This is a genomic window from Raoultella sp., assembly GCF_039594335.1.
GTDB lineage: Bacteria > Pseudomonadota > Gammaproteobacteria > Enterobacterales > Enterobacteriaceae > Klebsiella.
This window is the reverse complement of record NZ_JBCNNS010000001.1, coordinates 1-54154: the sequence shown is the minus strand read 5'-3', so window position 1 is coordinate 54154 and position 54154 is coordinate 1. Positions and strand designations below refer to the sequence as shown.

Genomic DNA, 54154 nt, shown 5'->3' with positions numbered 1-54154 from the left:
GATGGAAAGATTCTGAGGGGAAAATTTATGAATGGGATTCACAGCATGGCACAGTCGAGGTGTATGATCGTTCTGGTCGCAATCACTTAGGCGAGTTCAATCATATTACTGGAGAGCAAACAAAACCTGCTAATCCAACCAGAAAGGTGGAGAAATAATGATAGTTTACACAATTGATGCTTACAGCAAGGTAGATGAAAATTTACTTTTTGAAATCAATATACCAGAAAAAAATGCCAATACATTAGCCGAAATTATGGGATTAAACGCTGAGGATAAAGCTGATTTCATGCATGGTATTGGTGTTTACAATATCAACAAAGAACAAGCCATTCTTTTGGAGGTATTGCTAGGTAGGACATTTTACTCCAGTGATCTTACCCTGCAACTTTCGGCTGGAGAAATTTGACACTTGGCTCAAAAAGCAAACCAGTCTAGCTGACCCAACCAGAAATGTAGAAAAGTGATGATAATCAATTCTGTGGAAGTACCGCTTCATGTTCAATGAATACACTGACCTGAAAAGTGCTCTTGGACTTTCCAGCCGTTCAATCACTCATCGGTGGAATGAAACAGGCGTTAGCGATATCGAAGGTTACGCGACACACATCGAGAAGCTGGCGAAATACGTCAAATGGATGGAAACAGCCGGGAAGATCGGCATTGGCCTTTCAGCATTGGATACCGCAGCGAAGATCACGGAAGCCTGCACTGTGGGGCGAGATTGTGCGAAAACGTCATTTACCTCCATTGGTGAGTTTTCCGGTAGCCTAATCGGTGGTGCGATAGCTGGAAAAATTGCGGGTACAGCCGCAGCAAATACCGTCTGTGCGATAGTGCTTGGCGCTGCAACCATAGAAGCCGCAGGTGCCGGAGCATTACTTTGTACGCTCGGCGTAAATGGCGCTATTGCATATGGGAGCGATAAAGCCACATCAGCGTTCGGTGGCTTCGTTGGTGAATCGCTATATGAGGTTACAAGCAATGACCATTAATGTTCTATTTAGCGCCAAGACAACAGTAATTATTGGAGCACTTGCTTTCGGCTTCGGTATAGCCAGTATCATAGCCTCAATTCTGAACAGGGATAGATTTAAAGAGATCTGCATCCTGTATAAAGAAAAATACGGTAGTTTGCCCGATGCTGTATTGCTGTTCGAGAACGTCAACACGCTTTATGTCAAAGTGGCATACAGCACAAAAGTGAGTTTTATATACGTGCCGCTGTTGTGGAATAAAAGCTCAATCCTGACCAAAAACGATGACAAGGACTTTATTCGTGGCCTACCAAAACGGCTTATTGGCCCGTTCTACGTGGAGATATACCTGGCGGTTGTCAGTCTGCTGTTTTTTATCATTGGTGTGTTACAAATGTTAGCAATTAGGCATGGCTGGGTGTGAAAGGAGCTTCACTCGGTGGCTTTGCTCTGAGACACAAAGTGAGATACAGTCTGCGACACAAGACAACCCCTGCGCCGTAGATACCTGACGTATGGTTGAACGGAGCCGGCTTATCAGTCAGCTTCAACTCATTCAAAAACGCCCTGCGCAGGATAAGCTAAGCAGGGCGTTTTGCTATTTCTGAAGGTGACCGTTCAGGCGGCGTTTTCTTCATCCTGAATCCGCATCTCGGCTTCTGAAACAATGGCTTCCAGTTCGCTGAGCATCTCTTCATAGCCAAAACTCATGGTCTGCGTTGGCTCCGTTAACAGCGGCTCGGGCGACGATACGGCTTTCTTTGCTTTCTTCTTATGCTTGCTCACTGACAGACTCCATGACTCCCGTTATTACACCGGTAAATCTATCAGTAAAGCGCGCAGCGGCGTGTCAGCAACGAGGGTAATGTTAGCTTCGTCACGAATAAACGCTCCGTCACCGCAGGTCAGGGCCTGTTTTTCTTCTTCATCGGCGACCGCATGCACCGTTCCATGGATCGATTGCAGGTAGGCGCGCGGCCCGTGGAGCCGGACATCAACCTGTTCGCCTTTGGCGAGATCGAGGTGGTGGATCCACACCTGCTGACGCAGCTGTAAACTGTTTTGCGCGCCGTCAGGCGACGCGAGCAGCTGTTGCCCGCTACCGGCGATAGCCATTTTCTGCACCAGCGGATTTTCTCGCTGCGAGCAGGCATCCAGCCACAGCTGCATCCGCGTCAGCGAACCGTCTTTACTCAGATTGTGCTCGCTGTAACTCACCCCTGGCTGAGTGGATATCAGCAGCGCTTCACCGGCCTTTGCCTGCACATGGTTGCCGTCACTGTCACGATATTCCGCTTCCCCTTCCAGAATCAGGTTCAGGATATCGACTTTCGGATAGGTACGCGGTTGAAACGACGCGCCGGGTGCCAGAACTTCCTGGTTGAGGACGCGCAAAGACGCGTAGCCTAACAGTTTAGGGTCAAAGTAGTGTCCAAAGGAAAAGGTGTAGCGGGCCTGCAGCCAGCCGAAATCTGCTTGTCCGCATTGTTTGGCTGTTCGGGTAGTAATCATTTTCTTGACCTCTCTTTACACTAAATCAATGGTAAAGGTATGGACGCTGTATTGTTAGCCAGATATTCTGCCCGGTATATTCAAATTTCCTGAATGAGAGTGCTATGGCCAGAGAGAGAGCATTAACGCTGGAAGCGTTACGCGTAATGGACGCTATCGACAGGCGCGGGAGCTTTGCTGCTGCGGCTGATGAACTCGGACGAGTGCCCTCAGCCCTCAGCTACACCATGCAAAAGCTGGAAGAGGAGCTGGATGTGGTGCTGTTTGACCGCTCAGGACACCGGACAAAATTCACCAACGTTGGGCGGATGTTACTAGAACGCGGGCGCGTGTTGCTGGAAGCGGCCGATAAACTCACCACCGATGCCGAAGCGCTTTCGCGCGGCTGGGAAACGCATTTGACCATCGTGACGGAAGCCCTGGTACCGACCCGGGGCTTCTTTCCGCTGATTGAGAAGCTGGCGACCAAATCGAATACCCAACTGTCGGTGCTTACCGAAGTGCTGGCTGGCGCGTGGGAGCGGTTGGAACAGGGGCGTGCGGATATTGTGGTCGCCCCGGACATGCATTTTCGTTCCTCATCGGAGATTAACTCCCGCAAACTCTATTCGGTACTGAGCGTCTATGTCGCTGCACCGGATCACCCCATTCACCAGGAGCCAGAGCCGCTTTCCGAGGTGACGCGGGTAAAATATCGTGGGGTGGCGGTGGCTGATACCGCCCGCGAGCGTCCGGTTCTGACGGTGCAATTGCTCGACAAACAGCCGCGCTTGACGGTCAGTACCATTGAAGATAAACGTCAGGCTCTGCTGGCGGGATTGGGGGTGGCGACGATGCCCTATCCGCTGGTCGAGAAAGACATCGCCGAAGGGCGCTTACGGGTTGTCAGCCCGGAATATACCAATGAAATCGACATCATTATGGCGTGGCGCCGCGACAGCATGGGCGAAGCGAAGTCATGGTGTCTGCGGGAGATCCCTAAGCTGTTTGCCGGGAAATAAATCCGCTATGCGCTCCTTCCGCGGGAGGAGCGCATCTTTCACGATGACAGGGGTTTGGGATCCGGCCCGAAACGGTTGTTGCCGGGCGTACCGTTCTGGCAATTGAAGAGCAGAATGATCAGCCAGCCAATAACCGGAATCAGCATCAGCAACAGCCACCACGCCGAGCGATCCGTATCGTGTAAACGGCGAAACTGCACCGCCCACCACGGTAAAAAGACCAACACGCCATAAATCGTCGTCAGGATGCCTTCACCTCCTGCGCGCTGCCATCCCAGCATTTTATCGATGATGCTTAGTACGCCGGTCAGGATGATGTTGACCAGAATAAACATCCAGTACTCTTTGCGGCGTGCGCGGCCGCCAAATCCAATATAGTTTCTCAGTACTTTTAAATACCAGTCCATTTTTACGCCTCGATTAACGGTCAATCACTTGTTTTTAAAGCGATCGCAATAAGAATAGACGTGAATAGCAGGCGGGTAAATATTCAGGATTTGAAAATATCGGGCGCCGGGAATGGCGCCCGTCAGGTTAGCGGAACAGAAGGTCCCGGCCGTGCGGCTCGCTGAGATCCTGATGAGGTCCGACGGAGATAATCCCGGTTGGGTTTATCATTTTATGGCTGCGATAGTAGTGGTTGCGGATGTGGGGAAAACTCACCGTCTCTGCAATGCCTGGTATCTGGTAAATATCGCGCAGGAAACCATACAGATTGGGGTAATCGCTGATCCGGTGTTTGTCGCACTTAAAGTGGGTCACGTAGACCGGGTCGAAACGCACGAGGGTAGTCCACAGACGAATATCGGCTTCGGTCAACTGGCTGCCTGTCAGATAGCGATGCTGGCCCAGAATCTGCTCCAGGCGCTCCAGCGAGGTAAACACGGCATCGACCGCTTCATCATAGGCCTGCTGGCTGGTGGCGAATCCGGCTTTATAGACGCCGTTATTGACGTTGTCGTAGATCCAACCGTTAAGTGCATCGATATCTTCGCGCAGCGCAGGCGGGTAGTAATCGCCGGCGGTGGCGCCCAGATCGTCAAAGGCAGTATTAAACATACGGATGATTTCAGCCGACTCATTACTGACAATCGTATGCTGCTTTTTATCCCACAGCACCGGCACCGTGACGCGTCCGGTATAGTGCGGATCGGCGTGCAGGTAGAGCTGATAGAGGAATTCATGTTGATACAGCGTATCGCCGGTCGCTTCGGGAAAATCGTCGGCGAAAGTCCAGCCGTTTTCCAGCATCAGGGGATGCACCACCGAGACGGAAATAAAAGGATCCAGGCCTTTGAGCTTGCGCAGAATTAAGGTGCGGTGCGCCCACGGACAGGCAAGGGAAACGTACAGGTGATAGCGATCTTTTTCTGCGGCAAAGCCGCCGTCGCCGGAAGGGCCCGGCGCGCCATCGGCGGTCAGCCAGTTGCGGAAGGCTGAAACGGAACGCTTGAAACGCCCTCCGGTGGCTTTGGTGTCGTACCAGGTATCGTGCCAGACGCCGTCGATTAATTGTCCCATTTTTTCCTCCTTCAGACTTCAGATAGCAAAAGCGAGGAGATGTCTCCTCGCTTTGTTCTTCACTCAGTATAGTGTGCTTACCACTTTTTATTCAGCACGCGGTCGATGCTGAATGCGCCCGGACCGGTGATGGCCAGCAGCAGGAAACCGCCTGAGATGGTCAGGTTTTTCATGAACATCAGCGAGTTCACGCCTTCAGCAAAGTTGCTGTGGAACAGGAACGCGGTCAGCAGGGTGAAGCCTGCGGTGAACAGCGCGGTGGTACGCGTCAGGAAACCGAACAGAATCGCCAGACCGCCGCCGAACTCCAGCAGAATGGTTAACGGCAGTAATGCACCCGGTACGCCCATGGCTTCCATATATTGTTGAGTACCCGCATAACCGGTGATTTTTCCCCAACCTGCAGTGATAAACAGGATTGGCATCAGAATGCGTGCGACCAGTACACCAACATCTTCTAATTTTTTCATTTCTTACTCCAGAAAACCCAAAGGGCGGCGATTTTGTTTTTTGATGCAATCCTGCGTAGTTACGCGGGGTCGCTGTCGATGGAGTGAATATTAACGAGGCTCGAAAGGAATTGTTAGCAAGGAAAACTGTAGATCTTCATCAAAGATTCTGAGTGATGACGAACAGCAGACAGGACGTGACCTGGGCAATGAGCAGGGATGAATGTCGCCGCCACTGGCTGGAGTGGCGTCGGAACAGCAGCACCAGCCACAAAGCGTTTACGCTGCGAAAAAAGGAAAACAGAAATTTGCGGACTGGTGGCGAGAAGGGCGTTTAGAGGGACGATGTCTGGCGCAGCAGGCTTTTTGCCATGCGCCAGGTACTCCAGAGACCGAAGCCGCGTTTAGTCCAGCGCAGTAAAAAGCGCGGATGGCGAACGGACCAGACGGCCATGATACCGCTGCCGACCACCGCCCAGGAGCGAAGGTGCTGGAAGGTCTGCCAGCCGCGGTCGAACGGGGCGGTCGCGTCGAGCCAGTCGCGGCGGCTGGCGATTAAATCCAGCCGCTGCTGTTGGATCTGGCGCAGCAGCAGCGCTTTCCGCTGCTCGCGTTCCTGTTTGCTGCTCATCGGTGTTCGTCCTCCAGCAGAGTGCGGTCTTCAGCCAGCTCTTTGCGCGTCAAGCGCAGGAAAGTCGAACGGCGGGCTTTACGCAGCGTCCAGATGCCACCGATTAACGAGCTGAGAAGCAACACGGCGGTGGTCGCAATCATCACGTACAGCCGATACTGGGGATCGATGGCCCAGATGATCAGAACCAGCAAGCTCATCAGGCCAAAGGCGGCAAACAGCAGCGTCAGCCCCAGCATCAAAAACAGCTGGAAGAGGTTCGCCTTCTCTTCCTCCAGCTCCACGACCACCAGGCGCAGGCGCGTTTCCACCATTTCAACCAACAGCGTAATGATCCGCTGGCCAATACCGAAAACGCGCTTGCCAGGCCCCTGCGTGTGTTGAGAATCCGCCATAATTAACGACGCGTCAGCAGGACACCCAGCACCAGCCCGACGGCTGCGCCAATCCCTACACCGGTCCACGGATTTTCGCGGACGTACTCGTCGGCGCGAGCGGCAGTTTCACGCGTTTGTCTGACGATGGCATCGCTGGTTTCACCCAACCGGACGCGGCTTTCCTTCAGTGCACTTTCTGCCTTGCTACGCAGTTTGCCAATCTCTTCTTTTGACTTATCCGCGGAGGAGTTCAGCACTTCTTCCAGGGTATCAGCCAGAGTCTTCAGTTCTGCACGCAGATCGTCTGCAACGTTGTCTTTAGGCATCTTTCTCTCCTGTAGAGTGGGTCCATAACGTAAAAAGTAACTCACTAGTAATCACGCGACTCAAGCGTTTTCAGCTCTTGCTGCGCTTCATCAAGTTTATGCTGGCGCTTGCTGATTTTATCCGCATCACCTTTTTGCCGGGCTTCCTTCAGGTCGCGCTGACGTTCAGCAATCTCTTCACGCTGTCTGGCGATTTTTTGCTGATGAGCGGCTCTGAGCTGGCTGTCGCTGCAGTTTGCTCTGACCTGGCTGAGTGCTTTATTCAGGCCATCGATACGGCTCTGATTGTGGTGTTTCTCAGCGTAGCTAATCTCACGCTTGATATCCTGCTCTTTTTCCTGACAAAGAGTGTTAGCAAAGGCGCTGGCGCTAAGCGATCCCATGACCATGAGCAGAACGAGGCGGTATTTCATGAATGCTACCTTCCATTGTGTGAGGGCATATCTGGGAGATGTGCCCGATCCAGTCGATAAACGTCAGCCCGGCGGCTCCCGTAGTCTTAAGCATAGTAAGTAAAACGAGAAACCACCAAACTGCGTGAAAATATTCAGAATTTTGGCCGGTTACCCAAACCTGTGTGGCGCATCGCGCAGACGGGAGAGCCATGCTGTCGGCGTATTCTCTTCCTCCAGCAAAGCAATAATATAACCATGTGGCAGGGCGCGGCCCAGCACTTCTTTTGCGGCGATGCCCTGGGCGCTGGAATCAAATTTGATCAGCAGACCGTCTTCTTGTGGGGTGATACTTTTAAAACGAATACCGTTGGCGTCGAGATGATGCCAGACGGAAAAACCATCAGGCATGCCAACGCCCTGAGAGACAGGGTGGATAGTCAGGGTTGATTCCTGTTGCTGCACCGCCAGCCATAGCCACAACAGCGCGCACAAAAAAACAGAACCGCCCAGCAGCCAGCTCATCCGGCGTAGGGAGAGGCTTTTTATGGCCATTATCAGCTCCGGCTTCTGTATTTTTTCTTCCACAGGACAACTAACGAGCCGATTAAGCCAAACACCAGCAGCACAACCGGCAGTAGCATCAGGCAGGACATCAGCTGATCCTCATATTTAAGGAATACCGGGGTTTTGCCCAGCAGGTAACCCAGGGTGGTCAGAATCAGAACCCACAACAGGCCGCTCATCCAGTTAAAGAACTGGAAGCGGGCATTGTTCAGACCCGAAAGTCCGGCAATGGTCGGCAGCAGTGTACGAACGAAGGCAATAAAGCGGCCCATTAACAGGGCGGAGAGTCCGTGTTTATGAAACAGGTGATGTGCGCGCTGGTGGTAGTGGGAGGGCAAATGTGAAAGCCAGTTTTGCACAATCCGCGTATTGCCGAGCCAGCGGCCCTGAATGTAGCTGAGCCAACACCCCAGGCTGGCTGCCGTCGTCAGCAGAAGCAGGGTTTCCGGAAAACCCATCGCCCCCTTGGCTATCAGAACGCCGACCAGGACCAGCAGGCTGTCGCCGGGTAAAAAGGCGGCGGGAAGCAGGCCGTTTTCAAGGAACAAAATCATAAATAAGACAAAATAAAGCATACCGATCATGGAGGGATTCGCGAGGGTCTCGTAATCCTGGCTCCATAAAGCATTCAACAATTGGGTTAATAGTTCCATTCACGATTCCTGGTACATCGGTTAACGGTATGTCTGAACGCAGTGTGTATCGCGACATAGATTCTTATTCGATTATGGTCGCTGTTGGTGCGTTCTGAACGGTTCCCTGTTAAAAGTGAAATCAGCGCAAGCCCACTTCAGAACGTCAAAATGCATCTAATTGTAACAAAAACACTGAGTTTACGTCAGAAAAATTGCAGTCAGATGTCCGTTGATTTTGCTGATTGCGGCGGCGGGTGGCGAGTGTCTTTACACAGGCTGACACTATATATGTTTGCTTACCCTGGCGGGTTTACGGGCAGGCACTGACCGCCTGCCAGAAATGAAGATAACCGCTTATTTTGCGCCGTTGGCTGCGGTATCGAGGTGAACGACCGGATTTTCTGCAAACAGATAGCGGTCGGCATTGAATTCAAAATCGTCGCTGGTCTCGTTGAACAACATCAGCTTAGTGTTCTCCAGATGCTGCCACATGGCCAGTTTCGCCGCGTGTGGATCTTTGCGGATCAGCGCCTTCAGAATTTGGTCATGATCGTCACACCAGTGATCCATTGTGCGCAGGTCGATATGGTCATGGAGCTTTTTCCAGTACGGGTTATGCACACGCTGGGTCCACATTTTTTCAATGATAGCGGCTAATGCCGTATTTTGCGTCGCCAGGGCAACCTGGACATGAAACTGGAGATCCCATTCCGAATCGCGGAAGCATTTCTCTTTACGCGCCTTCTCCTGGATCTCCATCAGCTTCATGATGTCCTGCTTGGTCACCTGGGTGGCGGCGAATTCGGCAATATTGCTTTCAATCAGCTGACGCGCCTGTAGCAGCTCAAAGGGACCGTAGCTGGCAAACTCCACGGTTTCATCAACCACCTGTTGATGCTTCGGATGGTTGGAGATAACGTGGATACCAGAGCCCTTGCGCACCTCCACATAGCCTTCCACTTCCAGCATGATAATGGCTTCGCGAACTACGGTGCGGCTGACGCTCTTTTCATCGGCGATAAAACGCTCTGCAGGCAGCTTATCGCCCACAAGGTAGACACCTTGTTCAATACGCGCCTTCAGCTCGGCAGCCAGCTGCTGATACAAACGACGCGGTTCTGTGATTTCCATATTCGCTCCCGGAAGATGGCGACAGTATTAAATTTGTTATACCACTTTTCTGCACATTTCACCACAGTAAGGCATGAAAAAGCCGCCTTCGAAGAGGCGGCCTGGTAAGCTGTTCTCACCGTATCATGACTAGCTTTGCGTCGCCGGCTTCGTCGTTTTGAGCGGCGGGGCGTCGTCATCGGCTGACTTGTTCTTCAGTACGGTCCAGATGACAAGGGCGCCCAGCAGATCGAAGACCGCCAGTACGGCGAACAGCGGGCTGAAACCGATGGTATCTGCCAGAGCGCCGACCACCAGGGCGAACATGGTACTTGCCATCCAGGCCGCCATACCGGTCAGGCCGTTTGCCGTAGCCACTTCATTACGGCCAAATACGTCAGAAGAGAGCGTAATCAGCGCACCAGACAGCGCCTGGTGAGCAAAGCCGCCGACGCACAGCAGGGCGATAGCCACGAACGGACTGGTAAACAGGCCGATCATCCCCGGGCCAATCATCAGCAGTGCGCCCATGGTCACGACCATTTTACGCGACACAATCAGGTTAACCCCGAACCAGCGCTGGAACAGCGGCGGCAGATAGCCACCAACAATACAGCCCAGGTCGGCAAACAGCATTGGCATCCACGCGAACATGGCGATCTCTTTCAGGTTAAAGCCATAGACTTTAAACATGAACAGCGGGATCCAGGCATTGAAGGTCCCCCATGCTGGTTCTGCAAGGAAGCGCGGCAGCGCAATGCCCCAGAACTGGCGGTTGTGTAAGATCTGCCACGGAGACATTTTCTTGCTGTTGTCGGTCTGGTGTTGCGATTCCTGACCGCCAATGATGTAGTCGCGTTCTTCGGCGGTTAATTTTTTCTGGTCGCGGGGGTGTTTATAGAAGACCAGCCACGACATTGCCCAGATAAAGCTTAAGACACTGGAGATGATGAACGCCATCTGCCAGCTGTGCATCACAATCGCCCAGACCACCAGCGGCGGGGCGATCATTGCACCGATTGAAGAGCCCACGTTGAAGTAACCCACGGCAATCGAACGTTCTTTTGCCGGGAACCATTCGGAGCTGGCCTTCAGACCTGCCGGGATCATCGCCGCTTCCGCCGCGCCGACCGCGCCACGAGCCAGCGCTAATCCGCCCCAACTGCCCGCCAGAGCCGTTGAACCGCAGAAAACAGCCCAGGCGATAGCGAAGAAGGCATAACCGATCTTCGTCCCCAGCACGTCAAGGACGTAGCCGGCCACCGGCTGCATGACGGTATAAGCAGCTGAATAGGCTGCGATGATATAGGAGTACTGTTGGGTGGAGATGTGTAACTCTTGCATCAGAGTTGGCGCAGCCGCAGCCACAGTGTTACGCGTCAGGTAACCCAGCACGGTGCCTACTGTCACCAGCGCGATCATGTACCATCGTAACCCTTTAATTTTACGCATGTAAAACCTCATCGTTTGTTATATCTCCGCAGCGAGTGCGGCCATCTTCAAACCCTGTAACAGGGAGTGAGAAGGAGAAACGGAGGGCTCAGAAGGGAAAACCCATATGGCCCGAACCTTGCCTTCAATTGTTTTGCTAAATTCGGCGTCCATACCGGTCAATGCGATGTAATGAATCATCGCTAATGCATTCCAATGGTTTATATGTTGCGACGGCAGAAAGATAACTTGTCATACATCTTTAAAGGTTGAGTACCGTCACAAAAGCAGGAAAGTTCATGGGGGTATTATTTCTTGCACGCAAAGCCAGTTATGGTGCGGCCTGCGTGAGGGTTTACTGCCGGAAAGGGGCTTTTTTTGTCAGCGTTTATTGATCTGACTCACGAAAAAGATTTCGGCGTGTAGAAATTGGTGTGATAACTTTGTCAGCATGATAGTCAATCATCTGAAGGGCTCCTCAATGGAGCGAAGAGGAAATGAAAATGACACCGTTTATGACCGAAGATTTTCTGCTTGATACCGAGTTTTCCCGCCGTTTGTACCACGGCTACGCCAAAGACCAGCCGATTTTCGACTATCACTGCCACCTTCCGCCGCAGCAGATTGCCGAAAATTATCGCTTTAAAAACCTGTATGACATCTGGCTGAAAGGTGATCACTACAAATGGCGTGCGATGCGCACCAATGGCGTGCCCGAGCGTTTGTGTACCGGCGATGCTTCGGACCGTGAGAAGTTTGACGCATGGGCGGCAACTGTACCGCATACGATCGGCAATCCGCTTTATCACTGGACGCATCTGGAACTGCGCCGCCCGTTTGGCATTACAGGTAAGCTGCTGTCTCCGTCCACCGCTGATGAAATCTGGAATCAGTGTAACGATCTGCTGGCCCAGGAGCGCTTCTCCGCCCGCGGCATCATGACGCAAATGAACGTAAAAATGGTCGGTACCACCGACGATCCGATCGATTCGCTGGAACATCATGCGGCGGTGGCGAAAGACGCGACCTTCACGACCAAAGTGCTGCCAAGCTGGCGTCCGGATAAAGCGTTCAACATTGAGCAGGTGACGTTTAACGACTACATGGCGAAGCTGGGTGAAGTCTCGGATACCGACATCCATCGCTTTGCCGATCTGCAGGCTGCGCTGGTCAAGCGTCTGGATCACTTCGCCGCGCACGGATGTAAAGTCTCCGATCATGCGCTGGATGTCGTGCTGTTTGCCGAAGCCAGCGAAGCTGAACTCGATAGCATCCTTGCCCGTCGTCTGGCAGGTTCCATCCTGTGCGAGCAGGAAGTCGCGCAGTTTAAAACGGCTGTGCTGGTTTTCCTGGGGGCAGAATATGCCCGTCGTGGCTGGGTGCAGCAGTACCACATTGGTGCGCTGCGTAACAATAATCAGCGTCAGTTCAAGCTGTTAGGGCCAGATGTTGGCTTTGACTCCATCAACGATCGCCCGATAGCGGAAGAGTTGTCCCGTCTGCTGAGTAAGCAGAATGAAGAAAACCTGCTGCCGAAAACCGTTCTTTACTGCCTCAACCCGCGCGATAACGAAGTGCTGGGTACGATGATCGGTAACTTCCAGGGGGAAGGGATGCCGGGCAAGATGCAGTTTGGTTCCGGCTGGTGGTTCAACGATCAGAAAGACGGCATGGAACGACAGATGACCCAGCTGGCTCAGCTTGGGCTGCTCAGCCGTTTTATTGGCATGTTGACTGACAGCCGCAGCTTCTTGTCCTACACCCGCCACGAGTATTTCCGCCGCATTCTGTGCCAGATGATCGGCCGCTGGGTTGCCGCGGGTGAAGCGCCGGCAGATATTCAACTGCTGGGCGAGATGGTGAAAAATATCTGCTTTAACAATGCGCGTGATTACTTTGCGATTGAACTGAATTAAGACCAGAGGTCGGTTGTTATGCAATACATTAAAATCCATTCGCAGGATAACGTTGCTGTCGCGTTAGCCGATATGGCGGCGGGTACCCAGGTCACGATTGATGATGATGCGGTCACCTTAAGCCAGGATGTGGTCCGTGGTCATAAGTTCGCGCTACGCGCGATTGCGAAGGGAGAAAACGTCATCAAGTATGGTCTGCCCATCGGTCATGCGCTGGTGGATATTGCGCCAGGCGAGCATATTCATGCCCATAATACACGTACCAACCTGAGCGACCTTGATGAGTATCGCTATCAACCGGATCTTGCCGAGCCGTCGGCGCAGCCGGCCGACCGCGACGTGCAACTCTATCGTCGTGCTAACGGGGAGGTCGGGGTGCGCAATGAGCTGTGGATCCTGCCGACCGTCGGCTGTGTCAACGGTATCGCCCGTCAGATTCAGAACCGGTTCCTGAAAGAGACCCACGAAGCGGAAGGCACCGACGGTGTCTTCCTCTTCAGTCACACTTACGGCTGCTCGCAGCTGGGTGATGATCACCTCAATACCCGCACCATGTTGCAAAATATGGTGCGTCACCCGAACGCCGGGGCAGTGCTGGTGATTGGCCTGGGCTGTGAGAATAACCAGGTCGATGCGTTCCGTGAAACCCTCGGCGAGTTCGATCCTCAGCGCGTTCACTTTATGATCTGCCAGAAGCAGGACGATGAAGTGGAAGCGGGAGTTGAGCATCTGCATCAGCTTTATGCGGTGATGCGCCACGACAAACGTGAGCCAGGCAAACTGAGCGAGCTGAAGTTTGGCCTTGAGTGCGGTGGATCGGACGGCCTTTCGGGGATTACCGCGAACCCGATGCTGGGGCGTTTCTCGGATTACCTGATCGCCAACGGTGGCACCACCGTGCTGACGGAAGTCCCAGAAATGTTCGGCGCGGAGAAGCTGTTGATGAGCCACTGCCGCGATGAACAGACCTTTGACAAGCTGGTAACGATGGTGAATGACTTTAAACAGTACTTCATTGCACATAACCAGCCCATTTACGAGAACCCGTCGCCGGGTAACAAAGCGGGCGGGATCACAACGCTGGAGGATAAATCGCTGGGCTGCACGCAGAAAGCGGGCTCCAGTGAGGTGGTGGACGTCCTGCGCTACGGCGAGCGTTTAAAAGTGCATGGTCTTAATCTGCTGAGCGCACCGGGTAACGATGCGGTGGCAACCAGTGCGCTGGCCGCCGCGGGCTGCCATATGGTGCTGTTCAGCACCGGTCGCGGCACGCCGTACGGCGGTTTTGTGCCGACGGTCAAAATCGCCACCAACAGTGAGCTGGCGACGAAAAAGAAACACTGGATCGACTTCGACGCTGGCCAGCTGATTCACGGTAAAGCGATGCCTCAACTGTTGGAAGAGTTTGTGGATACCATCGTGGATATCGTCAATGGTAAACTGACCTGTAATGAGCGCAATGATTTCCGTGAACTGGCTATCTTCAAAAGCGGTGTCACGTTGTAATGATCCTCATCCTGTTTGATCATCACGCCGGATGGACAGAACACCTGGTCGGCTTACAAGACTGATGGGGCTTTTGTAGTGAGAATAAAAAACGGCGCACTCTGCGAGAGGGCGCCGTTTGTTTTTATCTGTTTTGACAAGGATCTTGCATGACAGCGTATTGGCTTGCCCAGGGCGTAGGTGTCCTCGCCTTTCTGATCGGAATTACCACCTTTATCAATCGCGATGAGCGGCGCTTTAAACAGCAACTGGCGCTGTATAGCGGCATTATTGGCCTGCATTTTATTCTGATGGGCGCGCTGCCTGCGGGCATGAGCGCCGGGCTGAACGCTGTGCGCACGCTTATTTCACTGCGCACCCGCAGTATGTGGGTGATGGCGACGTTTATTACCCTGACGCTGGTACTGGGGGCTGGAAAACTGCAGCATGCGATGGAACTGCTGCCGATTATCGGTACCGTCGCCAGCACCTGGGCCCTGTTTCGCTGTCGAGGACTCACCACCCGCTGTGTGATGTGGTGTTCTACCGCTTGCTGGGTCACGCATAATTTTTGGCTGGGTTCGATTGGCGGAACGTTGATTGAAGCCAGTTTCTTAATTATCAACGGTCTGAACATTATTCGTTTCTGGCGCATGCAAAAACGCGGGATAGATCCGTTTAAAAGGGAAACGCTGGAGAGGGAAGAAAGCGCCTCCACGCATTAAGCGAAGGGAAGATCGGGATTAATCGCGCGGCGCGTTTTTCGCCATACAGGCGGTAGCGCTGGATGTCCCGGCAGTTACAGACGGATCCTGGTTTATTGTCCCTGCCGGCGGTTAGCGATCGTGGCTAGCATCATCACCGGCGCGACGGCTTGCAGCGTGCCGATAAACGGCTGACCGGGTGAAAATGGCTTCCACCCGGTCATTTCAGGCTTAGTGCGGTAATTTCTGCTTGTCGTGTTGCCTATTGACCCAGGCATTAATCAGCAGCGTCAGCACCAGAATTCCGCCAACGACGCCGAGCGAGACGCCAATCGGGATATGGTAGAAGTCGACGATCAGCATCTTGATACCGATAAAGACCAGAATGATCGACAGACCATATTTCAGCATGGAGAAGCGCTCTGCGACACCGGCCAACAGGAAGTACATGGCGCGCAGGCCGAGGATCGCGAACAGGTTCGACGTCAGCACGATAAACGGATCGGTGGTCACGGCAAAGATTGCCGGGATACTATCGACTGCAAAAATCACGTCGCTCAGTTCGACCAGAATCAGCACCAACAGCAGCGGCGTGGCGAACAGGACGCCGTTTTGCCGGGTAAAGAAGCGCTCGCCTTCAATCTTATCGGTCATCCTCAGGTGGCTGCGGATCCAGCGTACCAGCGGTTTGTCGCCGATGCCGGAATTATCCTCTTTCGCCAGCGCCATCTTCACGCCGGTAAACAGCAGGAAAGCGCCGAAGATATAGAGTAGCCACTCGAACTGGGAAATCAGCCAGCTTCCGGCAAAGATCATCACCGTACGCAGCACGATCGCTCCCAGCACGCCGTAAACCAGTACCCGGCGCTGCAGCGCAGGCGGGACGGAGAAGTAGCTGAACAGCATCAGCCAGACAAAGACATTGTCCACGGCCAGCGCTTTTTCAATCAGATAGCCGGTAAGGAAAGCCAGTGCCTGAGGATCGGCAACGGCACGGCCTTCTGTTTGTACCAGATACCACCAGAAAACGGCGTTAAAGAGAAGAGAGAGCGTTACCCAGAGAATTGACCAACCCGCGGCCTGTTTCATGGTCATGCCATGCGCACCACGCCGTCCCTGAAGAAGCAGATCGATGGCTAGCATGATCACCACGACCACGGCGAATCCGCCCCATAACAACGGTGTGCCGACAGTATTCATTACTTAATTCCTTACATAAAAACAAAACGGCTGACGTCGGAAGACGGCAGCCGTTGCGTGTTTATGCATAGACCTCGCCTTCCGGCAAGGTCTCACTTACAACAATAAAAGAACCGCACGATGACGGCAGGACCTTTTATTATTGCCCGGCGACCGGATGCGGTTTAGCACGCATCGTAATGACGATCCACCGGCAAGGAAGTTACTCCCCTTTGCACGTAACAAAATATGACAAGTTATAAAGGGCGTCAATGGCTGCTGACGTCCTCTTTACACTCTTTTACGCCCCCTGCGGACCATCGGCCGGGAAGACGACGCCGGTCTGGCGGCGTATTTCGCTCAGCAGTCTGGCCGTAATACGGCTGACTTCCAGCCCCGGATGAACAACCTGGTTGTTCTCCACCAGATGTGCAAACGCCTCCGCCTCGTACAGCATAGTATTGATATGCTGTGGCTGCGTCAGATCCTGAGCCTTCCCACCGCGTGGGATGAAAGAGAGCTTCTGGCACTCGGAGATTTTTTCGATCACCAGCGCGCCGGCTTCACCCTGAATTTCGCTTGGTAGCGTGGAGTCGCTCACTTTAGAGTGGTGCAGGGTGACGTCAAAACCGGCGTAGTTGAGGATCACGGTACCCTGGGCATCAACGCCGCTGTCCAGCAGGCTGGCGCTGGCGTGAACCGCGTGCGGTTCGCCCCACAGCGCCACCGCCGAGGCCAGACAATAGAAGCCGATATCCATAATCGAGCCGTTGGAGAAGGCCGGGTTGAAGGTGTTAGGGTTCTCACCGTCGAGATAGCGCTGATAGCGCGAGGAGTACTGGCAGTAGTTGATAAACGCTTTATGCAGTTTGCCTACCTTGCCGAGCGACTGTTGCAGTAGCAGAAAATTCGGCAGGCTGGCGGTTTTGAAGGCTTCGAACAGCACCACCTGGTTTTCGCGAGCGCAACGGATAGCGTCTTCGACTTCCCGCAGGTTTGAGGCCAGCGGTTTTTCACAAATCACGTGCTTTTTATAGCTCAGGAACAGCCTGGTTTGCGGAAAGTGCAGGGAGTTCGGGCTGGCAATGTACACCGCGTCGACGGCATCGCTTTGCGCCAGATCGTCCAGCGACGTAAACAACTGGTCGACGGGATAATCACTCGCAAAGGCCTGCGCTTGTTCAAGGCTGCGAGAGTAAATTGCGGTGAGTTTATACTTGCCCGTTTCATGGGCGGCATCGACAAACTGTTTTGTTATCCAGTTTGTGCCAACAACAGCGAAACGTATCATAAACGTTGACGAACTCCGTTAAAAGGAACCTTTGGTCACTCTAACATGGCATCATGACAAAACCAGTGCGCAACTACGCAGAACGATTTAACGAAAGATGTGTTAGCCACAGACGGGTATCGAACTCCAGCTGGTGGTACTGCGGCTCCATATAGCAACAGAGTTGATAGAAGGCTTTGTTGTGTTCCTTCTCTTTAAGGTGCGCCAGCTCATGCACCACGATCATGCGTAAAAACGCCTCCGGCGCATCGCGGAACACCGTGGCCACCCGGATTTCGGCTTTCGCTTTCAGCTTACCGCCCTGAACCCGCGAAATCGCGGTATGCAGGCCGAGCGCGTTATTCAGGACGTGGATCTTACTGTCGTACATCACCTTATTGATCGGTGCTGCGCCGCGCAAATAGCGGGTTTTCAGATCCTGAGTGTATTGATACAGCGCCTTATCGTTATTGACGTCATGGCCTTCCGGGTAGCGTTTCTGCAGGACCGCTCCCAAACGCTGTTCGCCAATCAAAGTGCGGACCTGAGAAAGTAAATTCTCCGGATAGCCCTGCAGGTAAGTGAGTTGACTCATTACGGCTCCAGATAAAAGATCTTCACATCCTCCTTCAGGCTGCATCGGCGCATCTTGAATGATTTTGTGTATAAAAAGGGTATACTCACGCACCCTTTCAGGGATAACACCGAAATTTTACCACTCAGGAGGGCCGATGAGCCACTTAGACAACGGTTTCCGTTCACTGACACTAAAACGTTTTCCGGAAACGGATGACGTTAACCCGCTACTGGCGTGGGAAGCGGCGGATGAATATCTGCTGCAGCAGTTGGATGACACGGAGATTCACGGCCCGGTCCTGATTTTCAACGATACCTTTGGCGCACTGAGCTGCGCGCTGGCGGAGCATACGCCGTTTAGTATTGGGGACTCTTACCTCACCGAGCTCGCCACGCGTGAGAATTTGCGCCATAACGATATTGCGGAATCCAGCGTCAAGTTTCTCGACAGCACCGCGGAGTATCCGTCGGCGCCAGGCGTTGTCCTGATGAAAGTGCCGAAAACGCTGGCATTACTCGAGCAGCAGCTACGCGCGTTGCGACAGGTTGTGACGCCGCAAACCCGCATCATCGCCGGTGCAAAGGCGCGTGATATCCATACTTCCACGCTGGATCTGTTTGAGAAAGTGCTGGGACCGACCACCACCACCCTGGCCTGGAAAAAAGCCCGCCTGATCAACTGTACGTTCAACGAACCGGCGCTTGCCGATGCGCCGCAGACGCTGAGCTGGAAGCTGGAAGGGACCGACTGGACCATTCACAACCACGCGAATGTGTTCTCCCGCACCGGGCTGGATATCGGCGCGCGTTTCTTTATCGAACACCTGCCGTCGGATCTTGAAGGCGAGATTGTCGATCTGGGTTGTGGCAACGGGGTGATTGGCCTGACACTGCTGGAGAAGAACCCGCAGGCTAACGTGGTGTTCGTCGATGAGTCGCCGATGGCCGTCGCCTCCAGTCGCCTGAACGTGGAAACCAACATGCCCGAGGCGCTGGATCGCTGCGAGTTTATGATTAACAACGCGCTGTCCGGCGTTGAACCTTTCCGCTTCAACGCCGTGCTGTGCAACCCGCCGTTCCACCAGAAACACGCGTTAACGGATAATATCGCCTGGGAGATGTTCCACCACGCGCGTCGCTGCCTGAAGATCAACGGTGAGCTGTATATTGTGGCCAACCGTCATCTGGATTATTTCCACAAGCTGAAGAAAATTTTCGGTAACTGCGCCACCGTCGCCACCAACAATAAATTTGTGGTGTTGAAAGCGGTGAAAATGCGTAAGTTGCGCTAATCGCAGGCCGCCAGGACCTCCCGGCTGGCGGCGTTCGCCTTAGCCGGGCTACTCATATCACGTAGCCCTAATACGTAGCCTGGGCAAGTGCAGTGCCCCGGGAAATCCCGTTAAATCTCCAGCGCCAGTTTCGTACCCTGGGCGATGGCGCGGCGAGCATCCAGTTCCATCGCGACATCGCATCCGCCAATCTGATGCACCACTTTCCCCGCCGCGCGCAGTGGATCCACCAGATCGCGCTTCGGCTCCTGACCGGCGCAGATAATCACTTGATCAACAGGCAATATCTGGGTTTCGCCGCCGATTGTGACATGTAATCCCTCATCATCGATCTTCTGATAGCTGACTCCCGGGATCATGTTGACACCGCGGGCCAGCAGCGTAGCCCGATGGATCCAGCCGGTGGTTTTCCCTAACCCATCGCCAGGTTTGCTGGCCTTGCGCTGAAGCATCACAATGCGTCGTGGGCTTTTCTCCAGCTGTGGTCCTTCCGGACGCAGTCCGCCTGCGCTCTGCAGAGTGGTATCGATGCCCCATTCCCTGCAGAATGCGTCGATATTCTGACTGGTGGCCACGCCCGGCTGGCTCAGATACATCGCGGTATCAAAGCCGATCCCGCCGCAGCCGATAATCGCGACGCTTTGACCCACCGGCGCTTTGTCGCGCAGCACGTCGAGGTAGCTCATCACCTTCGGATGGGTAATTCCGGCGATCTCCGGCATTCGCGGGGCGATCCCGGTGGCGAGGATCGTTTCGTCAAAGTCCAGCAAACGATCCGCCGTGACCTGCTGGCCCAGCTGTAGGTTCACGCCGTGCAGATCCAGCATGCGTCGGTAGTAGCGCAGCGTTTCGTAAAACTCCTCTTTGCCGGGGATCTGTTTGGCGATATTAAACTGCCCGCCAATCTCCTGCTGCGCATCAAACAGGGTGACAGAGTGGCCGCGTGCGGCTGCATTTACGGCAAAGGCCAGGCCAGCGGGGCCGGCGCCAACAACCGCCAGGCGCTTTGGCCCGGCAGCAGGTGTCACCGGCATCAGGGTTTCGTGGCAGGCTCGTGGATTGACCAGACAGGAGGTCACTTTACCGGCGAAGATCTGATCCAGGCAGGCCTGGTTGCAGCCGATACAGGTATTGATCTCATCGGCGCGCCCGCTTTGGGCTTTGGAAAGGAACTCGCTGTCGGCCAGAAACGGGCGCGCCATTGACACCATATCGGCGTCGCCGCGGGCGAGGATCGCATCCGCGATGTCAGGATCGTTGATGCGGTTAGTGGTGACCAGTGGGATCGAGACTGCGCCTTTGAGCTTCCGGGTGACCCAACTGAAGGCGCCGCGCGGTACCGGCGTCGCAATGGTCGGAATGCGCGCTTCGTGCCAGCCGATACCGGTGTTGATGAGGGTCGCGCCTGCCGCCTCGATGGCCTGTGCCAGCTCAATCACTTCCGGCAGCGTACTGCCGTCGTTGACCAGATCGAGCATTGACAGGCGATAGATAATAATAAAGTCGTGTCCGGCCCGTTCGCGTACCGCACGCACCACTTCTACGGCAAAGCGCATGCGGCGGGCGTAATCGCCGCCCCACTGGTCATCACGCTGGTTAGTGCGTGCGGCGAGGAACTCGTTGATTAAATAACCCTCTGATCCCATCACTTCGACACCATCGTAGCCCGCTTCCCGGGCCAACTGTGCGCAGCGGGCAAAATCGGCGATCAGCTGCAGGACCTCATCATGGCTGAGTGCATGCGGAGTAAAGCGGTTAATCGGCGCCTGCAATGCTGACGGGGCCACCGGCCGCGGCTGATAGCTGTAGCGGCCGGTATGCAAAATTTGCAGGGCAATTTTGCCGCCTTCGCGATGAACCGCATCGGTAATATGCCGATGGTGTGCCAGATGGCGGGCATCATCGAGCACCGCACCACCGACCATTGTGACGCCTGAGTCCGCTGGCGCAATCCCGCCGGTGACAATCAGCGCTACGCCGTGGCGCGCGCGTTCGGCGTAAAAGGCCGCCAGCCGTTGTGCACCGTCGGTATGTTCTTCCAACCCGGTGTGCATGGAACCCATCAGCACGCGGTTTTTCAGCTGGGTGAACCCCAGGTCGAGCGGGGCGAATAACGACGGGTAGTGGCTCATAATGGCTTCCAGTCTCTTATATGTAACATTATTGTTATGTGGTCGGATGAGTTACTAATTTAGCTGTCGTCAGCGAAAAGTGAAAAAGGGCGTGCGGTGATTGTGATGGGATTCAAATAACGGTGGCGGGAAGCCCCCCCTCCTCGCTGGGAAGAGGGGAAAATCCCGCGCCAGAAACAGGTGCTCCCGGCTGCTCAGGGCGCCGGAACGACAGGTGGACGCCGCTCAAGGCCCGGCGCCTGCCACATTGAGGTGGTCAGTCCGCTGTCGACCAGCCCCAGTTGGTCGGCATAGACCGATTGCCATTTCTCCATCATCCCCTGGTACAGTTCGCGGTGTACCGGATTAGGGGTAAACACCCGGTGCCAGCTCACCAGCTTCTCGCCCGTGCTGGCCATATCGCTGTACAAGCCGGCGCCGGTTCCGGCGGCGATCGCGCAACCCAGCGCCGTGGCTTCACGTACAGCCGGGACCCGCACCGGCAAGCCGGTCACATCGCTGAGAATCTGGCTCCACAATGTCCCTTTCGATCCGCCTCCGGCAAACACCAGACTGTCGAACGTCACGCCGGAAAAGCGGGAGATTTGCGCCAGGTTACAGGCGGAGACAATCGCCGCGTTCTCTTCCAGCGCACGGAACAGGGTGGCTTTGTTACACTTTTCCGCGTCGATGGAGAGGTTAATAAACGATGGCGCGGCGTGATACCACTGCTTAAAGTGCATGGCATCGGAGAAAATCGGCATCACACCGTGGGAACCTGCTGGTACGCGGCTGGCCATCTCTTCGAGCAGGGCATAGGCATCCACCCCCAGGCGCTCGGCAACCAGCTTCTCTTCGGCGCAAAAAGCATCGCGGAACCAGCGCATGGTCAGACCGGTGAAGAAGCTGATGGACTCAGCCTGCGCCATGCCGGGAATGACGTGCGGGTTAATGCGAATATTCATTTGCGGATCGGTACGGACCTCCGGCAGATTCACTACCTGTTGCCAGAAGGTGCCCCCCAGCACGGCGCTTTGGCCAGCGCGTACCACCCCCAGGCCCAGGCAACCGAGCTGCACATCGCCGCCGCCCATGACCACCGGCGTGCCGGCGCGTAGTCCGCACTGTTGCGCTGCTGCATTGGTCACCGCGCCGAGCGGCGTGCCGGTCTCTTTGACCGGCGAGAGCATATCCGCACGCAGCCCGGCCATATCGAGCAGCGCCGGACGCCAGTCGCGGCTGAACAGGTCGAGCATCCCGGTGGTACCGGCGTTGGACGGATCGACGGCCAGTTCGCCGGAGAGTTTTGCCGCCAGCCAGTCGCTAATCATGGTGATGGTGGCGGCCTGACGGTAGATATCCGGGCGATGGTGGGCCAGCCACAGCAGGCGTGGCATGGCGCTTAATGCCAACGTCTGACCCGAGACGTCATAGACCTCAGATTCAAAACGATAATCATGAATCTCTTTAAGCTCCGCGACTTCACGGTTGGCGCGGGCATCGACGTTGGCGCAGGCCCAGATAGCCTCGCCGTTGCGGTCATAAAGCACAATTCCTTCACGCATGGAACAGCAGGCGACGGACTGAATATCGCCCGCCTGGAGGTGTGCGTTTGCCAGCGCCTGGCGGATACACTGGCAGGCCAGCAGCCAGTTGGTACTGAGGTCAAACTCCATCGAACCGGGAACATTTTCCACGCTCAGGTGTTTCCATTCCGCCTGGCCGACCGCGAGCTGGTGGCCGCTGAGATCGAAAATCACCGCCCGAATACTGCCGGTCCCGGCATCTAACGCTAACAGGTAACTCATGACATGCGCCTCGCAGTTATTGCGCGGCGCAGGGCCGTCCGTCAGGAGGCTAGCGTAAGCACCGCGCGTGCTGTGGTCTCTTCCGTTACCAGGCCATTGATGCGTTTGCCCGTCAGGGCGGCATAAATCGCCTGCGCTTTTTCCGTTCCACCGGCAACGCCGACAATGGTCGGCAGCTGCGCCAGCTCGTCGAGGGTGACGCCGAGTAATTCCCGGTGAATCTCCAGATCTTCAACCCGCCTGCCGTCGGCTTGTAGGAAATAACCTAAAATGTCGCCCACTGCGCCTTTACGGGCATACATCAGCTGTTCGCCTTCGCTGATGTAGCCGGAGCGCAGGATAGTCGCGTCGCGGCGCTGGTCGATGGCGCCGATACCCACGACCGCCGCATCCGCCGCGGTGGCCGCCAGAATCACATCCCGCACGCTCGACTCCCGGCGCAGAATTTCAGCCACATCGGCCGAAGAGACCCGCAGCGGCGCCGGAATGATGCTGACGCGACAGGCGGCGTCCAACTGGCCGATGCCGGTCATATAGGGACCCACACCGCCGGAAAGCGTCACCAGTCGTACCTGCTGCGAACTGATAAACCCGCTCAGGTGCTGCAGACAGCTCATGGTGGCTTCGCCAAACCCCACCGCCAGCAGCTGTCCCGGTTCCAGGACTCCCATCAGCGATTGCGCCGCGCCGATCCCCAGCCGCGTATTCATCGGTGGGGTATTGAGCGCTGGCAGCACGCGGGCAATCTTCAGGTCAAAACGCTGTTGCAGCTCGGTTTCCAGCGCCAGACACCCTTCATAGCGGGAGTTGATCTGCACGCGGATCACCCCGGACTGGCGGCCTTTCTCCAGCAGACGGGAGATCTTTAACCGCGGCAGTCCCAGGCGCTCGCCGATATCGTTCTGCGTCAATCCGTCGTGGTAGTAACACCAGGCGACACGCGCCACCAGCTCCTCTTCGGCTAACGCCAGGCCCGCGTAGCGGCTCTCTTCCGTAATGCGTTTTTCGCTCATAAAGTGAACTCTTATAAAAATTTAGATCATATGTTCGTTATTGCGCAGTCGGAAAGTGTGAGCCGTCCGGCAAAAGCGATCTTTCATTGTTTGTAGATTTTTTCCAACCATTTAAAGCATGAAACTGTGATCTTTGCACGGTTTTAAATATAGTTCACCGTCTACGCTTTTGAACATTATTAAATTTAAAAATCATTTGTTCATATGAGGCGCGATGATGAAGCCACTGCTTGAAGCCCGTCAGATTCGCAAACAGTTCTCCGGCATCGCCGTGTTAAAGGGCATTGATTTCACGCTTTTTTCCGGCCAGGTGCATGCACTGATGGGCGGCAATGGCGCGGGAAAATCGACGTTGATGAAGATTATCGCCGGGGTGGAAACGCCCGACGACGGTGAACTCACCTTCGGCGGCCGCGCTTTTGCGCGTCTCAACCCGGCTCTGGCTCATCAGCTGGGCGTTTACCTTGTTCCCCAGGAGCCGATGTTGTTTCCTAACCTGACGGTACGGGAAAATATTCTTTTCCGCCTGCCCGGACGGCCCGATAACAACGGACGTCTGCAGGAGACGCTGCGGCAGTTGAACTGCCAGCTCAATCTGGAGGCGGTGGCCGGGACGCTGGAAGTGGCTGATCAGCAGATGGTGGAGATCCTGCGCGGTCTGATGCGCGATGCGCAGATCCTGATCCTCGATGAACCCACCGCCTCGTTAACCCCTGGCGAGACGGAGAGGCTGTTTCGTCAGATCCGCGCCCTGCAGGATCTCGGCGTCGGTATCGTGTTTATCTCGCATAAGTTGCCGGAGATCCGTCAGATCGCCAGCCATATTTCGGTCATGCGCGACGGCGCGGTGGTGCTGAGCGGCGACACCGCGAGCTACAGCGACGCTCAACTGATCGAGGCCATGACCCCCGCCATGCGCGGACACAATCTCAGCGATACCCAGAAGCTATGGCTGGCGCTGCCGGCGAATCGCCGTACCCAGCCGCAGGATTTCCCGGTGCTACGGGTGGACGATCTTACCGGGGAAGGCTTTATCGATCTCAGTCTGGAGATCCGCGCGGGGGAGATCGTTGGTCTGGCCGGGCTGGTGGGATCCGGACGTACCGAATTTGCCGAGACGCTCTATGGCCTGCGCCCGCCGCGCGCCGGCCGAATCTGGCTGGAAAACCGCGATATCAGCCGCGAGAGCACGCACGCGCGACTTGCCTGCGGGCTGGTTTATTTACCAGAGGATCGGCAGGTCTCCGGGCTGTTTCTCGATGCCCCGGTGCGCTGGAATACGGTGATATTTAACCAGCCATCGTGGTGGCAACAGCGCCAGCGCGAAGCGACGGTGGTGGAGCGCTACCACCGGGCGCTGGGCATTAAACTCAATCACAGCGATCAGAGCGTGCGCACGCTCTCCGGCGGCAATCAACAAAAGGTGCTGCTGGCCCGCTGTCTGGAAGCCAACCCGCTACTGCTGATTGTCGATGAACCGACGCGCGGCGTGGATGTGTCCGCCCGGGCCGACATCTATCAACTGCTGAAAAGCGTCGCCGCGCAAAACGTGGCGGTGCTGATGATATCAAGCGATCTGGATGAGTTTGTCGGGCTGGCCGACCGGGTGGTGGTCATGCACCAGGGCCGGCAGAGCGGGGAGTTACTCCGACAGGCGGTCACCGTCGATCGCATGATGACCCTGGCCTTTGGAGGGCAGTCATGAAAACGTTACTCAGAAACCGCGAGCTGAGCGCGTTGCTGGCGATTCTGGCGCTCTTTGCGCTGCTGATTGCGCTTAACCCCGCCTGGTTCAACCTGCAAATTTTGGCGATGATTTTTGCCAGTTCGCAAATTCTCTGCCTGCTGGCGCTGGGGGCGACGCTGGTGATGCTGACCCGCAATATTGATGTCTCCGTCGGCTCGACCGTCGGCCTGAGCGCGATTGCGGTCGGGGCCGCGCTCAACGGCGGCTATGGCCTGACGGCGGCGATAATCTTTGCGTTGGCGATTGGCGCGTTGGCGGGGGCCTTTAACGGCCTGCTGGTGGTCGGCCTACGCATTCCGGCGATTGTCGCGACGCTCGGTACCCTGGGGCTGTATCGCGGAATGATGCTGCTGTGGACCGGAGGCAAGTGGATCGAGGGGCTGCCCGATAGCCTGAAGTCGCTGTCTGAACCGTTCTTTATCGGCGTGTCGCCGCTGGGCTGGCTGGTGCTGGCGCTGCTGCTGACCGGGGCCTGGCTGCTGGCACGTACCGCCTTTGGTCGCGATTTTTACGCCGTGGGTGATAACCTCGCCGCCGCGCGTCATTTGGGTGTCGCGGTCAATCGCACGCGGATGCTGGCCTTTACGCTCAACGGCATGCTGGCGGCCTGCGCCGGGATCGTCTTTGCCGCGCAGATTGGCTTTGTTCCCAATCAGACCGGTAGCGGGCTGGAGATGAAAGCGATTGCCGCCTGCGTGCTGGGCGGGATCTCGCTGCTCGGCGGAACCGGAACCCTCGTCGGCGCTTTTCTCGGCGCTTTTTTCCTCACCCAAATCGATACCGTACTGGTGCTGCTGCGGCTGCCAGCATGGTGGAACGACTTTATTGCCGGCCTCGTTCTGCTGGGCGTACTGGTGCTCGACGGGCGGCTGCGCCAGGCGCTGGCGCGGCATCAGCGGGCACTGAAGTACAGCCGTTTTCAGCCCGGCAACAAAGGGGGAAAGCACGTCACCCCGTTCGAAAAACGTAAAAACAAAGAGGTGGCGTAGATGAAACTCAACTGGGAAAGTGCGCTGCTGGCATTACTGGTGCTGGAGATCTTGCTGTTTGGGGCGATCAACCCGCGCATGCTGGATATCAACATGCTGCTGTTTAGCACCAGCGACTTTATCTGTATTGGCATCGTCGCACTGCCGCTGACGCTGGTGATCATCAGCGGCGGCATTGATATTTCCCTCGGCTCCACCATTGGCCTGTGTGCCATTGCGCTGGGGGTGATGATGCAGGCAGGCTGGCCGATGGCGCTGGCGATTCCACTCACTCTTGCCATTGGGCTGCTGTGCGGCCTGACGAATGCTGCGTTAATTCATTACACCGGTATCAGCCCGCTGGTGATTACCCTCGGCACACTGTATCTCTACGGCGGCGGGGCGTTGCTGCTGTCGGGAATGGCCGGGGCAACGGGCTATGAAGGGATTGGCGGCTTTCCCGATAGTTTTACCGCCTTTGCCAACTTGACGCTATTTGGCCTACCGCTGCCGCTGGTGATGTTTGCCATTATCACCTTTTTCTTCTGGCTGCTGGCCCATCGCGGGCGTTTTGGCCGCCACCTCTTTTTACTTGGACAAAACCCCAGAGCGGCGCGCTATGCCGCGCTATCGGTCAACGGCATGCCGTATGTGCTGTATGGCCTGGTGGGCGTGGCGTCAGCCATTGCCGCGCTGATTCTGGTCTCCTATTTCGGTTCGGCGCGTTCGGATTTAGGCCGCGACCTGCTGATGCCGGCGCTGACCGCCGCCGTGCTCGGTGGGGCGAATATCTATGGCGGGTCGGGTTCGATACTCGGTACGGCGCTGGCGGCACTGCTGGTGGGGTACCTGCAACAGGGTTTACAGATGGTCGGCATCCCCAACCAGGTGTCGAGCGCGCTGTCAGGGGCGCTGTTGGTTGTGGTGGTGATGGGGCGTTCGCTGAGCCTGCACCGCGAATGGGTGCGGATGACCTGGCGGCGTCTTCTCTCGCGTAAAACAATCGGAGCATAACAAGATGAAAGCAAAACATATCCTGCAAATCAGTGCCCTGGCGCTGGCCATGAGTGTTGCGGTGGCTCAGGCGGCAGACCGTATCGCTTTTATTCCTAAGCTGGTCGGCGTGGGCTTTTTTACCAGTGGTGGCAATGGCGCGAAAGAAGCCGGCAAAGCGCTTGGCGTGGACGTCACTTACGACGGTCCGACCGAACCGAGCGTGTCCGGCCAGGTACAGCTGATCAACAACTTCGTCAACCAGGGCTACAACGCGATTATCGTTTCGGCCGTGTCGCCGGATGGCTTGTGTCCGGCGCTGAAGCGGGCAATGCAGCGCGGCGTGAAGGTCCTGACCTGGGATTCCGATACCAAACCCGAGTGCCGCAGCATCTACATCAACCAGGGAACTCCGCAGCAGCTCGGCGGCCTGCTGGTTGAGATGGCGGAAAAACAGGTGACCAAACCGACCGCGAAAGTGGCGTTTTTCTACTCCAGTCCGACGGTGACCGACCAGAACCAGTGGGTGAAAGAGGCGAAAGCGAAAATCGAAAAAGCGCATCCGCAGTGGGAAGTGGTGACGACGCAGTTTGGCTATAACGATGCCACCAAATCCCTGCAAACCGCTGAAGGGATCTTAAAAGCGTATCCGGATCTCGACGCCATTATCGCCCCTGACGCCAACGCGCTGCCAGCCGCCGCGCAGGCGGCGGAAAACCTCAAACGTCAGGGCGTGGCGATTGTCGGCTTCAGCACGCCGAATGTGATGCGTCCTTATGTCGAGCGCGGCACGGTAAAAGCCTTTGGCCTGTGGGATGTGGTACAGCAGGGCAAAATTGCGGTGAACGTTGCCGATCGGCTGCTGAAAAAAGGCGATCTTAACGTTGGCGATAGCGTGGACATCAAAGATATCGGGACGCTGAAGGTCGAGCCAAACAGCGTGCAGGGCTACCAGTATGAAGCGAAAGGCAACGGTATCGTACTGCTGCCGGAACGCGTGGTGTTCACCAAAGAGAACATCAATAACTACGACTTCTGATGGAGGATGAGATGGCAGATTTAGACGATATCAAAGAGGGGAAAGACTTCGGGTTTGATCGGCCGCAGAAGAATACGCTCTATACGTTGAAAGGCTGTGGCTCGCTGGAGTGGGGGATGCAGTCCCGGCTGGCGCGTATCTTTAATCCGCAGAGCAACCGTACGGTGATGCTGGCTTTCGATCACGGCTACTTCCAGGGGCCGACCACCGGACTTGAACGTATCGATCTCTCTATCGCGCCGCTGTTTGATGAGACCGACGTGCTGATGTGTACTCGCGGCGTGCTACGCAGCCAGGTCCCGGCGGCCACCAACAAGCCGGTGGTGCTGCGCGCGTCCGGCGGTAATTCTATTTTAAGTGAGCTCTCCAACGAGTGCGTTGCCGTGGCGATGGAAGATGCCCTACGCCTCAACGTCTGCGCGGTGGCGGCGCAGGTTTATATTGGCAGCGAATACGAACACCAGTCGATCAATAACATCATTAAGCTGGTGGATGCGGGAAATCGTTTCGGCATGCCGGTGCTGGCAGTAACCGGTGTGGGTAAAGAGATGACCCGCGACGCCCGCTACTTCTCGCTTGCCAGTCGCATTGCTGCTGAGATGGGTGCGCAGTTCGTCAAAACTTATTTTGTCGAAGAGGGGTTTGAAAAAGTCACCGCCAGCTGCCCGGTGCCAATTGTGATCGCCGGAGGCAAAAAACTGCCGGAACATGAAGCGCTGGAGATGTGCTGGCGGGCGCTTGACCAGGGGGCGTCCGGCGTCGATATGGGGCGCAATATCTTCCAGTCCAGCGCGCCGCGGGCGATGTTAAAGGCGGTGAAAAAAGTGGTCCATGAGAATATGAGCGCCCGCGAGGCGTATCAGTTCTGGCAGGAAGAGAAACAGGGAGAGCGAAAATGAACGTGACGCTGGTGGAGATTAATATCAGGCCAGAGCGGGTGGCGGAGTTTCTTGACGTCTTTCGGGCTAACCATGAAGGGGCGCTGAAAGAGCCGGGCAATCTGCGATTTGACGTGCTGCAGGACCCGGAGGTGAAGACCCGTTTTTTTATCTATGAAGCCTATAAAGATGATGAGGCGGTGCTGGCGCATAAGAAAACCCCGCACTACCTGGCCTGCGTGGAAAAGCTCGACCAGATGATGTCGGAACCGCGTAAGAAACGCAGTTTCGTGGGGTTATTGCCGGAATAGCCTTGCACATTGGCCTGCGGGATTTCTGCGGCGAGCGGATTATCGCAGGCCATGTTTCTGGCGAGAGGGGAGTGCTTTAAACTTTCTTTTGTATCGTGGGTAGGGTTTACCGCAATGATAAACCGGACGGTGAGTGCATTATCTTCGCGATGTATTCAACGTATTAATATATTCTGCAAGGAACTGTATATTTAAATATGAATTAGCGAGCCCGGCGGTTTGGTACAAAATAAATAAAGGTTTTTGGTTTGTTTTATTTGAGTTGTTTATTTTTTTTGCATACATTCGGGGTTAGCCATGCTGATAGTAAGGATACTCGATGAAAGCCTCGGACTATTTAAAGATGAAGTTGCAGAGCGACAGACAGCTAGCGGTGTATGGACAACAGGGCGTAATCTCCACATGGAAAGCAATGAAGGGCATTGGTTCTGATATTTACTCTGGGGTTGAGCGGGTAAGCTGGTATTCTTCTTGTTTGCTCCCTCGCTACTATGATGTTTGCAATGAATTGGTTTCTGAAGAACAACGTATGCACAAGTCGATTCTTTCTGTTTTTCGCTATCATGACGTGATAGGTCATATGTTCTACCTCTATTTTGAAATGGTCATTAACGATAGCAAAAATGGCAATCAGCAAGGCAGTGTACGATACGTTGATTCCAGAGTGACAGAAATTGCCACCAAAGTACCGGTTGGAAGGGCAACACGCTTTGCATTGGCTCTGTCTTTTGCGAAAGCGTTTTCTGCATCAGATTTAGTATCGGATGCCGTCATTAAGCGTCTGTCAAGACGCACACCGGCAATCGTCATGGCTCTTCAGCTCTTTGGTACTGAGCAAAAATGTGCTCTTGCCGCGCGACAACTAAAAACACTTGATCCAACGTATTACGCAATCCTTTACAATGCACAAGTTGAAATGTTGTATTACTTTATCGAGTCCATTCTTTCGGATATTATCAAAAAATATCAAATGCAATTCTATAATAACTATGATGAGCTTTATGATTATCTGAAGAGCCACTACCATGTTTAAAAGCTTGCTATCCATCCTCTTTACGGAAATTCTTTTCCCCGCTTGGGTATTTGCAAGCGCATCCCTTTTTCTGTATTTGGTTCCTGAATACTGGTTTATATTGACTGTCATTTCAGTCATTTTGTTGATTATCGTCCATCCGATTTTATTCGGACGATTCGATAAGTACGATAAATAATTTCTACGAAAAGGATTTTTATGTCTAATCCAGCCTATTTATGGTTAACGGATGAAAATGGTTCACCGATGGTCGGCCCGTCGCTGGTATCAGGTCGTGAAGGGGCTATCGAGCTGAAATCGTATACCCATAACGTCAATATTCCGATTGACGGCAATACCGGAAAGTTGACCGGCACGCGTATTCATATGCCAATTATGTTTCAGAAGGAATTTGACCGTGTCACTCCCATGCTTTACCGGGCGTTAAGTACCGGGAGAACTTTGCAATCTGCGATATTCAAACTGTATCAGATTATTGAGGCCGGGTTAGAGCAGGAGTACTTCAATATTATTCTTGAAAATGTAAAGCTGACATCAATCACGCCGGATTTATACCCAGGGGCAGATACCGGAACGCATCTTGAAACGGTGCTTATGCGCTATGAAAAAATTACCTGGAAGCATTGCGATGGCAATATTATCTATACAGATTCATGGAATGAGCGTGCGACATATTAACCGTACAGGCAAACGGCATATGACATGAAGGTGAAAGTCGGGCAGTACTGCATTTGTCTGGCCGGTATGACGGAATGACAGGCGTAAAAAAGCCCGGCGAACATCGTTTTCGCCGGGCTTTTGCTGACTATCTTCAGGCTTGCTCCACAGACACTCGCAGGGCTGCCAGCGCTTTACTCGCCGCTTTGATGACCTGTTCACACTGCTCAATCGTCAGCGTCAGCGGTGGTTCAATACGAATGGTTTTGGCATTATTCAACGTTCCGGCCACCAGCACCCGCTGGCGGAACATCTCGCTGGCAAAGTTGTAGCCGATTTCGTTATCCACGAACTCAATCGCCATCAGCATCCCTTTACCGCGAACTTCATTCACCAGATCCGGGTACTCGCGGGCCAGTTGACGGAAACCGTCCAGCAGCAGATCGCCTTTCTGTTCCGCCTGGGCCGGCAGATTCTGCGTCAGCAGGACGTTAATGGTGGCCAGCGCCGCGGCACAGGCCAGCGGGTTGCCGCCGAAGGTGGTGGTGTGCAGGAACGGGTTGTCGAACAGCACTGAAAACACCTCTTCGGTCGCCACCGTCGCGCCAATCGGCATCACGCCGCCGCCGAGCGCTTTGGCGAGGCACAGAATGTCCGGCTGGACGTTCTCGTGCTCGCAGGCAAACATCTTGCCGGTACGCCCCATGCCGGTCTGCACTTCGTCGAGAATCAGCAGCGCGCCAAACTCATCGCACAGCTTACGCACCGCGGGCAGGTAGCCCTGCGGCGGCAGGATCACGCCCCCTTCGCCCTGTATCGGCTCAAGGATCACCGCCGCCACATCATCACCGGTTTTCTTACACTCACTCAGCAACGTACGCATCGCGTTGATGTCGCCGAACGGTACATGACGGAATCCCGGCAGCAGCGGCATGAAAGGCTTACGGAAAGTGGATTTGGCGGTGGCCGAGAGTGCGCCCAGCGATTTACCATGGAAAGCGCCGCTGGTGGCGACAAACGTAAATTTACCGCGCGGCGACTGATAGGCTTTCGCGAGCTTCAATGCCGCTTCGACCGATTCTGTGCCGCTGTTACAGAAGAAGCTGTATTTCAGTTTACCGGGGGTTAAAGCAGCCAGCGTTTTTGCCAGCATGGCCCGCAGCGGGTCAAGCAGTTCCTGGCTATGAAGAGGTTGTTTAGCGAGCTGATGCTCGACGGCGGAAATCACAACTGGATTACGGTGCCCTACATTAAAAATTCCAAAACCACCCAGACAATCGACAAACTCTTGTCCCTGAGTGTCGACAAGCGTATTTAACCCTCCCGCTTGCCACTCTACGGCTCCGTAATCCCCGCCAGCAGTAACCGATTTTCGGTACTCTAAAAAACCGGGATTCACATGCTCTTTAAAATATTCTCTGACCTCCTGGTTAAGTGCTTTCATCTCCTCATGATCAAGCGTTCGCTTCTCAATGAGATTCAGTGCGTGTGCGCTACAGGCCAGAGCCGATGCGCTGGAAGGTAACCTGTTCAAAATGAGCTCCTGGGACGGGCGTATCACATGATACTGAATTAAGTATTGCAGGGATTACGCCACTTCGGCACGGCAGCTGAAAATCAGGATAAACGCAGCGCGAAAACGAATTTGTGCAAAATTTAATCTCATAGTGATATTTTTGGCATGTTTTACTCCTGAGCGGGTAAGGCAAGCTACCGGGAGTATTCCGCCGCGTGCGTCGCGGCGGTGCAGGTTGCTCAAAATGAGGGCAGGGGAGGCGGCGCGGGAAGATTAATCGAGCTGGGAAATCTCCATGGCCGCGCGGTCAATGACGGCGACAATCTGTTTCAACTGGGCTTCGCTGAGAGGCTGCTGGTTAACTTTTAAATTCAGTACGGCTTTAAAGTTCTCCAGAGCCCGCTTCATTTGTGGGTTTTTACGCAGTTCACAGCCGACCATACGGGCCTGCAAACGTTCCTGGATATGGCCGAGCTGTTCCAGATTCCCGGCATGCAGAAGGCTGCCCTCTGCGGTTATGGCGATTTTTTTGCGGCCATTTTCCTCTTCGACGCTGATAAAACCCTGATCCTGAAGGAGATCGAGAGTTGGATAGATCACGCCCGGACTTGGGCTGTAGTGACCCTGGGTCAGGTTTTCTATCTCTTTAATCAACTCGTAGCCGTGGCTGGCGTTGCGGGTGAGGATGTCGAGGATCACCAGACGCAGTTCGCCATGGCCGAAGAAACGCTGACGGCGTCCGCCACCGCCGCCACCCCGGCGGCTATGCTCCCCGCGTTCGCTGTGTTCACCGTGGTGGCTACGTGGTCCACGACCTTCTTCATGATGATGTCGCATAGTTTTCTCCTGTGTATCTTGATATATCTAATTTATATCTAAAAATTAATAATTAGCAAGTATGAATAGGAATTTTTAATAATTATTTGATTTTAAATGTTTTTATTATGTGATTTATATTTTTTTCTTTTTGCTATGGCTATATCAGAAAAAACTTGCATTCTTTTTTAATGGCAATCATTATCATTTGTGTAAAGTTTAGATATATCTATAAATTTCACGAAGGCGAATGACGATGATAAAAATGAAAGTACCTCAGTACCCGAAACGGGTTCGTAATGCGCTGCGTTTTCGCGAGTTAACCGTGTTGCGCGTTGAGCGCGTTGGCACCGCCTTCCAGCGTATTGTGCTGGGCGGAGACGCGCTGGAGGGATTTGTCTCTCAGGGGTTTGACGACCATACCAAACTCTTTTTTCCGCAAGCCGGCACCACATTTACGCCGCCGCAGGTGACCGAAGAGGGCATTAACTGGGGCGAGGGCCCCCGTCCGGCGACCCGTGATTATACGCCGCTGTATGATGCCGAACGGCATGAACTGGCGTATGACTTCTTTATTCACGACGGCGGTATTGCCAGCCGCTGGGCGCTGGCGGCAAACGTCGGCGATAAGCTGGTGATTGGCGGCCCGCGCGGTTCGCTGGTGGTGCCCGAAGATTATGCCTGGCAACTGTATGTCTGTGATGAATCCGGGATGCCTGCGCTACGCCGCCGTCTGCTGGGCCTCAGTCGCTTGCCCGTGCGCCCGCAGGTGACGGCGCTGGTGACGATCGGCGAGGCGTCGTATAAAGATTATCTGGCGGATCTGCAGGACTTTAATATTGAGTGGATCATCGGCCATCATTTATCCGCCGTGGCTGAACGTCTGGCGCAGGTTAGCGTAGCTGCGGAAGATTACTTTATTTGGGTGACCGGTGAAGGCGCGGTGGTGAAATCGCTGCTCGGTCGGTTTGAAAATGACGAAATTGACCCGCAACTGGTGCGCTCCCAGGCCTACTGGCACAGTAAATAGGCCGGGTTACGGCAGGAGGCCGGAGCGATCCCCGAGCGGCGGCATCAACGCCTTGCCTGAGCTGCCGGCCCCAGGCTAAGCGCGCCGTCGGTGATGTTCATGCGCTTAGAAGAAAAGGCGCTTACCCGCACTGTTTTTCCTCCAGGGTTTTCAAAATCTGTGCGACCGCATGGGCACCTGGGTCCATATTGCCCAGCAGGCTGTCGCTGTTGAAGTACGACGTGCGCCCGGCTCATGGCCGGAGCCGCCGCCGGAGATGACGGGACGTTACTTTTGTTGAGATCGCGACGAACGACCACGCGAATCGTCGGGTCGTTCTCCAGACGCGCCAGGTTGTTCCACGGGCAGTCAATACTCGTACTTTCAATGACATCGTCGACGAGTCGGGGGCGCTGATTAAAAAAGAATTGAGACATAACGGTTCCTGGAGGTTGAGCGAAAACAGAATCCCCGGAGGCGTAGCCTCCGGCATGAAGAATGAACGACAGAAAGTAATGAAGAGATCGTCAGGTACGGATCACGCGTTTTTCGGCGACATCGAGCGTAAGAGGTTCACCATCGCGTATCGGCTTCAGGGTATCTCCCTGCTGGCACAGGCAGGCGATTCCGGCCTGACGAGCGATAATCGCGCCGTGGGATGCCTCGCTCCCTTCCCGCAGACAAATCCCTTTGACCCGATAGGGATCCAACTGCAAGACGGTGGAAGGAAAGAGATCGTCGGCGATGATAATCGTCGGCTCATGCACTGCCAGCGGCTCCTCGCTGCCGCCTTGCAGATGGCGCAAAATCCGGTGGCACAGATCGTCGATATCAATATAGCGCGCTTGCAAATAGGCATCGTCCAACTGGCGATACTGCTGGCTGAGATCGGCCAGTACCTGATACCACGCCCACTCCGCATTGCATCGTTCCTGGCGCAGGATGTCGCAGGCGGCTTCATAGAGGTCAGGATCGTCGAGCAGCGTGTGGTGGCCGGAGAAAATGGCCGCAATATCGGCAGAATAGCGCTCTTCCGCCAGCGTGGTCAGCGCATTGAGATCGTCCAGCGTCTGGCCGATCGCCTGTTGCAGGCGCCGCTGTTCATTAGCGATATCGGCGCCGTTTTGCCGTACTGGCCGGGCGCCAGGCAGCGGATAGCGGAGCGCTTTTCCCTGCACGCGCTCGGCGGGGGGAGTCAACACCGCTGGCGCGGCGTCTGGCTGCTCGCCAAAGTTCTCCGCCGCCAGCGCCTGAAATGCCGCCAGCGCCGCTTTGGCATCCGGCCCGCGGGCTAGCAGCCTTAATGTATCGTTGCAGCGTACCTGCAACAGGGCAATCTGGTTAATGCTGTCCGGTGAGACGCATTTGCCGCCTTTCTCCAGCAGCAGATCGGCATTGAATCCGGATAATGCAGCAACCAGCCTCGATGCCGGACGAACGTGTAAGCCGTTATGGTTTTTAATGACCACCGAGACGGACTCGCCGCTCAGATCGTCGGCCATCGGCGTGGCCTGTGGGCCGTTCTGTACGAGCGATGGTAACCCCAGCTGTACGCGCTTAGCCTCCAGGGCGTTCATGGCGTCGGCGATCACTTTATCGATATCCGATCCGGTGGCGGCGCTGACTGTTGCCGCCAGAGTGCCCTCGACCAACGGCGCGGCGCACAGGCGAACCTTCGCCGCGATCGTCGGATCGAGGAGATCCAGCGCGGTTTCTGCGCTGAGCAGGGCGCTGCCGATATCCATCATCACCAGCACGTGGTCGCTATCGGCAACGGATTCAATAGCCTCCATCACCTTAACGGGATCGGTGCCGATCGGGTTTTCAGGATCGTCAATGCCAGCGGCGATCGCCAGTTTACAGCCACCGCCCGTTAGCATCTGCCGGGCCAGTTCTCCGACACCTTCGCCCAGTCGGGCGCTATGAGAAACAATCACCAGGTTTACCATCGTGTTATCCTTACTCTTTGGCTGCTGCAGCCAGCTCCTGAATCATGAACATCACCGAGGTTGCGCCAGGATCTTGATGACCGATGCTGCGTTCGCCGAGGTAACTCGCGCGGCCTTTGCGGGCCTGCATGGTGATAGTGGAACGGGCGGCTTCCTCCGCTTGTGTCGCGGCAGCATCCAGCGCGTGCTGAACCGACAGGTGTTGTTCGCTGGACTGGCGCAGTGACTCGACGACCGGAAGCCAGACGTCGCACATGGTTTTATCGCCGGGTTCCGCTTTCCCCCGGTTGACCACCCCGTCCGCCCCTTCGCGCATCATCTGGTGCAACTCGTCGAGGGTCAGACTCTGATGAGCTTGCGTTACCTGGGCTGCACGAATAAAGAAAGTACCGAACAGCGGGCCGCTGGCGCCTCCGACGTTGGAGAGCAACGTCATTCCGGTGTTCTTAAGAATAAAACCGATGTCTTTATCGGCAATGGACGGCAGTTTTTCCACCACCTTGCTGAAGCCGCGATACATATTCAGACCGTGGTCGGCATCACCAATCTCTTTATCCAGGCCGGTTAAAAAATCTTTCTCTTTGGTGAAAATGTCGCCGCAGCGATAAAGCCAGTTAACGATTTGCGTTCTGTTCAGTGACATGTCGTGCTCCTTAATGGCCCCAGTTCAGCGCCGGGGTGTGAACGGGGGCATCCCATAATGCCAGCGTGTCGTCATCGACTTTCAGCAGAGTGAGGGAGAAGCCCACCATATCCAGCGAGGTACAGTAGCTGCCGATGAGGTTGCGTTCGATAGTGATGCCGTTCTCCTCGCAGCGCGTGGCCAGGCGGTTGTATACGCCGTACAGCTCCGACAGCGGGGTGGCACCAAGATTATTGACCAGGGCGACGACACGGTCGCCCTTTTGCAGCGCCTGTTTGCTTTGTGTGACGTCCTGCCAGTTTCCTTTGACCATATCCCATTGACGTAGCGTGCGGCTGTAGGTGCCGTTCTCCAGCAGGGTGTCGAACATCTCATCGACGGTGCGATCGAGAGAACTGAAAGGGCGACGGTCGATACCCGGTTCGCCGTGGATACCGACGCCGAACTCCATCTCATTCTCCTGTAATTCAAATGACGGCTGTCCGGCGGCCGGCACGGTGCAGGCGCCTAGCGCAACCCCGATGGAGTGACCGAGGTTGTTAAGCTTGCGGCCTAACGTTGCGCAGGCCTCCAGCGAATCGCCGCGTTCGGCGGCCGCGCCGACCAGCTTCTCAACCAGCACGGTGTTGGCGACGCCGCGGCGTCCGGCGGTGTAGAGGCTGTCTTTGACCGCCACGTCGTCGTCGATCACCACGGTGGTCACCTTGACGCCGCTTTCGTGCAGCAACTCGGTGGCGGTTTCGAAATTGAGGATATCCCCGGTGTAGTTTTTGATGATCAGCAGCACACCTTCGCCGCCGTCGATATTCATCGCGCACTCGAACATTTTATCCGGGGTCGGGGAGGTGAAAATCTCGCCCGGACAGGCGCCGGCAAGCATACCTTTGCCAATATAGCCGCAGTGCATCGGCTCATGTCCACTGCCGCCGCCGGAGAGCAGCGCCACTTTCCCGGCGACCGGCGCATCGGCGCGGGTGACATAAACCGGGTCCTGGTGCAGCGTTAATTCAGGATGGGCTCTGGCAAGGCCAAGCAGTTGTTCACTCAGGACATCTTCGACACGGTTAATCAGTTTTTTCATTATTTATGCTCCGTCGGAGTGATGCGATGCGACCTCTCTAGCCACGGAGGCGGTCATCGTGTAGGGGTTTCGTCTGGCGTAAAGAACCGCCCGGCGATGTCATGATTCTGGCTGAGTTAATGGAAAAAAAAATGTCGCGAAAACGAGTTTCATAACGGAACATGCTTATTAATTTTTGTTCCGTTATGAAACGTTATTGCCGATGAAAAGAGAAAAATGAGAGCTGAGGCTATTTTTTCGCTCTACGGTCATCGACGGTAACCGGGGCAACGGATGCTTTTTAATTTTTTTTCTGCTGTCGATGGCATCAGCATTGGCAGATTATCCGTTTTTTTCCGTAGCATGACGGCGAATGGACGGATCGGGATCGCAATCCCACCATTTTCCGGTAATTAATGTTCCAATATGGAACGTTAAAAAAATTCTCTGTTTCATATCAGAACGAAAACGGCAAAAATTTTTTTGTTCGACGCTCGCCCTACAGTGTTTGCATCGCTCCGGCCACGATCCCGTTTCCGCCATGAACCGCAGGCTGAACAGGATGACGCCAGGGCTCATCATGTAAAACATGCACTTATTTGAGGGTGAAAGGAATGCTAAAAGTTATTCAATCTCCGGCCAAATATCTTCAGGGCCCTGACGCATCCACGCTTTTTGGTCAGTATGCCAAAAATCTGGCGGACAGCTTTTTTGTCATTGCCGATGACTTCGTGATGAAGCTGGCGGGGGACAAAGTACTCAATGGCTTGCATAACCACGGTTTAAGCTGCCACGCGGCCCGTTTTAACGGCGAATGCAGTCACGCGGAGATCAACCGCCTGATTGCCATTCTGCAGCAGCACGGTTGCCGCGGCGTGGTGGGGATTGGCGGTGGGAAGACGCTCGATACCGCTAAAGCCATTGGCTTCTACCAGAAGCTGCCGGTGGTGGTGATCCCGACGATTGCCTCTACCGATGCGCCAACCAGCGCGCTGTCGGTTATTTACACCGAAGCCGGTGAGTTTGAAGAGTATCTGATCTATCCGAAAAACCCGGATATGGTGGTCATGGATACGGCAATTATTGCTAAAGCGCCGGTGCGTCTGCTGGTGGCCGGGATGGGCGATGCGCTCTCGACGTGGTTTGAAGCGAAGGCCTGCTTTGACGCCAGAGCGACCAGCATGGCTGGCGGACAGTCCACGGCGGCAGCGTTAAGCCTGGCCCGCCTGTGCTATGATACGCTGCTGGCCGAAGGTGAAAAAGCGCGCCTGGCGGCGCAGGCTGGCGTGGTGACGGATGCGCTGGAGCGCATTATCGAAGCCAACACCTACCTCAGCGGCATTGGGTTTGAAAGCAGCGGGCTCGCTGCGGCGCACGCCATTCATAACGGCTTCACCCTTCTCGAAGAGTGCCATCATTTGTACCATGGCGAAAAGGTGGCGTTTGGCACCCTGGCGCAACTGGTGCTGCAAAACAGCCCGATGGAAGAGATTGAAACGGTGCTGGGCTTCTGCCAGAAAGTTGGTCTGCCGGTGACCCTGGCGCAAATGGGCGTCAAAGAGGGCATTGAAGGGAAAATTCAGGCGGTAGCGCAAGCGACCTGCGCGGAAGGCGAAACGATCCATAACATGCCATTCCCGGTGACGGCAGACAGCGTTTACGCCGCGATCCTGACGGCCGATTTGCTCGGCCAGCAGTGGCTGGCGCGCTAACGTCTCGCTAACCCGCTTTCTACAGTGAGAAGTGTGTACTCCCCTTCGGCCGCCTCTGCCGGAGGGGTTATCTATTTTAAACAGCGGAAAAGGAAATGGCGGCACAGACTCAGGACTCCGGAAAAACAGTATCATCCGTTATCAGCCAGTCATGGCAGCGTTGCAGCCGGTTTATGCCACGGGAGACCTGGCATAAACCGCATCAGGCGCAGGGGTTGACCTTCGAATCGATGTGCCGACGTAAAACCGCGCTGTTGACCATCGGCCAGGCCGCGCTGGAAGATGCCTGGGAGTTTATGGATAGTCGACCTTGCGCGTTGTTTATTCTCGATGAGTCCGCCTGTATTCTCAGCCGCTGCGGCGAACCGCAGACGCTGGCGCAGCTCGCGGATCTCGGTTTTCTTGATGGCAGCTACTGCGCGGAAAGCATTATCGGCAGCTGCGCGCTCTCGCTGGCCTCGATGCTGGGGCAACCGGTGAAAACCACCGGTGAGCAACATTTTAAACAGGCGCTGCACGGATGGTCATTTAGCTCCACACCGGTGTTTGATAACCACGGTCGCCTGTTTGGATCCATTTCGCTGTGCTGTTTGACTGAGCAGCAGGCCTCCTCTGATTTGTCTCTGACGCTGGCTATCGCCCGGGAAGTGGGCAACTCGCTGTTGACCGACAGTCTGCTTGCCGAATCGAACCGCCATCTCAACCAGATGTATGGCCTGCTCGAAAGCATGGATGACGGCGTCATGGCGTGGAATGAGCAGGGGGTATTGCAGTTTCTTAACGTCCAGGCCGCGACGCTCCTGCACCTGGATGCCCAGGCTAGCCAGGGGAAAAATATTCACGACCTGGTGACGTTGCCAGCGCTGCTACGTCGGGCGATTAAGCACGCGCGGGCGCTGAATCATGCGGAAGTGACGTTTGAGAGCCAGCATCAGTTTATCGATGCCGTCATTACCCTCAAGCCCATCGTCGAAGAGCAGGGCAACAGCTTTATTTTACTGCTGCATCCGGTGGAACAGATGCGCCAGCTGATGACCAGCCAGTTAGGTAAAGTGAGCCACACTTTTGCGCAAATGTCCGCGGACGACCCGGAAACGCGACGGCTGATTCATTTTGGCCGTCAGGCGGCGCGGGGCGGTTTTCCGGTCCTGCTCTGCGGGGAAGAGGGAGTCGGTAAGGAACTGCTCGCCCAGGCTATTCATAATGAAAGCGAACGGGCGGACGGTCCCTATATTGCGGTCAACTGTCAGCTGTATGCCGACAGCGTGCTGGGCCTGGATTTTATGGGCAGCGCGCCGACCGATGACGAAAACGGGCGCCTGAGCCGCCTGGAGCTGGCCAGCGGCGGCACCCTGTTTCTGGAGAAAATAGAATATCTTGCGCCGGATCTGCAATCCGCGCTGCTGCAGGTGATTAAGCAGGGGGTGTTAACACGCCTCGATGCCCGACGCCTGATTCCGGTGGATGTTAAGGTGATTGCGACCACTACCGTTGATCTGGCTAATCTGGTGGAGCAGAACCGCTTCAGTCGCCAGCTCTATTACGCGCTGCACTCGTTTGAAATAGCTATTCCGCCGCTGAGATTGCGGCGCAACAGTATTCCTTCGCTGGTGCATAACCGCCTGCGTAGCCTGGAGAAGCGCTTTTCATCGCGCCTGAAAGTGGATGACGACGCCCTGGCGCAACTGGTGAACTACTCCTGGCCTGGCAATGACTTTGAGTTAAACAGCATCATTGAAAATATCGCTATCAGCAGCGATAACGGCCATATCCGCCTGAGCAACCTGCCGGAATATCTCTTCTCCGAGCGGCCGGGCGGCGATACCGCATCGCCCCTGCTGCCTGCCAGCCTGACCTTCAGCGCTATTGAAAAAGAGGCCATTATCCATGCCGCCCGCGTCACCAGCGGCCGGGTACAGGAGATGTCCCATCTGCTGAATATCGGACGTACGACGCTGTGGCGTAAGATGAAGCAGTACAATATCGACGCCAGCCAGTTTAAGCGCAAAATCCACGACTAGTTTTCCTCGCTCCCCACGATTTGGGGGGCGTAGTTGCGGTTTTTCCGGGGTCACCGGGTATTTGCTGTCGGTCATGGATGACGGGCTCGTTTATACCCCCAGCGCCGGACTTATCGGGCAGAAAAACGCCATGCAAACGTTTGACTGCGGTCTGAATCAAAGAAAGGCAACGATCTCTTTGATATCGCCGCAGACTTGGGTCCATATTATAAACATGTTCATCACATGGTTAATTTTAAGGATAAGAGCATGCCAACAGCGATAGATAAAGCATTAGATTTTATTGGTGGAATGAACACATCGGAACCGGTTCCGGCTTCAATGGATGAAAGTACGGCTAAGGGCATTTTAAAATATCTCCATGAGTTAGGTGTTCCGGCTAGCGCGGACGACGTCATGGCTCGCGGTGAACAGGAAGGATGGAATTCCGGGTTCACCCATAAAGTGGCCGGATGGGCGGAGAAAATCGCCGCGGGCAACCGTATCGTGATTAAAAATCCAGAGTACTTCTCTTCTTATATGCGGGAGCAGCTCCGGGAGCGGGTGTAAGCGGCACGTTTTGAAGAATGATTCTGTAGCCGATATCCTGCACCATCAGATAAAAAGGAGCAACGTTGCTAACGTCGCTCCTTATATTTTTGCAGACGATGAATATGCAGAATAATTTGAGATTGCCGCACTAAGCGATGTATTGAGCATGACAGGAAATTCTGAATATCTGCAGCCAGCAATACGTTACTCTCATCCAGAAACGTTTATTCATCTCTTTTCTTTTCGCGCCTGAACATGATGCGGTGCTTTCTGCCGCTCATGAGCGATGAAACCGAAGACACAGCCATGCGAAGGGGGATTCCTTCGTTGCGGTATGCCCTGGCCGACGATACCGAATAAAGAAAAGTGTGCCAGCGGATCCCTGTTATTCCACTTTCTCCGGAGCGATACCCGATGCGCATCGGGTGAAGAAGGCCTCTCCACGCAATAGCGAATTAATAGAGAAGGTCTGCTGTGGTTATTTAACCGCGGGTGTTTTCCAGCTATCAAGTTTTGCCTTTGACCATGAGCCATAAGCCGCATTAGGAAGAACGATCCAGTCAACGCCGAAATGTTGTGCGTTTGATTCAACCAACTGACGTTGCTCCTCGGTGGACTTTTTATTTTTAAATTGAGCGGCAAAATCTGGCAGGCTGTCGCCAAACAGCATAATGATCTGCTGGTTTTTCATGATGGCCTGGCGACGTTCTTCTTTGGTTCCTGTATCAAGAAGGACGCTCTCTTCAGAGACCTGCGGCAGGCCGAGAGATTTTAGAGTATTGAGCGTGTCCGTTTTGTTTTCATTAGTACGGTCAGATACATAGTAAATACGAACGTTGTGGTGAGCCGCATTATCAAGGAAAGCTTTTGCTCCTGGGATCAGACCCGGATTACCCTGTTTTTCCCAGTCGCCCCAGGTATCCCATTTTGTATAGTCATGACACTGTTCCATGTCCCGTGCCAACAATGGTGTGTTGTCGAGCACCGTTTCATCAAGATCCATTACGACAGCGTATTTTTCCGGTGCTTTCAGTCCATTGACTTTTTCGTTAAAACGCTCGGTGGCAAAGCGATATGTCTGAATCTGAAGCGCCATAACTTCAGCCGATTTTTGCTGATATCGAAGGGCCATTTCATAAGCCTTTGGTTCGCACAGTTTGTTATCAGCGGCTACTGCTGATGCACTTAATACAGGTAACGCCAGCATCAGAGCTTTACTCATTGAATTCACAGTTTATTCCTTACATGGTGCTCAAAATGGCGAAAGAATAATTGCCTTATGTGACAAAAAAATGAATGCCCTGTGGGAAGGAATTGTGGGCCATAAGCATGAAAGCACAGCAATCCAGAGGTCGTAATTATTGGGCGCCAAAAATAGGTCAACGAGAAAGATAACGCTTTGATCCTTCTCTTGATTCTCTTTGGATTGCGAAAGAACGGCGCCGCTGGCGGCTTTTCGCTGGCGCTTGCGGTGTCTGGCGGGGCAACGCCGGGTTTTTACCACCGAGCAGGTGATTTATATTCTGTCTTACTCACTGATGGTACCTCTACGGCACCCTCCGGTAAAAGAAAAGGAGCTGCGATTTCTCGCAACTCCTTGTTTTGTTTGGTGGCCCCTGTTGGGTTTGAACCAACGACCAAGCGATTATGAGAATGGCGTTACCATCCTACCTTAAGATACTTTGTCATAATAAATCAATAGGTTAACAAACTCATTGACACTGTATAAATAACCAGAAATACTCTGTTTTACCTGTTTATGGCACCCCCACGGGACCCCCAGAATGGAACCCCCGTGACCAAACGATCTTTTTGCGCAACGAGTATGACTGAAAAAACGTTCAGATTTACCAAATCGAAAATCGAGGGGTTGCCTCCGGCGCTCAAAGGTTGCCGGGTGGAATACCGTGATTCTGAGGTGCAGGGGCTTATCCTGCGCGTTACTGCTGGTGGCGTGAAGACGTTCAGTGTTTCGCGTAAAAAGCACGGCGAGCACTTTCGGGTGACACTGGGGCGATTCCCGGATCTAAGCGTAGAAAATGCCAGAACGATGGCCGTAAGGTCTCTGGGTGAAATGAGCATGACCCGGAAGAACCCAAACGACCTGCGGAAGCAGGACGAAAAACGCCTGATAACGTTGCAGGATGCTTTCGAAGAGCGCCTGAAGGTGAGGGGGCACCGGATTAGCCAGACCACAGCGGATCAATACCGAGGGTTACTCACCAATTATTCCGGTGACTGGATGAATCAGCCAATGCTGCATATCACCCGTGAACGAGTCGAGAAGCGTCACAAAGCTATTTCGGAAGGAACAGTGTGGTTTGGGGAGGATCGCTCAAAGTTTCGTGCTGGTGTAGGGACGGGAAGCAAATCACAGGCCGACGCCTGGGGTCGAGCTATCCGGGCTGTATTCCGTTTTGCATGGGACCATTATCGGGACGATGAGGGCCGCAGTCTGTTACCTGAGCCGCCGACTATGGTGCTCAGCACGAAAGGCCACTGGCACGGGCTGGTGCGTAAAACGGAGCGTGTCAGGAATACCGATCTGGGGCGCTGGTTTGCAGCTATTGAGCAGGTACGCCTGCAGGCCGCTGAAAATCGGGATGACTTCGCACAATCCGCCTGTGACGCTATCTATATGGCGATGTTTACGGGGCTGCGTAAGTCTGAAATCCTTCAACTTGAGTGGAGTCGGGTTAATATTCCAGCCCTTTACTTTTGGATTGATAAGACGAAGAACGGCGATCCGCTGGAGCTTCCTATTATTCCCTCTTTATTGAAAATGTTCCGCCGCCGGTTATCACTCCGTAAAGGTGATGAGCCGTATGTATTCCCCGGAAAGGATGGCGGTGTTATCGGTGAGTCGAGAAAGGTTATCAATAGGATTGTCGCTGCAACTGTTCCGGTACCTAATCCTGATGCTTTGCCGCCAGTTAGTTTCAAATATCACGATGCCCGCCGCACGTTTGGATCTGCTGCTGCCCTTGCTGGTCTTGGTCATGACCTGATTAAACGCTTGTTGAACCATAGAACGCTACGTAGCGCCGATGTAACGGAAGGATATTTGCATTTTGGTGCCGATGAATTGCAGGAACACGCTGAGAAAGTAGAGCGTTATTTGTTAGAAAAGGCGGGACTTGCGGAGAGCACAAGAACTATTGATGCGCAATTGCTTTCTGCACTAGGAACTCTTAGTGATGAACAAAAAAGAAAGATGATTTTTGAACTGATGAATGAAAATGTGCATGGGGTAAAATATGGTAAATAACAATAAGAACAATGCAAGATTTAATTATTTATCTATGCTTGAAATAATTGATGGTAAGGCGAAAAATGCTTCCAATATACCTTTGTTAAATTCTAATTTTAAGTCTATTCCTTATATCGAAAGATTAATTCATGCATATAAATACGATCGCGATGAAGTTCACCTTCCTCCTGAGTTGTGCTCTGATGATGTATCTGAAGACTTGGAAACCTTACTTAAAACTGTTGTTCTAATGGAGCTTGTAGGGTTGTCAGATACTGCAAGAAAGTTAAAAAAATACATTCATAAGATAAATTTAATTAAAGATTTGGAAGTTGGTATTTTTGATTGTATTGTTAATGAAGAAGCAAGAAAAATAATCTCTGAAACAAATAGAAAAAATGCATCAGGTGTAAGGAATATTAAAAATAATGAATGTGTGGAAATTATGCGTGCAACATGGGAGAGACATCCAAATGCCAGTAAGAACCGTATGGTTGAGCTTCTCTTCAATCATTTTAATGGTGCAGTTAGCCGTGAAACGCTTAAAAGATGGATTAAATCAAATGAACTTGGTCCCAAAGAAGAAGTCAGGCCAGCACCTTTCTTTCAATTGGTCATACCGTCATAGCGCCTTTTGACCCCATCAAAGCGCACTTTGATCCCATCATGGCGCGTTTTGATCCAGTTATTGCCCGCTCTTACTCTACCGCCTAAATAATCAATCATAGATATTCATCATCACTAATAACCGCTAGTTGATGGTGATACCCATGCATTTAATCGAAGCAAAACCTCTCGAAAGACTGACCAGAACTGAAGCCGCAGAATATTTAGGTGTGAATAGTCAAACGTTGGCAAACTGGGCACACACAGGCCGGGTTAAGATTCCTCATCATAAGATTGGGCGTAAGGTCGTTTACTTCAAATCTGACTTGGATAGCTATCTGGCTTCAGTTCGTCGTGTACAAACCGCTTAACTAATACAGGTAATCGTAAATGAAAAAATTAACTGTCAGCGGCCAGACTAATCCTGAAACCAGCAAAAAGGCTAATTTCACGGCAAATGAAAATGATATTTCTGTAATTAAATTTGAAGGACGCACGGTCAGGATTGTGAATGTCTTCGGTGAGCCGTGGTTCGTTGTCTCTGATGTATGCCAGGCGTTGGAAATCAGCAACCCTACCAGTGCCGTTGCCTCTCTGGATGGTGACGAGGTAATGACCCTAACTTTAACTGAGGGTCATTCGGGTAAGCGTGGTGGAGCACGTAGCTGGAATATGGCCGCAGAATCCGGCTTCTATAAACTGATTGCCCGCAGCCGCAAGGCATCCACTGCTGGGACGTTCGCCCACCGCTTCAGCAATTGGGTATTCCGAGAGGTTATCCCGTCCATACGTAAAACCGGTTCATACGGCGTCCCGTTCTCATTCCTGAATGACTTCAGTCGCCGCAAGGATCAGTACACAAAGAAAGCCAGTAAGTGCGGTAGCGACCTACAGGCGTGCAAAGGAGAGAAAGCCCGTCTTGAGATGGAAGAAATTGGATTATGGAGAAAGTATCAACCCGGCTTACTGGAGGGAATGGAAGATGATGCATAAAACAAAGGCAGCTTTGCAGAGCTGCCAATGTCACTACGAAATATTCAAGCAGAGCCAGCATACCAGGATTAGTGCTGGTGGTCAAAGTCTGACCAGAGTGCAAATTTGCATTCTGGTAGATAACCCATTGTCTTTATGGCAAAGCTCAAAATTGAGTTTTGTGTCTAAGTCATTGATTATTCCATCAGTCCTCACTTTGAGGACTGGTGCTGGTGGTCAAAACCTCACCCAACTCAATTTTGAGGGCACTGATTTTATTCAACTTTTTTGCAAAGCCTTTTCGCACCCAGGGCGCAATAAATCGTGCTCATTGCTTCCGCAAATGCTCTTTGCCGTGAAGCAGGATTTTAAGAGAAAGGCGGCAACAATTAAAACAGCCGCCAAGATGATAATTTTTTTCATCGCTCATCCTTTTGGCTCGATGCCGCGCTGCTGTAGCTCCTTGCGGATGATGCGCTTTATCCAGGCCGCCAGCGACTCATCACCATCTTGCTGCTGGGCCTGTTCCATTAGCTCGCGTAACTCAGGGTCTAGTCTGAACTGGAATGGTGGATTACCACGTCTTTCATTTTTGTGTGTTGACACGTCAATTACACCCGATGTAATGTGTTTATGTGTGGTGACACATTACATACATGTGTTGCAAATAGCAACGCCCCGGAGTGCGGGAACACTAACGAGGCGTCTAACCAAACCGTTAAGTGAGGTAACAGTTATGGCTGACAATCAGTCTACCCAAACTCGCCCCAAATATCAGTATCGTTTTCTGGCCCTCAACCGCCATGACAAAAAGGCTAAGCCCTGCCGCCTGTCCGTCGAGGCAGCAACCGAACGCGAAGCCCGTAGCATTCTGGCACCCCACTTCATTCTGTCTCTGGCCGCACGTCTGCCAGCTCGTGAGGTGAGCCATGCATGAGTTGACCATCCAACAAGTCGCTGAAAAAGCGTATCAGGCGGAAATTATTCCCCTTCTAATGAGAGAAAAGACACCTGCACGAATGGAGGATTGCGAAATCGACGCGCTGCTCGTGATGCTACAAAATTTGATCGGCGATGTAAGTGGTTTTCTTGGTGAAGAAGAATCACGTGCAGAAGTTAGCGGGGTGAATCATGCCTAAATCAATAAAAATGCCTGTTGTTCATTTATCGCTACCAGTCCCTGAAAACTTCACAGGGAAAGTGCTTGTGAATGTTGAAAAAGGCATAGCTATTAATGGCTTTCCATTAAGACCAGATGAGTTTGTTGGTTCCGTCGATAGCTTTATTGAATGTTGCCGCCTGATTGGGTTTCAGGTAACACCACGCCAGTAATTAAGGATTAGAAATATGAACATTATTAATTCCGGCTTAATTGCTGGCGCTCATACTCAACCTAAATTTACCTGGTTGTTTCTGGCTACTTATGCCGATCCGCAAGCGCTCCCTGTCGTTCTGCGCACTCAGGCCAATACCGAATATGAAGCCCGTTCACAGTTGGCTGGTGATTTTTCTCTGGCATTCGCGGCTAAAATTCGTACTGATTGCCCTCTCACTTGCCATTGGATGGATCGGGATAGTTCTGTTTTGTGGCCTGTAATGGGCTGCAGTGTTGAAGCCTCGCCCCAGCAAGGGAGTAAGTAGTAATGATCAGCAATGTCAAATTTAACGAGCTGGAAAAGCGCGTTGATCTGCTGGTGGAAAAGGTGTTGACCCTTGAGCAGCAGATCAAATCACTGACTGACAGCCAGGGGGGAGAAATCCCTCCCGGTATGGCACCAGTGTCTACTCTGGCCGCTGAGTTCGGTATCTCCACCAAAAAGGCTGAAGAACTGGCGAAGAACACCGGCGTGATGATGGTGAAGCTAAAAGGTGGTGGCTTTGTTGCACCTGAAGAGAAATTCAGGGAAGCGGCCCGGTTGGTGCTGCGGAGCGCTAAACGTAAATACGGATCGGCGTACTGGTATCACCCGTTGTTAGGTAAGTTCCAGATGAGTGGAGGGATCCCAAAGTGACAGACACCGTAATCAAACCAGAAGACATTTCCGACGCGCTCTTTTCCTGCGTGTATTCCTGGGTCAATGGCCATGCCATCGACAAGAAAGGGGCGGATGCTGCTGTAGCCCGCCACCGTGACAGTACTTCACCTTATGGCGTACTGGCGCGTCGTCTGTGTGAGTTTGTTGCCGGTAGTGGTCCAACTTACGAAGAATTATGTGATTTGGGCCTGGTATTGACCGATGCCAGCAGACAGAAAGAAAACCGCATTGCGCTGGTGGCGGAGATTATCGGCGATGAGGTTAAACAGCTTCTCTGTGATGCAGAGCGGATTAACCGGATATTCCCGCAACCGAAGCCGGAGAAAAAGAGGCGCGTCACTGATGCGGCCACGTCCTCACTTAACCAGATGGGCCCAAGTCAGCGCGGGGAGGTGCTTCTTGATCACTATGGTGGATTGCTGGCGCTTCACCAGGAATCGGACACGGTGCACCACTATAACGGGGTGATATGGACGCCGGTCAGCGATAAGGCACTTGCCCGCCAGATGGCGGCAATATTTATTGAGGCTGATGCGCCATATTCCATGACGGCCATGAAAAATGCTGTCGATACGATGAAGTTAAGCCTGCCTCCGATGGGAGCCACAGAACGTAACCTGATTGGCTTCTCTAATGGCGTTTTTGATACCCGGAAGGGTGTATTCCGTGCCCACCAGAGAGAGGACTGGTTACTGGTCGCCAGCGAGGTTGAATTCGGGAAGGTGACTGAGGGGGAGAGACTTGAAGCCCATGCGCCTAACTTCTGGCGCTGGCTGCAGCATGCCACTGCAAGAAATGACAGAAAAGCGTCACGGCTACTTGCCGCGCTTTATATGGTGATGGCTAACCGCTATGACTGGCAGTTGTTTCTTGAGGTAACGGGGCCTGCCGGCAGTGGTAAAAGCGTTATGGCTGAAATCTGTACCATGCTGGCGGGTAAGGGTAATACGCAGTCGGCCAGCATGTCAGCGCTGGAGAATCCCAAGGAGCGTGAGTTGCTGGTGGGGTATTCGCTTATCGTCATGCCCGATATGACGCGCTACGTAGGTGATGGAGCAGGGCTGAAAGCGATAACCGGCGGGGATAAGGTATCAATCAACCCGAAGTACAGACAACCCTACTCGATGCGTATACCGGCTGTCATTCTGGCGGTTAACAATGATGCCATGCGGTTCAGTGATATTGGTGGCGGGATATCAAGACGGCGGGTGATTTTTAATTTTTCAGATGTGGTCAGTGAGGATCAGCGTGATCCAATGCTGGTGGAAAAAATCGAGTCGGAACTCCCTGTGATTATCCGCCACCTGTTAACCCGTTTCGTGAAACAGGACGAAGTGAAACAGCTTTTGCGTGAACAGCAACGTTCTGATGAGGCGATGGAGGTTAAACGGGGTACAGACCCGATCATAGACCTTTGCGCAGCGTTGTTTTTTATGGACGAGGCCAAAGGGCTGATGATGGGCGGCGGTAATCATGCTGCGCTGGAGCCGAGGAAATATCTTTATCACCTCTATCTTGCCTTTGCTGAATATCACGGCATTAAGCCGCTGGCGGTCACGAATTTTGGCAAGGCGATAACTGCGGCAGCGCGGGAATATGGTCAGGAATATCTCACCAGAACGATCAAGGGGAGGCGTCAGACCAATGTCGGTATAGGTGAGCTGGCTGATGAGTTTATGCCAAGGGCATATGGCTCAGAACCGCCAAAAGACGAAGAATAGAATTTTTAAAATGTATTACTATCTACCTAATGGTTGTAAAAGGATAATTAAGTAATATAAAACAGTAAGTTAAGTTAGGTAGATAGCATCAAAATTACTATCTACCTACTGTCTACCTGCTATCTACCTTATCTACCCAATGGGTAGAGAGAAAACCCCTCTGGGTAGACAGAGGGTAGGCAGTAAATTAATGCTATCTACCCGCCTGAAAACCGCGCCATTACTGGGCTGGCAGCAATCAGGTAGACAGGGTAGAGAGGAAAACGCAAAACTTTTATTTTTTATATCTCGCAAAGAGCAAACTGAGGTGAAAAAATGCTGGAAGCCGGAATGGTTGAGAAGAAATCAGCAGGTAGCGCAGCCCTCTGGATGCGTGACGCCGTGGAGGCAATCTATAAACAGTTTGGCGATGGCTATGCCAGAGAACACCCTGAGTTGGTGGCGGGCTTCATGCAGGCAGCAGTCGTCGATCAGGCGGGAATGTATATCCGTTCGCTGGTGGAAACGCTGGATTTATGGCCCGGTTCGTTGGCATAAATTACAGCGCGAACCGTTGAGCCTTTAAGCGTGGAGGCTCCAAAACGACAGCACACTTATCAGCATATGGGCGGCTGGTGGCCGGACAAGTTTGTCGGTAGCCCACCAGCCAATTTACTCTACTCAGCCACCAGCGGAACCGCCCGTTCGCGGCGAGCTGACCAGTCAAAAGAAGAAATGAGGTTAATTATGGCCAATATTACTCAAGATGATGAATGGATGATGGAAGCGGGAATTATAGCGAGGATGTATATGACTCCCCGGCAAATAAGAGCTTACCGTAGCGGGCGGTGGGTAGAAGGCATTCATTATAAGAAGCATTCCCCCGATCCGTTCGCTACAGAAGGGAGAGCGACACTTCTTTATAACTACACAAAAATCAATAAGCTTGTTGGAGATGCTCAATGATTATGCTGGTTGGTGGCGGACCCTGAGACCCGGACGACGGGGAAAGGTACGGGGCCGCCAACTGCCGGGTAATGCCGCAGAGCACGGGCAGGCTACTTTGGGCTGGGCGTTACTGCTTGTGAACCTTAGTTGTTTCAATTATTTGATCTGATTCGCTAAATTTGAGATTTTTTCTTGCTTTAGTTTAAATTCAGATTCATCTGATATAGATTTATTGGTGTCTACAGAACGCAATAGACGACAAAACAATCAATACGTTTATGCTCGCAGGAGCGATACATGACAAAAGTTATTGTAGTGATATTTCTGTCACTTTTTGTATTCACAGCAACCGCAGCTAACAAACCCTGCTCTGGGAAGAAGGGCGGAATATCTCACTGCTCAGGTGAAAAGTTTGTTTGTAATGACGGCTCAATTAGTAAATCGAAGAAAATATGCCGCTAGAATAAATTGACAAGCATATGCTCATGTGGAACGGGAGAAATTATGCTGGATGGTCTAAGCAGTTAGTTGGGTTTTTATTAACCTTCTGGCATATGTTCCCTTAGTCGTTTTATACACTTGAACTCAGGTTAAGGAATAGAATGAGAACGCTTGGTATAAGGGTTGAACCCAAACAAATATCATTTGTAGTGTATTGCAATAATGAAAAAACATTACTATGTGTTGATGTAATTACCATACCTAAGGCTCTTGAGGTTCCCGAACAACTTAAATATGTAAGAAATAATGTATTAGATATATTGAGAGAGTATCAGGTTGAGCGTGCCGCGCTGCGAGTAGCAGAAGGAATAGCAAAGAATCAAAGCATTCCTCGTTACTATCTTGAAGCTGTAATTCAAGAAGCGTTTTCGAGTAGTAATGTTATTGCTTATCAGGTAGTTAGGATGAGTTCGATAATGAGTAGATTGAAGTTGAACAAAGCCGATTATAACCTCATTCTTGAATCAAAATCTTCAATAAATAACATTGATAATTCATCTTTTAAAAAACCAATGAATGAAGCGTTGATGGCCTCGCTGGCGGTGGTGGAGAATGCTTAATCAAGATTACAAAAATGCTACATTATCATTTTCTGAAATAGAAGAATTAGATGAGCAAGGTAAAAATTCAAGGGTTTTTTTGGCGCATGATAAAAATTTAGACTGTGAATTAGTAATCAAAGAGATAAAAATAAAAGAGTTTGATTGCGATAGTTACTTTAATGAGGCTCGAAAGCTTTATCAAAGTTCTCACCCTAACGTAGTGCAAGTGCAGTATGCAGCGAAAGACGAAGAAAATGTATATATTGGTCTGCCTTTCTATAAAAAAGGATCGATACATCGACGAATGAATAATGAGTCTTTGACAAGCTTAGAGGTTATAAGATATTCAATTCACTTTTTAAGTGGTTTGTTTCATATACATTCTAAGGGTTTGATTCATTTCGATATTAAACCAAATAACATTCTTTTATCC

At 53.3% G+C, this 54154-nt stretch carries 63 protein-coding genes and 1 pseudogene (1 of these 64 cut by a window edge); 36 read left to right on the top strand and 28 right to left on the bottom strand.

Annotation, left to right across the window (positions count from 1 at the left end; all coding sequences use genetic code 11):
• The 4 genes from ACZAHD_RS00320 to ACZAHD_RS00305 form a co-directional block, all read left to right on the top strand.
• Window positions 1–158: the 3' end of a colicin E3/pyocin S6 family cytotoxin gene (locus ACZAHD_RS00320; protein ID WP_462455015.1), read on the top strand. 1378 nt of this gene lie to the left of the window's left edge; the window shows 158 of its 1536 coding nt (coding positions 1379–1536); its start codon lies beyond the left edge, outside the window; it ends in the stop codon at window positions 156–158.
• Window positions 158–409 carry a DUF7683 domain-containing protein gene (locus tag ACZAHD_RS00315; RefSeq protein WP_462455014.1) on the top strand — a complete coding sequence of 84 codons (252 nt, stop codon included), beginning with the start codon at window positions 158–160 and terminating at the stop codon, window positions 407–409. The genes ACZAHD_RS00320 and ACZAHD_RS00315 overlap by 1 nt, the downstream gene beginning before the upstream one ends.
• Window positions 410–497: 88 nt before the next feature.
• On the top strand, window positions 498–995 hold the full coding sequence (locus ACZAHD_RS00310; protein WP_462455013.1) for a hypothetical protein: 498 nt from the start codon (window positions 498–500) through the stop codon (window positions 993–995).
• A complete protein-coding gene (locus ACZAHD_RS00305; RefSeq protein WP_160704394.1) occupies window positions 985–1401 on the top strand; it encodes a hypothetical protein in 417 nt (138 codons plus the stop codon). Before ACZAHD_RS00310 ends, ACZAHD_RS00305 begins: the two co-directional genes overlap by 11 nt.
• A 194-nt stretch (window positions 1402–1595) precedes the next feature.
• On the opposite strand, the gene ACZAHD_RS00300 is transcribed toward ACZAHD_RS00305, so the two are convergent.
• Entirely contained in the window at window positions 1596–1763 is a 168-nt protein-coding gene (locus tag ACZAHD_RS00300; RefSeq protein ID WP_462455012.1) for a hypothetical protein, read from the bottom strand.
• Between the two features lie 24 nt (window positions 1764–1787).
• Window positions 1788–2489, bottom strand: a complete 702-nt coding sequence (locus ACZAHD_RS00295; RefSeq protein ID WP_462455011.1) for a pirin family protein — start codon at window positions 2487–2489, stop codon at window positions 1788–1790.
• 104 nt (window positions 2490–2593) lie between these two features.
• Here ACZAHD_RS00295 and ACZAHD_RS00290 point away from each other — a divergent pair, with 104 nt between their 5' ends.
• Complete coding sequence (locus ACZAHD_RS00290) at window positions 2594–3490, top strand: LysR family transcriptional regulator (RefSeq protein ID WP_462455010.1); 897 nt, start codon at window positions 2594–2596, stop codon at window positions 3488–3490.
• 38 nt (window positions 3491–3528) lie between these two features.
• On the opposite strand, the gene ACZAHD_RS00285 is transcribed toward ACZAHD_RS00290, so the two are convergent.
• The 11 genes from ACZAHD_RS00285 to ACZAHD_RS00235 all read right to left on the bottom strand — a co-directional run bounded on the left by ACZAHD_RS00285 (window position 3529) and on the right by ACZAHD_RS00235 (window position 10950).
• Window positions 3529–3897, bottom strand: a complete 369-nt coding sequence (locus ACZAHD_RS00285) for a DUF805 domain-containing protein (RefSeq protein ID WP_032690620.1) — start codon at window positions 3895–3897, stop codon at window positions 3529–3531.
• A gap of 127 nt (window positions 3898–4024) precedes the next feature.
• Window positions 4025–5011, bottom strand: a complete 987-nt coding sequence (locus ACZAHD_RS00280) for a glutathione S-transferase family protein (RefSeq protein ID WP_462455009.1) — start codon at window positions 5009–5011, stop codon at window positions 4025–4027.
• A 77-nt stretch (window positions 5012–5088) separates the two neighbouring features.
• On the bottom strand, window positions 5089–5481 hold the full coding sequence (locus ACZAHD_RS00275; RefSeq protein ID WP_438343861.1) for a DoxX family protein: 393 nt from the start codon (window positions 5479–5481) through the stop codon (window positions 5089–5091).
• Window positions 5482–5794: 313 nt separating this feature from the next.
• On the bottom strand, window positions 5795–6091 hold the full coding sequence (locus ACZAHD_RS00270; protein ID WP_462455008.1) for a YqjK-like family protein: 297 nt from the start codon (window positions 6089–6091) through the stop codon (window positions 5795–5797).
• Window positions 6088–6486 (bottom strand): phage holin family protein, encoded by a 399-nt coding sequence (locus ACZAHD_RS00265; RefSeq protein WP_462455007.1) that lies wholly within the window; start codon window positions 6484–6486, stop codon window positions 6088–6090. Before ACZAHD_RS00265 ends, ACZAHD_RS00270 begins: the two co-directional genes overlap by 4 nt.
• A 2-nt stretch (window positions 6487–6488) precedes the next feature.
• A complete protein-coding gene (locus ACZAHD_RS00260; protein ID WP_462455006.1) occupies window positions 6489–6794 on the bottom strand; it encodes an ElaB/YgaM/YqjD family protein in 306 nt (101 codons plus the stop codon).
• Between the two features lie 44 nt (window positions 6795–6838).
• Complete coding sequence (locus tag ACZAHD_RS00255; RefSeq protein WP_462455005.1) at window positions 6839–7207, bottom strand: DUF1090 domain-containing protein; 369 nt, start codon at window positions 7205–7207, stop codon at window positions 6839–6841.
• A gap of 150 nt (window positions 7208–7357) precedes the next feature.
• A complete protein-coding gene (gene mzrA / locus ACZAHD_RS00250; protein ID WP_462455051.1) occupies window positions 7358–7735 on the bottom strand; it encodes an EnvZ/OmpR regulon moderator MzrA in 378 nt (125 codons plus the stop codon).
• An 8-nt stretch (window positions 7736–7743) separates the two neighbouring features.
• On the bottom strand, window positions 7744–8406 hold the full coding sequence (yqjA, locus tag ACZAHD_RS00245) for a DedA family general envelope maintenance protein YqjA (RefSeq protein WP_032690625.1): 663 nt from the start codon (window positions 8404–8406) through the stop codon (window positions 7744–7746).
• Between the two features lie 336 nt (window positions 8407–8742).
• Window positions 8743–9519: a transcriptional regulator ExuR gene (gene exuR, locus ACZAHD_RS00240; RefSeq protein WP_462455004.1), complete on the bottom strand. Its 777-nt coding sequence runs from the start codon at window positions 9517–9519 to the stop codon at window positions 8743–8745.
• 129 nt (window positions 9520–9648) lie between these two features.
• Window positions 9649–10950: an MFS transporter gene (locus ACZAHD_RS00235; protein WP_462455003.1), complete on the bottom strand. Its 1302-nt coding sequence runs from the start codon at window positions 10948–10950 to the stop codon at window positions 9649–9651.
• A gap of 482 nt (window positions 10951–11432) precedes the next feature.
• Between ACZAHD_RS00235 and uxaC the strand changes: the two genes are divergently transcribed.
• The 3 genes from uxaC (at window position 11433) to ACZAHD_RS00220 (ending at window position 15055) form a co-directional block, all read left to right on the top strand.
• A complete protein-coding gene (gene uxaC, locus ACZAHD_RS00230) occupies window positions 11433–12845 on the top strand; it encodes a glucuronate isomerase (protein WP_462455002.1) in 1413 nt (470 codons plus the stop codon).
• An 18-nt stretch (window positions 12846–12863) separates the two neighbouring features.
• Window positions 12864–14351: a UxaA family hydrolase gene (locus ACZAHD_RS00225; protein WP_462455001.1), complete on the top strand. Its 1488-nt coding sequence runs from the start codon at window positions 12864–12866 to the stop codon at window positions 14349–14351.
• A 149-nt stretch (window positions 14352–14500) separates the two neighbouring features.
• Window positions 14501–15055 carry a YgjV family protein gene (locus ACZAHD_RS00220; protein ID WP_462455000.1) on the top strand — a complete coding sequence of 185 codons (555 nt, stop codon included), beginning with the start codon at window positions 14501–14503 and terminating at the stop codon, window positions 15053–15055.
• Between the two features lie 210 nt (window positions 15056–15265).
• Here ACZAHD_RS00220 and ACZAHD_RS00215 read toward each other — a convergent pair whose 3' ends face one another.
• The 3 genes from ACZAHD_RS00215 to ACZAHD_RS00205 form a co-directional block, all read right to left on the bottom strand.
• Window positions 15266–16234 (bottom strand): TerC family protein, encoded by a 969-nt coding sequence (locus tag ACZAHD_RS00215; RefSeq protein ID WP_462454999.1) that lies wholly within the window; start codon window positions 16232–16234, stop codon window positions 15266–15268.
• Between the two features lie 280 nt (window positions 16235–16514).
• Window positions 16515–17504 (bottom strand): Gfo/Idh/MocA family protein, encoded by a 990-nt coding sequence (locus ACZAHD_RS00210; protein ID WP_462454998.1) that lies wholly within the window; start codon window positions 17502–17504, stop codon window positions 16515–16517.
• 73 nt (window positions 17505–17577) lie between these two features.
• Window positions 17578–18078: a M48 metallopeptidase family protein gene (locus ACZAHD_RS00205; protein WP_462454997.1), complete on the bottom strand. Its 501-nt coding sequence runs from the start codon at window positions 18076–18078 to the stop codon at window positions 17578–17580.
• 136 nt (window positions 18079–18214) lie between these two features.
• Here ACZAHD_RS00205 and rlmG point away from each other — a divergent pair, with 136 nt between their 5' ends.
• Window positions 18215–19351: a 23S rRNA (guanine(1835)-N(2))-methyltransferase RlmG gene (gene rlmG, locus ACZAHD_RS00200; protein ID WP_462454996.1), complete on the top strand. Its 1137-nt coding sequence runs from the start codon at window positions 18215–18217 to the stop codon at window positions 19349–19351.
• Between the two features lie 110 nt (window positions 19352–19461).
• Here rlmG and ACZAHD_RS00195 read toward each other — a convergent pair whose 3' ends face one another.
• The 3 genes from ACZAHD_RS00195 to lsrR form a co-directional block, all read right to left on the bottom strand.
• Window positions 19462–21483 (bottom strand): oxidoreductase, encoded by a 2022-nt coding sequence (locus ACZAHD_RS00195; RefSeq protein ID WP_462454995.1) that lies wholly within the window; start codon window positions 21481–21483, stop codon window positions 19462–19464.
• A gap of 194 nt (window positions 21484–21677) precedes the next feature.
• Window positions 21678–23270 carry an autoinducer-2 kinase gene (lsrK, locus tag ACZAHD_RS00190; RefSeq protein WP_462454994.1) on the bottom strand — a complete coding sequence of 531 codons (1593 nt, stop codon included), beginning with the start codon at window positions 23268–23270 and terminating at the stop codon, window positions 21678–21680.
• A gap of 41 nt (window positions 23271–23311) precedes the next feature.
• Window positions 23312–24283, bottom strand: a complete 972-nt coding sequence (gene lsrR / locus ACZAHD_RS00185) for a transcriptional regulator LsrR (RefSeq protein WP_434650372.1) — start codon at window positions 24281–24283, stop codon at window positions 23312–23314.
• Between the two features lie 217 nt (window positions 24284–24500).
• Here lsrR and lsrA point away from each other — a divergent pair, with 217 nt between their 5' ends.
• The 8 genes from lsrA (at window position 24501) to ACZAHD_RS00145 (ending at window position 31930) form a co-directional block, all read left to right on the top strand.
• Window positions 24501–25988 carry an autoinducer 2 ABC transporter ATP-binding protein LsrA gene (gene lsrA, locus ACZAHD_RS00180; protein ID WP_462455050.1) on the top strand — a complete coding sequence of 496 codons (1488 nt, stop codon included), beginning with the start codon at window positions 24501–24503 and terminating at the stop codon, window positions 25986–25988.
• Window positions 25985–27019, top strand: coding sequence for an autoinducer 2 ABC transporter permease LsrC (gene lsrC, locus ACZAHD_RS00175; RefSeq protein ID WP_462454993.1), 1035 nt, complete (start codon window positions 25985–25987; stop codon window positions 27017–27019). Before lsrA ends, lsrC begins: the two co-directional genes overlap by 4 nt.
• On the top strand, window positions 27020–28012 hold the full coding sequence (lsrD, locus tag ACZAHD_RS00170) for an autoinducer 2 ABC transporter permease LsrD (RefSeq protein WP_462454992.1): 993 nt from the start codon (window positions 27020–27022) through the stop codon (window positions 28010–28012).
• A 4-nt stretch (window positions 28013–28016) separates the two neighbouring features.
• Window positions 28017–29030: an autoinducer 2 ABC transporter substrate-binding protein LsrB gene (gene lsrB, locus ACZAHD_RS00165; protein WP_462454991.1), complete on the top strand. Its 1014-nt coding sequence runs from the start codon at window positions 28017–28019 to the stop codon at window positions 29028–29030.
• Between the two features lie 11 nt (window positions 29031–29041).
• Window positions 29042–29929, top strand: a complete 888-nt coding sequence (gene lsrF, locus ACZAHD_RS00160; RefSeq protein ID WP_462454990.1) for a 3-hydroxy-5-phosphonooxypentane-2,4-dione thiolase — start codon at window positions 29042–29044, stop codon at window positions 29927–29929.
• Complete coding sequence (gene lsrG, locus ACZAHD_RS00155) at window positions 29926–30219, top strand: (4S)-4-hydroxy-5-phosphonooxypentane-2,3-dione isomerase (RefSeq protein ID WP_032690643.1); 294 nt, start codon at window positions 29926–29928, stop codon at window positions 30217–30219. The genes lsrF and lsrG overlap by 4 nt, the downstream gene beginning before the upstream one ends.
• Window positions 30220–30538: 319 nt before the next feature.
• Entirely contained in the window at window positions 30539–31252 is a 714-nt protein-coding gene (locus ACZAHD_RS00150; RefSeq protein ID WP_462454989.1) for a hypothetical protein, read from the top strand.
• Window positions 31253–31450: 198 nt separating this feature from the next.
• Window positions 31451–31930 (top strand): Hcp family type VI secretion system effector, encoded by a 480-nt coding sequence (locus ACZAHD_RS00145; RefSeq protein ID WP_462454988.1) that lies wholly within the window; start codon window positions 31451–31453, stop codon window positions 31928–31930.
• A gap of 133 nt (window positions 31931–32063) precedes the next feature.
• Here the strand turns inward: ACZAHD_RS00145 and ygjG are convergent, their stop codons facing one another.
• Both ygjG and ACZAHD_RS00135 read right to left on the bottom strand, forming a co-directional pair.
• A complete protein-coding gene (gene ygjG / locus ACZAHD_RS00140) occupies window positions 32064–33443 on the bottom strand; it encodes a putrescine aminotransferase (RefSeq protein ID WP_462454987.1) in 1380 nt (459 codons plus the stop codon).
• Window positions 33444–33698: 255 nt separating this feature from the next.
• Window positions 33699–34262 carry a PadR family transcriptional regulator gene (locus ACZAHD_RS00135; RefSeq protein ID WP_462454986.1) on the bottom strand — a complete coding sequence of 188 codons (564 nt, stop codon included), beginning with the start codon at window positions 34260–34262 and terminating at the stop codon, window positions 33699–33701.
• Between the two features lie 235 nt (window positions 34263–34497).
• On the opposite strand from ACZAHD_RS00135, the gene ACZAHD_RS00130 reads away from it, so the two are divergent.
• Complete coding sequence (locus ACZAHD_RS00130) at window positions 34498–35271, top strand: siderophore-interacting protein (protein ID WP_462454985.1); 774 nt, start codon at window positions 34498–34500, stop codon at window positions 35269–35271.
• Between the two features lie 228 nt (window positions 35272–35499).
• Here ACZAHD_RS00130 and ACZAHD_RS00125 read toward each other — a convergent pair.
• The 4 genes and pseudogenes from ACZAHD_RS00125 to dhaK all read right to left on the bottom strand — a co-directional run.
• Window positions 35500–35687 (bottom strand): annotated as a pseudogene (locus ACZAHD_RS00125) (dihydroxyacetone kinase); the annotation flags it as partial.
• Between the two features lie 90 nt (window positions 35688–35777).
• Window positions 35778–37199: a dihydroxyacetone kinase phosphoryl donor subunit DhaM gene (dhaM, locus tag ACZAHD_RS00120; RefSeq protein ID WP_462454984.1), complete on the bottom strand. Its 1422-nt coding sequence runs from the start codon at window positions 37197–37199 to the stop codon at window positions 35778–35780.
• 10 nt (window positions 37200–37209) lie between these two features.
• Window positions 37210–37842: a dihydroxyacetone kinase subunit DhaL gene (gene dhaL / locus ACZAHD_RS00115; protein ID WP_100686356.1), complete on the bottom strand. Its 633-nt coding sequence runs from the start codon at window positions 37840–37842 to the stop codon at window positions 37210–37212.
• 10 nt (window positions 37843–37852) lie between these two features.
• Entirely contained in the window at window positions 37853–38923 is a 1071-nt protein-coding gene (gene dhaK, locus ACZAHD_RS00110) for a dihydroxyacetone kinase subunit DhaK (protein WP_100686355.1), read from the bottom strand.
• Window positions 38924–39516: 593 nt separating this feature from the next.
• On the opposite strand from dhaK, the gene ACZAHD_RS00105 reads away from it, so the two are divergent.
• From ACZAHD_RS00105 to ACZAHD_RS00095, 3 genes are all read left to right on the top strand, one after another.
• On the top strand, window positions 39517–40614 hold the full coding sequence (locus ACZAHD_RS00105) for a glycerol dehydrogenase (RefSeq protein ID WP_462454983.1): 1098 nt from the start codon (window positions 39517–39519) through the stop codon (window positions 40612–40614).
• A gap of 95 nt (window positions 40615–40709) precedes the next feature.
• Window positions 40710–42635 carry a dihydroxyacetone kinase operon transcriptional regulator DhaR gene (gene dhaR / locus ACZAHD_RS00100; protein ID WP_462454982.1) on the top strand — a complete coding sequence of 642 codons (1926 nt, stop codon included), beginning with the start codon at window positions 40710–40712 and terminating at the stop codon, window positions 42633–42635.
• Window positions 42636–42860: 225 nt separating this feature from the next.
• Entirely contained in the window at window positions 42861–43184 is a 324-nt protein-coding gene (locus ACZAHD_RS00095; RefSeq protein WP_462454981.1) for a DUF1889 family protein, read from the top strand.
• Between the two features lie 460 nt (window positions 43185–43644).
• Here the strand turns inward: ACZAHD_RS00095 and ACZAHD_RS00090 are convergent, their stop codons facing one another.
• A complete protein-coding gene (locus tag ACZAHD_RS00090; RefSeq protein ID WP_462454980.1) occupies window positions 43645–44397 on the bottom strand; it encodes a 5'-nucleotidase, lipoprotein e(P4) family in 753 nt (250 codons plus the stop codon).
• Between the two features lie 594 nt (window positions 44398–44991).
• Here ACZAHD_RS00090 and ACZAHD_RS00085 point away from each other — a divergent pair.
• From ACZAHD_RS00085 to ACZAHD_RS00070, 4 genes are all read left to right on the top strand, one after another.
• Window positions 44992–46434, top strand: a complete 1443-nt coding sequence (locus ACZAHD_RS00085) for a tyrosine-type recombinase/integrase (RefSeq protein WP_462455049.1) — start codon at window positions 44992–44994, stop codon at window positions 46432–46434.
• Window positions 46424–47044 (top strand): hypothetical protein, encoded by a 621-nt coding sequence (locus tag ACZAHD_RS00080; protein ID WP_462454979.1) that lies wholly within the window; start codon window positions 46424–46426, stop codon window positions 47042–47044. Before ACZAHD_RS00085 ends, ACZAHD_RS00080 begins: the two co-directional genes overlap by 11 nt.
• Window positions 47045–47186: 142 nt before the next feature.
• Entirely contained in the window at window positions 47187–47393 is a 207-nt protein-coding gene (locus ACZAHD_RS00075; protein ID WP_462454978.1) for a helix-turn-helix domain-containing protein, read from the top strand.
• A 19-nt stretch (window positions 47394–47412) separates the two neighbouring features.
• Window positions 47413–48015, top strand: a complete 603-nt coding sequence (locus tag ACZAHD_RS00070; protein ID WP_462454977.1) for a BRO-N domain-containing protein — start codon at window positions 47413–47415, stop codon at window positions 48013–48015.
• A 258-nt stretch (window positions 48016–48273) separates the two neighbouring features.
• Here ACZAHD_RS00070 and ACZAHD_RS00065 read toward each other — a convergent pair whose 3' ends face one another.
• Both ACZAHD_RS00065 and ACZAHD_RS00060 read right to left on the bottom strand, forming a co-directional pair.
• The gene (locus ACZAHD_RS00065) at window positions 48274–48417 is read right to left on the bottom strand and encodes a hypothetical protein (RefSeq protein WP_462454976.1); all 144 of its coding nucleotides are present in this window, start codon (window positions 48415–48417) and stop codon (window positions 48274–48276) included.
• A gap of 3 nt (window positions 48418–48420) precedes the next feature.
• Entirely contained in the window at window positions 48421–48600 is a 180-nt protein-coding gene (locus tag ACZAHD_RS00060; RefSeq protein ID WP_012600012.1) for a YlcI/YnfO family protein, read from the bottom strand.
• Between the two features lie 19 nt (window positions 48601–48619).
• Here ACZAHD_RS00060 and ACZAHD_RS00055 point away from each other — a divergent pair, with 19 nt between their 5' ends.
• The 11 genes from ACZAHD_RS00055 to ACZAHD_RS00005 all read left to right on the top strand — a co-directional run.
• Entirely contained in the window at window positions 48620–48931 is a 312-nt protein-coding gene (locus tag ACZAHD_RS00055) for a host cell division inhibitor Icd-like protein (protein WP_462454975.1), read from the top strand.
• A complete protein-coding gene (locus ACZAHD_RS00050) occupies window positions 48924–49133 on the top strand; it encodes a hypothetical protein (protein WP_462454974.1) in 210 nt (69 codons plus the stop codon). The genes ACZAHD_RS00055 and ACZAHD_RS00050 overlap by 8 nt, the downstream gene beginning before the upstream one ends.
• Window positions 49126–49326 (top strand): hypothetical protein, encoded by a 201-nt coding sequence (locus ACZAHD_RS00045; RefSeq protein ID WP_124982826.1) that lies wholly within the window; start codon window positions 49126–49128, stop codon window positions 49324–49326. The genes ACZAHD_RS00050 and ACZAHD_RS00045 overlap by 8 nt, the downstream gene beginning before the upstream one ends.
• A 15-nt stretch (window positions 49327–49341) precedes the next feature.
• Window positions 49342–49635: a host cell division inhibitor Icd-like protein gene (locus ACZAHD_RS00040; protein ID WP_462454973.1), complete on the top strand. Its 294-nt coding sequence runs from the start codon at window positions 49342–49344 to the stop codon at window positions 49633–49635.
• A gap of 2 nt (window positions 49636–49637) precedes the next feature.
• Complete coding sequence (locus ACZAHD_RS00035; RefSeq protein ID WP_462454972.1) at window positions 49638–50006, top strand: hypothetical protein; 369 nt, start codon at window positions 49638–49640, stop codon at window positions 50004–50006.
• The gene (locus ACZAHD_RS00030; protein WP_462454971.1) at window positions 50003–51751 is read left to right on the top strand and encodes a DNA primase family protein; all 1749 of its coding nucleotides are present in this window, start codon (window positions 50003–50005) and stop codon (window positions 51749–51751) included. The genes ACZAHD_RS00035 and ACZAHD_RS00030 overlap by 4 nt, the downstream gene beginning before the upstream one ends.
• 315 nt (window positions 51752–52066) lie before the next feature.
• Window positions 52067–52288: a hypothetical protein gene (locus tag ACZAHD_RS00025; protein ID WP_462454970.1), complete on the top strand. Its 222-nt coding sequence runs from the start codon at window positions 52067–52069 to the stop codon at window positions 52286–52288.
• 189 nt (window positions 52289–52477) lie between these two features.
• Window positions 52478–52696: an excisionase family protein gene (gene xisR, locus ACZAHD_RS00020; RefSeq protein ID WP_462454969.1), complete on the top strand. Its 219-nt coding sequence runs from the start codon at window positions 52478–52480 to the stop codon at window positions 52694–52696.
• A 279-nt stretch (window positions 52697–52975) separates the two neighbouring features.
• Entirely contained in the window at window positions 52976–53140 is a 165-nt protein-coding gene (locus tag ACZAHD_RS00015; RefSeq protein WP_462454968.1) for a YdcA family protein, read from the top strand.
• Between the two features lie 140 nt (window positions 53141–53280).
• Window positions 53281–53739, top strand: a complete 459-nt coding sequence (locus tag ACZAHD_RS00010) for a hypothetical protein (RefSeq protein WP_462454967.1) — start codon at window positions 53281–53283, stop codon at window positions 53737–53739.
• Window positions 53732–54154, top strand: a 423-nt coding sequence (locus ACZAHD_RS00005) for a protein kinase domain-containing protein (RefSeq protein ID WP_462454966.1), incomplete at its 3' end; no start/stop codon positions are given. The genes ACZAHD_RS00010 and ACZAHD_RS00005, both read left to right, overlap by 8 nt.

What these genes read in the sequence shown, in the direction of transcription:
- ACZAHD_RS00315 (WP_462455014.1), top strand. Translation starts at nt 158, where the DNA reads ATGATAGTTTACACAATTGATGCTTACAGCAAGGTAGATGAAAATTTA.
- ACZAHD_RS00310 (WP_462455013.1), top strand. Translation starts at nt 498, where the DNA reads ATGTTCAATGAATACACTGACCTGAAAAGTGCTCTTGGACTTTCCAGC.
- ACZAHD_RS00305 (WP_160704394.1), top strand. Translation starts at nt 985, where the DNA reads ATGACCATTAATGTTCTATTTAGCGCCAAGACAACAGTAATTATTGGA.
- ACZAHD_RS00295 (WP_462455011.1), bottom strand. Translation starts at nt 2,489, where the DNA reads ATGATTACTACCCGAACAGCCAAACAATGCGGACAAGCAGATTTCGGC.
- ACZAHD_RS00290 (WP_462455010.1), top strand. Translation starts at nt 2,594, where the DNA reads ATGGCCAGAGAGAGAGCATTAACGCTGGAAGCGTTACGCGTAATGGAC.
- ACZAHD_RS00285 (WP_032690620.1), bottom strand. Translation starts at nt 3,897, where the DNA reads ATGGACTGGTATTTAAAAGTACTGAGAAACTATATTGGATTTGGCGGC.
- ACZAHD_RS00280 (WP_462455009.1), bottom strand. Translation starts at nt 5,011, where the DNA reads ATGGGACAATTAATCGACGGCGTCTGGCACGATACCTGGTACGACACC.
- ACZAHD_RS00275 (WP_438343861.1), bottom strand. Translation starts at nt 5,481, where the DNA reads ATGAAAAAATTAGAAGATGTTGGTGTACTGGTCGCACGCATTCTGATG.
- ACZAHD_RS00270 (WP_462455008.1), bottom strand. Translation starts at nt 6,091, where the DNA reads ATGAGCAGCAAACAGGAACGCGAGCAGCGGAAAGCGCTGCTGCTGCGC.
- ACZAHD_RS00265 (WP_462455007.1), bottom strand. Translation starts at nt 6,486, where the DNA reads ATGGCGGATTCTCAACACACGCAGGGGCCTGGCAAGCGCGTTTTCGGT.
- ACZAHD_RS00260 (WP_462455006.1), bottom strand. Translation starts at nt 6,794, where the DNA reads ATGCCTAAAGACAACGTTGCAGACGATCTGCGTGCAGAACTGAAGACT.
- ACZAHD_RS00255 (WP_462455005.1), bottom strand. Translation starts at nt 7,207, where the DNA reads ATGAAATACCGCCTCGTTCTGCTCATGGTCATGGGATCGCTTAGCGCC.
- yqjA (WP_032690625.1), bottom strand. Translation starts at nt 8,406, where the DNA reads ATGGAACTATTAACCCAATTGTTGAATGCTTTATGGAGCCAGGATTAC.
- exuR (WP_462455004.1), bottom strand. Translation starts at nt 9,519, where the DNA reads ATGGAAATCACAGAACCGCGTCGTTTGTATCAGCAGCTGGCTGCCGAG.
- ACZAHD_RS00235 (WP_462455003.1), bottom strand. Translation starts at nt 10,950, where the DNA reads ATGCGTAAAATTAAAGGGTTACGATGGTACATGATCGCGCTGGTGACA.
- uxaC (WP_462455002.1), top strand. Translation starts at nt 11,433, where the DNA reads ATGACACCGTTTATGACCGAAGATTTTCTGCTTGATACCGAGTTTTCC.
- ACZAHD_RS00225 (WP_462455001.1), top strand. Translation starts at nt 12,864, where the DNA reads ATGCAATACATTAAAATCCATTCGCAGGATAACGTTGCTGTCGCGTTA.
- ACZAHD_RS00220 (WP_462455000.1), top strand. Translation starts at nt 14,501, where the DNA reads ATGACAGCGTATTGGCTTGCCCAGGGCGTAGGTGTCCTCGCCTTTCTG.
- ACZAHD_RS00215 (WP_462454999.1), bottom strand. Translation starts at nt 16,234, where the DNA reads ATGAATACTGTCGGCACACCGTTGTTATGGGGCGGATTCGCCGTGGTC.
- ACZAHD_RS00210 (WP_462454998.1), bottom strand. Translation starts at nt 17,504, where the DNA reads ATGATACGTTTCGCTGTTGTTGGCACAAACTGGATAACAAAACAGTTT.
- ACZAHD_RS00205 (WP_462454997.1), bottom strand. Translation starts at nt 18,078, where the DNA reads ATGAGTCAACTCACTTACCTGCAGGGCTATCCGGAGAATTTACTTTCT.
- rlmG (WP_462454996.1), top strand. Translation starts at nt 18,215, where the DNA reads ATGAGCCACTTAGACAACGGTTTCCGTTCACTGACACTAAAACGTTTT.
- ACZAHD_RS00195 (WP_462454995.1), bottom strand. Translation starts at nt 21,483, where the DNA reads ATGAGCCACTACCCGTCGTTATTCGCCCCGCTCGACCTGGGGTTCACC.
- lsrK (WP_462454994.1), bottom strand. Translation starts at nt 23,270, where the DNA reads ATGAGTTACCTGTTAGCGTTAGATGCCGGGACCGGCAGTATTCGGGCG.
- lsrR (WP_434650372.1), bottom strand. Translation starts at nt 24,283, where the DNA reads ATGAGCGAAAAACGCATTACGGAAGAGAGCCGCTACGCGGGCCTGGCG.
- lsrA (WP_462455050.1), top strand. Translation starts at nt 24,501, where the DNA reads ATGAAGCCACTGCTTGAAGCCCGTCAGATTCGCAAACAGTTCTCCGGC.
- lsrC (WP_462454993.1), top strand. Translation starts at nt 25,985, where the DNA reads ATGAAAACGTTACTCAGAAACCGCGAGCTGAGCGCGTTGCTGGCGATT.
- lsrD (WP_462454992.1), top strand. Translation starts at nt 27,020, where the DNA reads ATGAAACTCAACTGGGAAAGTGCGCTGCTGGCATTACTGGTGCTGGAG.
- lsrB (WP_462454991.1), top strand. Translation starts at nt 28,017, where the DNA reads ATGAAAGCAAAACATATCCTGCAAATCAGTGCCCTGGCGCTGGCCATG.
- lsrF (WP_462454990.1), top strand. Translation starts at nt 29,042, where the DNA reads ATGGCAGATTTAGACGATATCAAAGAGGGGAAAGACTTCGGGTTTGAT.
- lsrG (WP_032690643.1), top strand. Translation starts at nt 29,926, where the DNA reads ATGAACGTGACGCTGGTGGAGATTAATATCAGGCCAGAGCGGGTGGCG.
- ACZAHD_RS00150 (WP_462454989.1), top strand. Translation starts at nt 30,539, where the DNA reads ATGAAAGCCTCGGACTATTTAAAGATGAAGTTGCAGAGCGACAGACAG.
- ACZAHD_RS00145 (WP_462454988.1), top strand. Translation starts at nt 31,451, where the DNA reads ATGTCTAATCCAGCCTATTTATGGTTAACGGATGAAAATGGTTCACCG.
- ACZAHD_RS00135 (WP_462454986.1), bottom strand. Translation starts at nt 34,262, where the DNA reads ATGCGACATCATCATGAAGAAGGTCGTGGACCACGTAGCCACCACGGT.
- ACZAHD_RS00130 (WP_462454985.1), top strand. Translation starts at nt 34,498, where the DNA reads ATGATAAAAATGAAAGTACCTCAGTACCCGAAACGGGTTCGTAATGCG.
- dhaM (WP_462454984.1), bottom strand. Translation starts at nt 37,199, where the DNA reads ATGGTAAACCTGGTGATTGTTTCTCATAGCGCCCGACTGGGCGAAGGT.
- dhaL (WP_100686356.1), bottom strand. Translation starts at nt 37,842, where the DNA reads ATGTCACTGAACAGAACGCAAATCGTTAACTGGCTTTATCGCTGCGGC.
- dhaK (WP_100686355.1), bottom strand. Translation starts at nt 38,923, where the DNA reads ATGAAAAAACTGATTAACCGTGTCGAAGATGTCCTGAGTGAACAACTG.
- ACZAHD_RS00105 (WP_462454983.1), top strand. Translation starts at nt 39,517, where the DNA reads ATGCTAAAAGTTATTCAATCTCCGGCCAAATATCTTCAGGGCCCTGAC.
- dhaR (WP_462454982.1), top strand. Translation starts at nt 40,710, where the DNA reads ATGGCGGCACAGACTCAGGACTCCGGAAAAACAGTATCATCCGTTATC.
- ACZAHD_RS00095 (WP_462454981.1), top strand. Translation starts at nt 42,861, where the DNA reads ATGGTTAATTTTAAGGATAAGAGCATGCCAACAGCGATAGATAAAGCA.
- ACZAHD_RS00085 (WP_462455049.1), top strand. Translation starts at nt 44,992, where the DNA reads ATGACTGAAAAAACGTTCAGATTTACCAAATCGAAAATCGAGGGGTTG.
- ACZAHD_RS00080 (WP_462454979.1), top strand. Translation starts at nt 46,424, where the DNA reads ATGGTAAATAACAATAAGAACAATGCAAGATTTAATTATTTATCTATG.
- ACZAHD_RS00075 (WP_462454978.1), top strand. Translation starts at nt 47,187, where the DNA reads ATGCATTTAATCGAAGCAAAACCTCTCGAAAGACTGACCAGAACTGAA.
- ACZAHD_RS00070 (WP_462454977.1), top strand. Translation starts at nt 47,413, where the DNA reads ATGAAAAAATTAACTGTCAGCGGCCAGACTAATCCTGAAACCAGCAAA.
- ACZAHD_RS00065 (WP_462454976.1), bottom strand. Translation starts at nt 48,417, where the DNA reads ATGAAAAAAATTATCATCTTGGCGGCTGTTTTAATTGTTGCCGCCTTT.
- ACZAHD_RS00055 (WP_462454975.1), top strand. Translation starts at nt 48,620, where the DNA reads ATGTGTTTATGTGTGGTGACACATTACATACATGTGTTGCAAATAGCA.
- ACZAHD_RS00050 (WP_462454974.1), top strand. Translation starts at nt 48,924, where the DNA reads ATGCATGAGTTGACCATCCAACAAGTCGCTGAAAAAGCGTATCAGGCG.
- ACZAHD_RS00045 (WP_124982826.1), top strand. Translation starts at nt 49,126, where the DNA reads ATGCCTAAATCAATAAAAATGCCTGTTGTTCATTTATCGCTACCAGTC.
- ACZAHD_RS00040 (WP_462454973.1), top strand. Translation starts at nt 49,342, where the DNA reads ATGAACATTATTAATTCCGGCTTAATTGCTGGCGCTCATACTCAACCT.
- ACZAHD_RS00035 (WP_462454972.1), top strand. Translation starts at nt 49,638, where the DNA reads ATGATCAGCAATGTCAAATTTAACGAGCTGGAAAAGCGCGTTGATCTG.
- ACZAHD_RS00025 (WP_462454970.1), top strand. Translation starts at nt 52,067, where the DNA reads ATGCTGGAAGCCGGAATGGTTGAGAAGAAATCAGCAGGTAGCGCAGCC.
- xisR (WP_462454969.1), top strand. Translation starts at nt 52,478, where the DNA reads ATGGCCAATATTACTCAAGATGATGAATGGATGATGGAAGCGGGAATT.
- ACZAHD_RS00015 (WP_462454968.1), top strand. Translation starts at nt 52,976, where the DNA reads ATGACAAAAGTTATTGTAGTGATATTTCTGTCACTTTTTGTATTCACA.
- ACZAHD_RS00010 (WP_462454967.1), top strand. Translation starts at nt 53,281, where the DNA reads ATGAGAACGCTTGGTATAAGGGTTGAACCCAAACAAATATCATTTGTA.